The organism is Sulfitobacter sp. (assembly GCF_036960155.1).
In the GTDB taxonomy this organism is placed as follows: domain Bacteria; phylum Pseudomonadota; class Alphaproteobacteria; order Rhodobacterales; family Rhodobacteraceae; genus Sulfitobacter.
The window spans coordinates 193,766-249,611 of record NZ_JBALWB010000003.1; the positions used below are offsets into that span (position 1 = coordinate 193,766).

A 55,846-nucleotide genomic window follows, 5' to 3' on the forward strand; every position below is an offset into this window, starting at 1 on the left:
TAGGCTGGTCCATGTGGCGATCGGCCAGCGCTGACCAAATGCGAGCAATGTGATATTGTCTAAAGCCTCTGCGGTGTTTTCGTCGTAATTTTGCCCCGCAGGTGATTTGGTGACGGCGGTGAAGACCTGAAGCGCGACATTGCCCTCTTGCAGACGCGGCACGTCAACTTGGCCGCGCGCCCCGCGAATGCTTAGGTCGCGTGCCCACAGGAGCGGATCGGCATGTAGATCACCAACGGTGAGGGTGGCATGAAGTGCTGCAGCCGCGTCGCTGACAGGGTAGGGGCCGCCATCACCGACAGTGTTTTTTGATCGTTCGACCACTCCGGGCGCAATGGCCCAAAACGCAACCAAGGCAATAAGGGCCAATGCTAAAAGGGCGATGAGTGAGTTTCTGAGTAAACGCATGGTATCTCCGGATTTTGTGTTGATCCTCGGCTTGGGTGTTACGCTTGGCAAGAGGGATGTTGGTGCTTAGTCTCATCAGGAACCCTGATGGAGGATGGTATGGCTGGCGGTTGGGCGCGTGATGGCGCGGTATCAGAACAGATTGAAGCGTCAATCAACGATGAGCTGGCCCGGCTTAAGTCGCGGCGTGCGCCTGTTGGCGACAGCCTGACGCATTGCGCCGAGTGTGAAGAACCGATCCCGCAGGCACGGCGTGACGCATTGCCGGGGGTGAAATTGTGTATCGAATGTGTGCGTGAGCGGGATGCGGGATTTACAGCAAAGGGTGGAATGAATCGACGGGGCAGTAAGGACAGTCAGTTGAAGTGATGGGTGGGTTTTGAATTCGCTTGTGGAATATTGGCTAGCGTAACGTCCAATTTGGTAAAGACCACTAGTGACCCGACGGCATTTCCTTGATCCATTGCTATGTTTATTTGGTTCGCATATGAATTAATGTAGTCCATATGCGAAGTAAATCATGTCTCGAACTTTGAAAATATTTCACAAACTGCAAGTTGCGCATAGCGCACTGTTTCGTGCTGCTGATCGGCGCACACGTTCTCAGATAGGCCTAAGCACAACGCAATTGGCGGTTCTGTTTATCTTGTCGCGCACCGACGGGCAGCCCATCAGCGAAATTTCCAAGACACTTGCCATGGGCAAGTCTAGCCTTACCGGCCTGATTGATCGGATGTGTGACAAGGGGCTCGTGCGCCGATCTGCTTCCCCGACGGATGGGCGGGTGACAAACATCTATCTGCAACCACTGGGCCAAGACGCGCTGGGCCGTGGCCGCGAAGAAACCAAGCGGTTTAATCAAGCGCTTTTGGCGCCGTTCTCTGCTGAGGAACAAGCCACAATTGAACGTTTCCTGACCCATCTGGCTAAAGACGCAGACAACATCATCAACGGTGCGAGTACATTACTAGATGAGGCGGGCAGTGATGGATAGCCAGTGGGTAACGACGATCCATTTTGCGGCCAGCGATGGCTGGATGCTTGAGGGTGACATTTATAGTGGGCCTAAGCCCACGTTTGCTGTTCTCATCTCGGCAGGTACCGGATTTCCGCGCCGTTTTTATCATGAACTGGCCAAGTATTTGGCTGAGAAGGGCGCGGTTGTCCTAAACTATGACTATCGCGGCATTGGTGGATCGAGGGCGGGCGATCTTGCGACGTCTGGCATCGATTATCCGGATTGGGGGCGCTTTGATATGCCTGCAGCAGTGGATGCGCTAGAGGCCGCCGCACCTGAATTACCGATTACCCATGTTGCGCATAGCGTTGGTGGCCATTTCTTGGGTCTGATGCCAAACCACGTAAAAATTGCACGCCATGCATTTGTTTCTGTAGGGACCGGGTTTTGGGGTGTTCACCATCTAAAGAACATTCCGATGGAGCTGTCTTTTTGGTGGGGCATTGGTGGGTATTCCTTGTTGCGTTATGGCTATATCAAGCCGATTGGCGGCTGGCAGGGGGAGCCGTTGCCGCCCAAGCTGTTCAAAACATGGCGTCGTTGGAGCCAGCGCCGCGCCTATTTCCAATCAGAATTTAAAACAACGATGGCACCCCATCATTATGACAGTGTCACTGCGCCTATCAGGTCGTGGATATTCCCCGATGATCCAATTGCTACACCAGCAGCTGCGGCTGATCTGCTGTCCAGTTATCCGTCCGCGCCATCCGAAATCATCATGCGCTCTGCTTCAGAGATCGGCGTGAGACGCATCGGTCATGAAGGGGCAGTGCGAAAAGGGCGTGAGGTTCTTTGGGCGGAGATAGTTGAATGGCTGAAGACACCTAATGACACCTAAGAAAAATAACGTTCCCAGACACATTTAACTGATAGGGCCAGAAATGACCGATAACATCAAACTACACACCGCCGACCGTGTGACTACTCTGACAATGGCACGTCCTGAAAAACGCAATGCCATCACGCAGGCCATGTACGCGGCCATGGCAGATGCGTTAGAGGATTATGCAGCGTCTGATGACGTGCGCGCGTTTGTGATTACAGGGGCAGAAGATTACTTCACCTCCGGCAATGACGTTAAAGATTTTTCTATGGGCAGCAACGGCGACGAAGTCCCGCCTGTTGTGCGTTTCCTAAAGGCGGTTTCCACCTGCCCAAAGCCCCTTATTGCGGCGGTAAATGGTCCGGCGATCGGGGTTGGCGTGACGATGTTATTGCATTGCGACCTTGTTGTCGTGTCAGAAGCATCAACGTTTAGTACGCCATTTGTTCAGCTTGGCCTTGTCCCCGAGGCTGCGTCATCGCTGCTGCTGCCGGCAACTGTTGGCATGGCAGTTGCAAATGACATGTTGCTTGCCAACCGGGTTTTGGATGCCCGCGAGGCGGTGACATTCGGTTTGGCGTCTCGCATTGTTCCGGCTGTTGATTTGATGACTGAGGCTGGCACTATCGCAAATCAGCTCGCCGCAGCCGCGCCTCAATCCGTGCTCAAAACCAAATCACTAATACGCCATGGCCGCGATCAGATGATTGCGCAGATGGATAAGGAATCTGTGATGTTTGCAGAGCAGCTGAAATCACCTGAGTTTGCCGAAGTGGTCACAGCAAAAATGCAAAAACGGGCACCAGTGTTTAAGTAATGCAGTATAATTACCGCGCCTCCCTGCGTTCAAATGCAGGGAGGCGCGGCAGATTGATCAATCTTCCATGGCTTCCAGTTCGTCGATGAAGCCGGAAATCATCGACAGGCCTTTATCCCAAAACGCAGGATCAGATGCATCTAGGCCAAAGGGGGCAAGCAACTCTTTGTGGTGCTTGGACCCACCAGCCTTGAGCATGTCGAAATACTTGTCTTCAAAGCCCGGTTCGCCCTCTTCGTAGACCGCGTAAAGCGCATTCACGAGGCCGTCACCAAAGGCGTAGGCGTAGACGTAGAAGGGGGAGTGGATGAAGTGGGGGATGTACGCCCAAAAGGTTTCATACCCGTCCATAAATTCAAACTGCGGGCCAAGGCTTTCGGCTTGAACAGACATCCATAAGGCGTTGATGTCATCTGGGGTCAATTCACCGTTGCGGCGCGCAGCATGCAGTTTGCATTCAAAATCATAAAACGCGATCTGACGCACAACAGTGTTGATCATGTCCTCAACTTTGCCAGCCAAAAGAATCCGACGCTCGGCCTTGGTTTCTGCACCTTCCAGCATCTTGCGGAACGTGAGCATTTCACCAAACACAGAAGCGGTTTCAGCCAGTGTTAGCGGAGTAGAGGACAACATCTCACCCTGACCAGCGGCCAGCACTTGGTGCACACCGTGGCCCAGCTCGTGTGCGAGGGTCATAACATCGCGTGGTTTGCCTAAATAGTTGAGCATTACATAGGGGTGTACATCAGTCACAGTTGGGTGGGCGAAGGCTCCTGGCGCTTTGCCCGGCTTTACGCCTGCATCAATCCAGCCCTTGCGGAAGAAAGGTTCGGCCAGTTCACCCATACGCGGATCAAAGGCGTTATAGGCATCCATGACCATCTTTTCAGCCTGTGGCCAATCGACGATCTGTGGATCCTCCATGGGGAGGGGGGCATTGCGGTCCCAGACCTGCATCTTATCCAGTCCCAACCACTTTTGCTTGAGGGCGTAATAGCGGTGCGACAGCTTTGGATAGGCCTTCACAACTGCATTGCGCAGCGCTTCGACAACTTCGGGCTCTACCTGATTGCTGAGGTGGCGGCCGGTTTGGGCCGTTTCCATGCCACGCCAGCGGTCCATGATTTCTTTTTCTTTGGCCTGCGTGTTGTGGATGCGCGCAAAGGTTTTGACGTTTTCGCCAAACACATCAGCCAGCTCACGTGCGCCTGCCTCGCGGTTTTCGCGGTTTGGATCAGTGAGCAAGTTCAGCGTGCCCTCAATGCCCATCGTCTCGCCGTTGACGTCAAATTGCAGACCCGCAATTGTTTCATCAAACAGGCGTTCCCATGCGTCGCCAACAACACCCATGTCATGAAGGAACTTCTCCATTTCATCGCTGAGCTGATAGGGCTTCATCGCACGGATGCGGTCAAAGATTGGTTTGTAGCGGGCAAGGTCTGCATTCTTGGAAAGCAGGCCATCCAAATGCTCACCCTCTAGCGTATTGAGCTCAAGCGTGAAGAACACCAGCGGCGTCATGAAATTAGTAATCTTTTCTTGGGCATCTGACATGAACTTCGCGCGGTCCGCGTCGGTTGTCAGCTGGTAATAGCGCAGGCCAGCATAGGACATGATGCGCCCAGCGACTTGGTTGATCTTTTCGTTGCGCAATACGCAATCAAGTAAACCATTGGCATCCAGCGTCTCTAGCTTGCCTTCATAGTCGGATGCAAAGCTGGCGCAGGCCTGCTCTAGCCAATCCAGATCACGTTTAAGTTCTGGCGCGTCTTCGCCTGTGTATAGGTCGTCCAAGTTCCATTCTGGCAAGTCGCCAAAGGGTGTCGCTGAACCTGCTGCACTGGCGTCATAGACGGGAGTAGGAAGATGAAACATATAATATCCTTTGATCGTTTGCAGCATAGGTAGGCACGTAGCCAGCAAGGGGCAAGATGTTGCGCCTGTTTGTGGTGCTTAAGGCGTTAAAAATGGCATAATATGATACGTTTGGTTGGTGTTTTGAATGCGTTCCGGTTTTGGGGGGGGCTGTTTTGGCGAAAGGCATAAGGGTGCTGTAACCAAAAGAGGTGCGCGCTTGCGCCAGTGGTGGGGCGTGCGTGCGGTAATTGACCAAGCTAATTGAAAGAAACGGTGATATTGTGCGGCAGTTTGAGTTAATGTTTTTGATTAACATACCGCCTTAAGTAACTGTTATTATACAGTAGAGACCGAAAGAGTTGGGAGCATTTATCCAGTGGTGGTGTTCATGAATAGATTAGTGATCTCGTCAAAAATACCTTTGCGGACAGCGGGGCCTTCCAGCAGAACTTCATGCTCGCCGCCTTCGACGACGCGCAATTGCCCTCCTTTCCAGCTTTCCATACGCGCATGAATGCGCGGCACTTCTACGATACGTTCATTGCTGCCGACAAAGGAAATACAGGGCAGGTTGGGCGCTGCGCGTTCCGCTAAATGTGCAGTTTCAGCTAGGGCTTCACGCAGCCAAACATAGCTTGGCCCACCAAGCCGAAGCTCAGGGTGATTGACCAGCTGATCGCGCATCATCTCGAACATCTCAACATCTGTGGTCAGCATGTTGTCTTCGAAAGGAGCAGACAGAGCATAGGATTCGGAGGTGGTGCCGGGGGGCAGGCGATGGCCCTGATTGAATTTCGGCATCATGGTGCTTAGGATTTTGGCGGGCAGGCGCAGGTGTGGCGCAATGCGCACACCCCACATTGGCCCCGAAAAGGCAGCAGCCTGAACAGCCATCCCCTCCATTACAGCGCGCAGGCCAATGCACCCCCCCATAGAGTGGGCCACCAAGAAGTAGGGGCGCGGGAGGTTGAGCGCACGGGCGGCGCGCATCATTGCAGCAACGTCTTTTTGGTAGTCTGAAAAATGTTCGACATGCCCTGTGAGCGGGTCGTCCAGCATACGATCGGCCAACCCTTGGCCGCGCCAATCAATCGCAATAGATGCGAGGCCACGAGCGGCAAATTCTGCAGCTGTGCCCCCGTACTTTTCAATATATTCAGTGCGCCCCGGAAAAATGAGGACAGTTCCGCGTGCCCCTTCAGGCGCCCAGGTTCCTAGACGGATTTGTTTGCCATCCGATGCTGTGACCCAATAGGCCGCTGCCGGATCTGGTCCGGGGTGGATGTCGGTATAAAGCGGGGCAGGTGAAAGGGTCATTTTTTGATTGGTTCAGGCCAGTGCAGATGCCAGCTTCATGGCCATGCCCATGTCGCCGTCAATTTTAAGCTTCCCAGTCATGAAGGCGGACGTCGGATTGGTTTCACCTTCCATCATGCCCTGAAATGTCTCTGGATCAGCGCTAAGTGTTACATCGGCCTCGTCGTCACCCGCACGCACACCTTCGTCGTCAACCATGATGGCGCCTTCGCCTTCGATTTCAAACTTTACAGTGCCGCCGATATCAACGCCTGACATTTTTTCAGTCAACACTTTAACGGCTTCGCTAATTACATCGCTCATTTTTAGACCTTTTTTGGCAAATGGTGGCTTACCGCTCTGGAAATCGGTCGCTCACCTGTTACATTCACTCTTGTTATGCGTATGAACCTCGTCAACCTCAAACATACCGTCGCGGCACTTGGCGTGCTTGTGTTGCTTTGTGGCCCTGCTGATGCGCAGGACCGCGGGCGGATTGATACGTTGCTAGAGACGCTGCGCACAGAGCCGGTCGAGGTCGCCAGGGTGGCCGAGCGCGACGTCGTGCGCGAGTGGTCGCGGTCGGGATCTGCGGCGATGGATCTGTTGTTGAAACGCGGGCGTGATGCATTGGCTGTGGGCGAATTTGTCACAGCCATCGAACATTTCACCGCTTTGACGGATCATGCGCCGGACTTCGCCGAAGGGTACCATGCGCGGGCTACCGCCTATTATCGGGCCAATCTATACGGTCCAGCGATGGATGATCTCCAAACGTCACTGGCGCTTAATCCCGATAATTTCAACGCTATCTTTGGCCTTGGTATTTTGCTCGAAGAACTGGGTGATAACCGCAAGGCAGCACAACTTTACCGCCGTGTTTTGGCGCTAAACCCGCACCATAAGAATGCCGAGGCGGCACTCGAACAGCTTAAAACCGTAGGTATTGGGCGCACTCTCTGATCAGGTTAGGAATTTGCGGTGAACACGCAAGGCAGGGTTGTGGCCGTTTTGGGCCCGACCAATACTGGCAAGACAACATACGCAATCGAGCGGATGCTGGGGCATCGATCTGGCATTATTGGCCTGCCGCTGCGCCTGTTGGCGCGCGAGGTCTATGACCGCATCGTCGCGGCACGGGGGCCTTCAGTGGTGGCACTGGTCACTGGCGAAGAGCGGATCGTGCCGCCGCGCACGCAATATTGGGTGTGTACTGTTGAGGCGATGCCCGATGGGATGGGTGCGGATTTCGTGGGGATTGACGAAATCCAGCTCTGTGCCGATCCCGAACGTGGGCATGTGTTTACGGATAGGTTGATGCGGGCGCGCGGGCTTCACGAAACGCTGTTTATGGGCGCGGATACAATGCGTGGCACCATCGCTGCGTTGGTGCCTGAGGCGCAATTTGTAAAACGCGAACGAATGTCCGAATTAACCTATGCAGGTCCGAAAAAGATAAGTCGGATGCGCCCACGCAGTGCAATAGTCGGATTTTCGGTTGAGAATGTATATGCTATCGCAGAACTGATCCGCCGCCAAAAGGGCGGTGCAGCCGTTGTGATGGGGGCACTTTCACCGCGCACGCGCAATGCACAGGTTGAAATGTATCAAAATGGTGAGGTCGACTATCTGGTGGCCACGGACGCCATTGGTATGGGGCTAAATCTGGACGTGGATCACGTGGCGTTCTCTAGTCTGGCCAAATTTGACGGGCGGCGGATGCGGCCATTGGCGCCAAACGAGCTGGCCCAGATTGCAGGTCGTGCAGGGCGGGGCATGAAGGACGGCACCTTTGGTGTGACAGGCGATGCACGCCCGCTGGAAGATGGCGTTGCGCGTGCAATCATGGATCACCAGTTCACGCCACAAAACAAAATCAACTGGCGTAACCCGCGCCTTCAGTTCGGCAGCATCGCCAATTTGGTCAAATCGTTGGAAATGGCCCCAGACCATGAGCGGCTGGTTAAGGCACGCGAAGCGGACGACCTGAGGGCGCTCAAGGCGTTAGGCGAGGACGCAGAGATCGCGGCGCGCTGTACGGACGGCCCATCGGTTCGATTGTTGTGGGATGTTTGTCGCGTTCCAGATTTCCGGGGAATCAGCCACGCAGAACACGCGAACCTGCTTGAGATAATTTATAACTATTTGCATCAAGGTGGCACATTGCCTGATGCGTGGTTGGCAAGGCAGATTAAACTCATTGACCGCACTGACGGTGACATTGACGCATTGTCGAAACGATTGGCATTTATCCGCACATGGACTTACGTTACCCAGCGCAAAGGTTGGACAAATGACGAAACCCATTGGCGCGGGGAGGCACGTGTCGTAGAAGACAGACTGTCGGATGCTTTACATGAGCGTTTGACCCAAAGATTTGTAGATCGGCGTACATCTGTATTGTTACGCCGGCTAGGACAGAAGGAAGCCATGGTGGCCGAAGTAAACGAGACTGGTGAAGTAACCGTTGAGGGCGAATTTGTAGGTAAGCTGGACGGTTTCCGTTTCCGCGCCGACAAGGGCGCAGGCTCGGCTGAGAGCAAAACGATCAAGACGGCGGCGCTACAAGCGCTGGCGCCGCAGTTCCATCTGCGGGCGGATCGTTTCTATAACGCACCCGATACTGAGATTGATTTTACCGAACAGGGCGGCCTCATGTGGGGCAGCTCAGCGGTGGGTAAATTGGTGGCTGGCCCTGACGGGCTAAAGCCGCAAGTCGAAGTATTTGTGGATGATGTGGCTGGTCCGGAGGTTGCGCAAAAGGTTCAACGCCGCTTGCAGCACTTCATTGATCGCAAGGTTGCGGCATTGTTTGAACCGCTGATTGCGTTGCAAAAAGACGAGGCCCTGACAGGTCTGGCACGCGGCTTTGCGTTCCGGATGGTCGAAGGTTTTGGCCTGTTGCAACGTGCCGAGATCGCGGATGAAGTGAAAGCACTGGATCAGGATGCACGTGGTGCCTTGCGCAAACACGGTATCCGTTTTGGCCAGTTCACGATCTTTTTGCCGCTGCTTCTCAAACCAGCGCCAACGCGTCTGCGTTTGGTTCTGTGGTCGCTGACCAAAGGTCTGTCTGAGTTCCCCGAATCGCCTCCTCCCGGTTTGGTGACGATTCCTGTGGAAGTGGGCGCTGCGGCGGGGTCGGACACAATGTCTGGCTATCGTAATGCAGGAACACGTGCCATTCGGATCGATATGCTGGAACGTCTGGCCGACATGTTACGCAACGAAGACTCGCGCGGCGGGTTTGAGGCAAAAGCAGACATGCTGTCGATTTCGGGCACAACGCTAGAGCAGTTTTCCGACCTAATGCAGGGTCTCGGCTACAAAGCCGAAGCAGGCCAACGTCCTAAGGTTAAAGCGGTTCCTGTAACTGCCAAGGAAAGCTCTGACGTACCAGCAAAAGACGCTGAAGCTGATGATGCAACGCCAACTGAAGAAGTTGCTGCACCTGAAGCGGTTGAAGCCGAAGCGCCTGCCGCTGAAGCTGATGTGCCTGCTGTTGAGGCTGCCGAAGTCGAAATGGAGGCGTTCTATACCTTCACTTGGGCCCGTCCGGCACGTCGACAGCCAGCTGGCGGGGATCGTCCCAAAGGTAAGGGTAAACCGAACCCGCGTGGCAAAAAAGGTCAACGCGAGCCAGGTGGCAAAGCAGCGAAAAGCCAGAACTTCTCGGCGCGTCCGCCCAAGAAGGAAAAGCCGATCGATCCTGACAACCCGTTTGCTGCGGCTCTGATGGGCCTCAAAACCGACAAGTGAGTGAGGAAACTGCGCCAAAGCTACGGCTAGACAAATGGCTCTGGTACGCGCGGTTTTTCAAAACACGGACTCTGGCGGCAAGTATTGTCGCCGGAGGCGCCGTTCGTATAAACGGCACACCAGCCTCCAAACGCAGTACAACGATCACCGCTGGCGATGTTCTTACATTTGCCAAAGATGATCATATTCGCGTGATCCGCGTTGAAGCATGCGGTTCACGGCGTGGTCCAGCGCCCGAAGCGCAGGAACTTTACACTGATTTGGAGCCGCCTGTACGGGCCGCGAAGGAAAAAGTTCCGCATAATCCCGCTTTTGAGGGAAAAGGGCGCCCAACCAAGCGCGACCGTCGCCAGCTTGATCTTTCTAAGGCGCGCCACCTTGAATGATCCTCGTGGCTGTTCTAGCTACTGATCTAGCCATCCTGACAGAGACATTCTCCCATGACCTATATCGTAAATGACGCCTGCATCGCCTGCAAATACACCGACTGTGTCGAAGTATGTCCGGTGGATTGCTTTTATGAGGGGGAGAACATGCTTGTGATCCATCCTGACGAATGCATCGACTGTGGTGTTTGTGAGCCCGAATGCCCTGCGGATGCAATCCGTCCTGACACAGAGCCAGATATGGAAAAATGGGTTGAGTTCAACCGCAAGTATTCCGAGATGTGGCCAGTGATCATCACCAAGAAAGATCCGCTGCCAAGTGCAGAGGAGATGGACGGTAAAGACGGCAAGATCGACATGTTCTCCGAGACCCCAGGCGAGGGCGGCTAAGTCTGCTCACGTGATTCGCGGCTGCTTGGGCATATCTGCGCCATAACGTTGCTACACTGGCATTTCGCGCCCCTTTTAGGGGGGCGCATTTTGTGGTATACTGTTGCCAATGATACGTATTTTTACACACACAAGCGCCCTCCAGCCACGGCGCATCTAATCAATCAAAAATTAACGCAAGACGTGCGGGTTTCGGCCTGTTGCGGGTCGCGTTTGTTGTGCGTTGCTGATGCAGGCAGCGCCTCTATAGGAGCCGAATAAGTATGACTAAATCTAAAAAGCTTGATTTTCGCATGGGTGAATTCGTTGTTTATCCTGCGCACGGCGTTGGCCAAATTGCCCGCGTTGAAGAGCAGGAAATTGCAGGCACCACGCTAGAGCTTTATGTGATTGCATTCGACAAAGACAAAATGACCCTGCGGGTTCCAACGCATAAGGCGATCGAAATCGGCATGCGCGCGCTTAGCTCACCTGATGTTATCGCCCACGCGATGAAGACGCTCAAAGGCAAAGCAAAGGTAAAGCGCGCAATGTGGTCGCGTCGGGCCCAAGAATATGAGCAAAAGATCAACTCTGGTGATTTGATTGCCATTGCAGAGGTTGTGCGTGATTTGCACCGCACGGATGACCAGCGTGAGCAGTCCTATTCCGAACGTCAGCTGTATGAAGCAGCACTTGAGCGTTTGACACGTGAAGTTGCAGCAGTTGCAGGCGGCGATGAGTTGGCAGCGGCCAAGCAGATCGGTGATGTTCTGGACAGCCGCGTTGTGCCTGTTCCTGTCCAATAACCATCGATACCTTTTTGAACGGCGTCTGAGTTTTCAGACGCCGTTTCTATTTATAGCATTGCGGCGCAACACAGCAAAACTGCCGCTTCGCTGAGTTGTTGTACGGTGCCCAAGACATCGCCTGTTTGTCCGCCGATCTTTTGTTTGGCCAAAAGGGCGATTGCGATTGCGACAGCAAGCGCAGCACAAATCCCAATCACGCCTGCACCTGCGATCATAAAAAGGGATAGGAGCGCTCCAATGCCGATGGCCAAAGCCGTTGTTCCAGACGTCGGCTGCCCGACACTGTGGGACAAACCGTCTTTGCGGGCATGGGGTAGGGTGTTCATCAATATGGGCATAACAGCGCGAGACAAAACCGCGGCTACAATGATTGCAGGCCACCAATTGACCAACAGCGCGGCAATGGCACTTAGGCGTAGGATACTAACCATGATCAGGGCTAGCACACCGAAGGTGCCGATCTGGCTGTCGCGCATGATCTCCAACCGCCGCTCCGGCGTGTAACCGCCCCAAAAGCCGTCAAAGACATCAGCGAGGCCGTCCTCGTGCATCGCGCCTGTGAGCAACATCATAGTGGTTAACGTCAACGCTGCAGCGCCGTAAACGGGTAGGCCGAACCAGAGGGCAAGCTGGCCCACCAGCACAGCGCCAGCGCCCACAGCGACGCCAATCAGGGGATAGGCCCAGACGGCATCAGCTCCTTTTGAAAACGCATCATTAGGCAAATGCGGCAGCGGCACCCGCGTCAGAAGCACTGCAGCCAGCCAAAGCTGGCGTCCTCGGTCGCTTTTATCCATAACAATGACCCTTTCAACGCTTGTGAGCAGCGCCCCATTGGGTAAACAGGCGTGAACGGTCTGGCAATAAGGGTTTCTGGGATGGCTGATTTTTCTGATCTCGACGGGTTTCGCGCAGCACTTGCTGCTTTGCCAGATGTGGACACTGCGGCGCGCCAAGGTGCTGCAGAGCGAAACAGCCAGTTGACCAAACCTCCGGGCGCTTTGGGACGACTTGAAGAACTGGCGCAGTGGTATGCAGGCTGGCGCGGGAACCCGCAGCCCAAAATCACAGCACCTCAGGTGATTGTTTTTGCGGGAAACCACGGTGTTGCGGCGCAGGGTGTATCTGCCTTTCCGCCAGAAGTGACCGAACAGATGGTGATGAACTTTCAGCACGGCGGCGCTGCGATCAATCAACTGGCCCGCGCGGCAGGAGCAAAGCTGGATGTGCACGCGCTAGAGCTTGACCGTCCAACAGATGATTTTACCCAAGGCCCAGCAATGTCGGAGCAGGACATGACAACCGCATTGGCAACAGGATGGGACGCGGTGGATGAAGCCGCTGATCTGCTGGTTGTGGGCGAGATGGGCATTGGCAACACAACACCTGCGGCTGCATTGGCGGCTGCGTTGTTGGGCGGCGATGCTGCCGACTGGACTGGGCGCGGCACTGGCGTTGATGATGCCGGCCTTGTGAACAAAACCCGTGTGGTTGGTGAAGGGCTTGCGCTGCACAAAGGGCAGGGCGACGGCATCGAGACATTGCGCCGTTTGGGCGGCCGTGAACTTGCTGCGATGGCGGGTGCAATTGCACGTGCGCGCAGCCTGCGCATTCCGGTAATCTTGGATGGTTTTATCTGCACGGCGGCTGCGACCTGCCTAGAGCACACAAGCAAGGGCGCGTTGGATCATTGCGTTGCAGGTCACCTCAGCGCTGAGGGCGCACATGCACGCCTTCTTGAAGCGCTTGGCAAAGAGCCGCTATTGGCCCTTGGCCTGCGGCTGGGTGAGGCATCGGGCGCGGCACTGGCGATCCATGTGGTAAAGGCCGCACTAGAGTGCCACAGCGGCATGGCGACCTTTGCCGAAGCAGGCGTCACCGACGCCTGATCCGACGAGGAGCCTATGCCTTTTTCTTTTCGTCCTCATCCGAGCGGTTGAGGAAAGCTGTCTCAAGGTCTTTTTGCAATTCCTTCGCACGTGCCACGTAAGCCTTATTGTCTGCTGGGGCTATGCCGGGTTCCCACAGCTGCGCCAACTCGCGGATGGATGTACGATCATGGTGATAGAAAATGCGTTGCGCTTCCGCGGCCTCATATTCTGACAGGCCGAGGTTTTCGAGCACATAGCGACCTGCCCGCAGGGAGCTGTCAAACATCTCGCGCACGATATCATCAGCGCCAGCCTGATAAAGTTGATAGACATCTGTGCGATCATGCGCACGCGCTACGATATGCAGATCAGGCCGCTGCGCACGCGCGTATTTTACCAGCGCACGGGCTGCCTTTTGATCATCCAGCGCAACCACCAGAACTCGAGCATCGGCTAGACCTGCCTTGCGCAAAACATCAGGGCGCGTGGGATCACCCAAAAATGCTTTAAAGCCAAAGCGGCGCATCACTGCGATTGTGTTGGGGTTGTGGTCCAGCACAACCGTTTCAAAACCTGACGCTTGAACCAAGCGATTTACGATTTGGCCAAAACGCCCGATGCCCGCGATGATGACAGGCCCTTCTTGATCGATTTCGTCGTCAAGCGGGCGGATTGCTGCATCGGTGCTGCGTTTGGAAATCAGGTCGAATAAGATAAACAGAAGCGGTGTGATTAGCATGGTCAACGCAATCACCAAAAGCAGTGTTTCGGCAACATCGTTTGGAAGAACGCCAGTTGTTACCGAAAAGCTGACCAGCACAAATCCAAATTCACCAGCCTGCGCGAGACCCAAGGCAAATAGCCACTGATCACGGCCGCGCAATTTAAACAGCCGCCCCAGTGTAAACAGAATGATGCCTTTGACGAGAATGACCAAAAGGGCCATGCCGCCGATGATGACAAAATCTGATGCGAGCAGCTCGAAGTTAATACCAGCGCCTACGGTGATAAAGAAAAGCCCAAGCAGCAACCCTTTGAAGGGTTCAAGGTCGGTTTCCAGCTCGTGGCGGAATTCTGAGCTGGCCAGAACAACACCAGCTAGGAATGCGCCAAGGGCAGGTGACAAGCCAACCAACATCATGGTGAACGAAATCCCGACAACAATCAGCAACGCCAGCGCGGTATACATCTCGCGCAATTTGGCCGAGTGGATGTAACGGAAAACAGGGCGGGTAAAGAAAACCCCCGCAACGATGATGCCAGCAATCGCGCCTATTGTAACAAGGGTTACGCCCCAAGCAGGGAGTGTATCGATAAACGTGAAGGCTGCATCGGCGGCGCCTTTGCCATGTTCCGCGCCATGCTCAGCCCCGTCCTGCGTCTGGATCACAATCGAGCCATCAGGCGATACAACAGCAACAGGCAGCATGACCACAATAAGTGGCAAGAATGCGAGCATTGGGATGACGGCGATGTCCTGTGACAGCAGAACAGAAAAGACAGACCGCCCTCCGGCGGTTTGCATCAATCCTTTCTCAGACAGTGTCTGAAGTACGATCGCGGTTGAGCTAAGGGAGAGGGTCAGGCCAATGGCTAGTGCGACACCCCATGGTTGGTCATAGGCCATCGCGATGCCCATCAAGGCCAATGTGCTCACGACGATCTGTAGGCCGCCCAGGCCGAGCAGTTTGTGGCGCATGTCCCACAAGGCCTTTGGTTCAAGTTCAAGCCCAATGAGGAACAGCATCATCACCACGCCAAATTCGGCGAAGTGCTGTAGATCTTTTGTCTCTGCACCAACCAGCCCAAGCACGGGACCGATCAAAATTCCTGCGGCGAGATACCCCAATACTGACCCCAGCCCGAGACGGGCAGCAATCGGCACCGCAATGACAGCGGCGGCGAGGTAAATCGTAGCTTGAAACAGAAAACCTTCCATGGGGATCCTTCATTGGTGCCGTGAGGGGCATTAAGTGGGCAAAGGACCATCTTGCTTAAGTTGGTCCATGACAATCTGACTGTGAACACGGGCAACTGCCTTGTGGGGCAGGAGCACCTCGTGAATCAACCGATTTAGGGCGGGTAGATCTTCACAGTAAACCCGTAGCAGGTAATCTGCATCCCCTGTCATCGTCCATGCGCTTACAATTTCGGCGCGCGTGGCAATAAGGCGCGCAAAACTGGTGGAATGTTCTGGCCCGTGGGTGCCCAGATGGACCTGAACAAAACCCTGCACCGCGAGGCCCAGCTGGGGTGGGTCTAAACGGGCCGTATAATTTAGAATGACACCGTCTGCTTCCAGCTTTTGACGGCGGCGCCCTGCCTGTGAAGGAGACAGGTTGAGCGCCTCTCCGAGTTGATGAGCGGTGAGATGCGCGTTCTTTTGGAGCGCGGCAAGCAAGCGTTTGTCGGTTTCGTCAAGTTTCATGCGGATATCTTGTAATATTTTAGGATAGTATGCGGCATTATGGCGAAAATTTCAATATCCGTAGTGAACTATGCGCAGATGTCGCATCGCGCCCAGTGTATGTCTGTCGCAGGTTACGTAAATTAGGAGGCTAGCCATGGGTCCGTTCCCACACGATGCACCAAAATCAATCATTTCACCCGAGAACCCCGCAGGAACCGATGGTTTTGAGTTTGTCGAATTCGCCTCAGCAAATCCGGATGAACTGCGCGAAGTGTTCCGGAAAATGGGATACAGCCACGTTGCCAATCACAAAACCAAGGCGGTCGAGCTTTGGCAGCAAGGCGATATCACCTATGTGTTGAACTACGACAAGGATAGCTTTGCAGCTGGTTTTGTAGAGGAACACGGGCCTTGTGCACCGTCCATGGGATGGCGTGTGGTGGATGCGCAAATTGCGTTGGCGCATGCGGTCGCCAAAGGCGCTGAAGAATATAAGGGTGCTGGCAAGGTGCTGGATGTACCTGCAATTATGGGGATTGGTGGTTCACTGCTGTATTTTGTGGACCAATATTACGACACATCGCCCTACAACTGGGAATATGACTGGATTGCGCAGTCCAAGCCTGAAGGCGTTGGATTTTATTACCTCGATCACCTGACGCACAACGTGTTCAAAGGGAACATGGACAAGTGGTTTAAGTTCTACGGTGATCTGTTCAATTTCGTCGAAATCCGCTTTTTCGATATTGCGGGTAAGTTTACCGGTCTTTTCTCAAGGGCTTTGACGTCGCCTTGCGGGCGTATTCGCATCCCGCTCAATGAAGACCGCGGAGAGACGGGGCAGATTGTGGCCTACCTCAAGAAATATAATGGCGAAGGCATTCAGCACATCGCTGTTGGGGCGCGTGACGTCTATGATGCGACAGATGCAATTGCGCTGAACGGATTGCGATTCATGCCGCCGCCACCTGCAACATATTATGAGCTAAGCAAGACGCGCGTTGTCGGCCATGAAGAGCCACTGGAACGTATGCAAAAACATGGCATCTTGATCGATGGAGAAGGCGTGGTTGATGGGGGAGAGACGCGGATTTTGTTGCAGATATTCTCGAAGACTGTGATCGGCCCGATCTTTTTTGAATTCATTGAGCGCAAGGGTGACGATGGATTTGGCGAAGGGAACTTTAAGGCCTTGTTCGAGAGCATCGAACAGGAACAGATCGATAATGGGGAACTGACAGGTAGCTAATGGCTTCCTTGTCGGTAAATTAATCTAGCGGTCTGATCTGAATGTGCGCGGTACGAAGTACCGCGCATTATTTTTTTCCGATGCGAGAAGACGCGATAGCAGTTCGCGGGAGGTCGTCGGATCGAGTGCTTTACGGCATCTTCAAAATAACGTTGCGGCCACCTTTTGAGTAGCGCAGCTCAGAGTTATTGATGGCAGACACACGACCCCCATCAATACGATCCCCAACGCTTACTTTTTTGTAACGTCCGTTGGATAGGCGCACCAGAGCACGGCGGCTGGAAGGTTTACCGTAAACGCCGATCAGGTTTACCTTGCGCAGATTGATTGCATTTTTGACGGTTGCGCTGCGTGCAACAGAAGCTTTGGATGGGAGCTTGGGAGCAACAGTGCGCGGGGCAACAGACGCTGCGGCTGCGACGCGGGTCTCTTGGGGTGGTGCGCGGTCGGCGCGTTTTACGATACGATCAAAGTTGCGCGGACGTGTATCCGGGCGGACGGATTTTGCAACAGCGTATCTTGTAGCGTCCTGAATGGCGGATGGTGCGGGAACAGGAATAGCGAGTGCCGCCGCTGCTGCTGCAGTTGCAGCAGCTGTCGCGCGCTCTTCTTCGGTTTTAACGCGGGCTTCTTCCGCTTTTTTTGCATCGTCTTCAGCTTGCTTTGCGCGGTCCTGTAGGGAACGCGGACGCAAGGAGGGTCGGTAAGCTGCTAGCTCTATCCGTGAAACACCGCCTAATTGTGCCCGTTCAGACCGCTCGGTCAAACCTAGAGGTCTGTTTTTAGGCCGGAAATCGAGGAGGGGGGAAGGTGCAGCTACTGGCGTTACGGCTGGCGCTGTGACGCCAGGTTGGGTTACAAATCGTGCCCGAGTGGCGGGAGGTTTGAGCGGCGGGCTTGCCGCGAATAAAGTATATCCGCCCGGCGTTACAATGCCTGTTGCGGTGGGTACAATTAACCCGCCTGCACCCAAGACCGTGCGTTGCCCAAAGGGGGGAGGCGAAAGAGCCGCGGCCAGTTGGATATCGTTATCTAGCTCTTGGATTTGCGGCAATGCAATTGCGTCATTTGCATTGCTGATTGCATCTATACTGCTGCGGTAGACGGGGTCTGACTGGGTTTGAGGCTGTAAGAGTGTTGTCGGGGGGGCCAGTGGCCAGATTCCAGTAACGGCGTAGCGGGCGGCCGCCTCTTGTTCTGAAATGACGGGGATTTCAGGCTCGGGCCGCGGATTTTGAAGGGCATCAAGAACGGCAGTGTCTTCTGCGGAGAGGACGGGATCAAGCGCCGCAATCTGAACGCCTTCGTTGGATACGGCGTCCGATTTTGCTATACCTTCGGGTGTGCGGATTATTTCCGGGTCGATCTGGTTTTCTGGCGCTGAGGCTGTGGTGCGAACTTCGCTCCGTTTCATGAGGCCTGCAATGCCTTCGTCTAAAAAGACGGCAGCCCATGCAGCAACGCCTGCCAAGAAGACCAGCAAGATGACCGTCATGATCAAACCGAGGAAGCGTGGCTTGCCACCAACTTGATCGGCACGGGCGCCAAAGACCGTCATACGTTCGGCTTCGGTGCCTGTGGCGGCAGCGGTAGGCGTAGGTACAGGAGTAGCAACGCCTTTACGTGGTTTGCGGCGGCTTAAGAACCCGGCCTTGGCGGGGGGCGCGACAGGTGTATCTGCAATAGGCGCTGGTTGGGTGAGGGAACTGCTATCAGGTGTTGGTGTTTTCACCTCACCGCGCTGAGCGCCGCCAAGGGGTTTTCCGGCGGCAGCGGTGGTGCCCCCACGGCGACTGGAAAAGCTGGTTGCAGGACGCGGCGTGCCGCCTTGTGGGGAGGCCGGCACCCTGACAGCGGTCGAAAAGGTTGGCTTGGTGGGCGCGCCAACAGCTGCTGCTGCGGCCAAGGCCTTGGCTTTGCCTGGTTCTATCTCTTGTTCAGGATCGGCTGTAGAAACTGAAGGTTCCTTGGGTTCGGGTTCCTCCTTGGCGGCTTCTTTCGCCGGCACTGGCGCCGCTGGGCCAACAGAATTCACACTCGCCGGAGCATCATCTTTGACTGCAGGCTCAGGTGTCGAGGAAGCTAGGGGGAGTTCAGACTGTGATGGCTTTGGTGTCTCTATTGTGTGTGTTGCTTCAACCTCCGCCTTATGTTCGTCCTTAACCTTATCTGTTGTTGAGGCTGCGGCTGTTGTTGAAACTGGCTCTTTGGATGCCACATCTTCCTGAGGTAATTTCGGCGAAGTGTCTGCGGTTTCCGCTGCTACGGTCTCAGATTCTATGGCGACCTTGGTTGGAATTTCTTTTGCAGGTTCTGTTGGAGCGGCTGCTTCGGGCGCAATTGCTCCAACGATAACAACAGCTATGCCATCCGCTTCAACCGTTTCGTTTGTTTCCAGTAGATCGGCGGCACCTTGGGTTGGGCCAAAGAACGGCTCACCCAAATATCCGGCATCTCCGGGGGTTGCGACAAAACTGACGGGATGAAAGCGGTGCTCGGTGGCAAAGGCTTCGGCTTCGGACAGCGTTTCGCGGGCGACAGCGGCGATATGGGTTTTGGGGCCATCTGGACTGATGTCATAAGCGAGCTCTGAAATCTCGTAAGGTGTCGCGTCATGCAGTGCTGTTTCAGCGGCTTTGCGCCGCGCAGCTTCGGACAGTCCGGGCGTATTGATGGTCAGATACTTGATTTGACCTTCGGGAATGATCAGCTTTGAACGCACGCCACCTGGCTCAAGGCTTGAGGCGGTTTTGCGCAGCACGGCCAGTTCGCCCGCCAGATCATCGGCGGCAACGGACACTTCGCCCACTTCGCGCCAACCGCCCGCAGCACGGTGCAGCAGTTTTATGCCTTCAAAAGACAGGGAAAGGGCAAAATTAGGCTTCATGCGCCGCCTCTATCATGGGTCTGGTTAACCAACAACTTCGTATCAGGACAGAGTACCGCAGGCAGGGCCAAAAAAAAAGCTCTGCAAGCGGAATTCAGCACATGCCAGTGAATGTCCCTGCGCAATGCGAATATCGCGCAGGGAAGGGGCGTTAAGCGGAGGCCTGGGTTAGTGCCTGATCCAGATCGGCGATCAGGTCATCTGCGTCTTCGGTTCCGATGGAAACCCTTACAACGCTGGCCCCAGCGCCTGCTGCCTCTTGTTGCTCAGCCGTGAGTTGGCGGTGCGTTGTTGAGGCAGAGTGGATGATCAGTGAACGTGTATCGCCCAAGTTGGCCACGTGGCTGAATACTTCGAGGGCATTCACCAGTTTGACGCAAGCGTCATAGCCGCCTTTTACGGCAAAGGTGAAAAGACCACCGGCGCCCTTTGGGCACACTTTTTTGCTGCGCTCATAATAGGGCGATGATTCGAGGCCCGCATAGGTCACGTAATCAATACGGTCATCTGCCTCGAGCCATTCTGCGATCTTTTTGGCGTTGGCAACGTGGCGGTCCATTCGCAGGCTTAGTGTTTCAATGCCCATAAGCGTGTAATGTGCTGCTTGCGGGTTCAGTGTCATGCCCAGATCACGCAGGCCAATGGCGATGCCGTGGAAGGTAAAGGCCAGATTGCCAAAGGTCTCGTGGAATTTGAGGCCGTGGTAAGCAGGTTCTGGTGCGCTGAGGGATGGGAATTTGTCTGTTGCTGACCAGTCAAAATTGCCGCTGTCTACTACACAGCCGCCCATAACAGTGCCGTTGCCTGTCAGGTATTTGGTGGTGGAGTGAACAACCAATGTCGCGCCCAGCTCAATCGGGCGGCACAGGTATGGTGTTGCTGTGGTGTTGTCGATGATTAGCGGGATTTGTGCAGCATCCGCGATGTCGGCAATTGCACGCACATCCATGATATAACCGCCGGGGTTGGCGATGGCTTCGCCAAATACTGCGCGCGTGTCATCGTCGATTGCTGCTTTGACAGCGTCCAGATCGTCAAAGTCGACAAATTTCACTTCCCAGCCAAAGCGTTTGATTGTGTGGCTAAACTGCGTGACCGTGCCACCGTATAGGCGTGTAGAGGCGACGACATTCTTGCCGGGCATCATCAACGGGAACAAGGCCATGATCTGGGCCGCGTGACCGGATGAGCAGCACACAGCGCCAACACCGCCCTCTAAGGTTGCGACGCGTTCTTGAAGAACGGCAATAGTTGGGTTGGTCAGGCGGGAATAGATAAAGCCGACTTCTTGTAGGTTAAATAGGGCTGCGGCGTGATCAGCATCGCGGAAAACATACCCTGACGTTTGGTAGATGGGGGTTTGACGGGCGCCTGTGGCGGGGTCTGGCCGGGCGCCAGCGTGAATCTGCAGTGTATCAAAACCATGTGACATGGGGGTCTCCTCCTATTGGTTGCCCATAGCGATACGGGATTGCGTATACACAAACAAGTGAACGGCGCGCGGAAGGGAAATGGTTCTCAGGGGGCCGGACAGGTAGAACGTGGTTAAAACTTTGGGAAGAATTCAGGAAATTTGTCAGGGCTGAAATAGGGGGGGGTAGGATTCATACATTACAAGTATGTTGACATGGGTCGAGTTTTGCCATACTTGTAATGTATGTTTTTGAGGCAGGAGATATAAAATGGCAAAGATTGAAAAAATCACTACGAAAAAAGCAACGAAAGCAAGCAAGGCCGATACGACTGATGCAGCAGCAAAAAAAGCTGACGGTCGTGCGCGCCGTCTTGAGAAAATTCAGAAGGCTTCTACCGTGACCTTCACGCTTGAATTGCCTGTGCGCAAGTTCATGGATGCGCAGGCTAAAGCCGCAGGCATGAATATGACCCACTACATGCAAAAGCTGGTCGAAACACATGTCATCGAAGCTGGTGCAGCAGATGAGCCGCTGGCGGTACGTTTGGCGGCGAAACGCCAAGTAATCGACCAAGTGGTTGCATTGGCGACCAAGCTGGACGCAGCAGGTAAGTTTGATGAGAACTTCATCCTGACAGTGATCAGCGAAGCAGGAAAAGATGCTGATTTCAAAGCGCAATATGAAATTGCATTGGGTGAGCAAGGCGAAGACAACGATGCGGCAATCAAACGCGCGCGTGTTTCTTTGAACCAGCAAATTGGTCGCGTGATTAAGAAGTCTGTAGGCGCACGTAGCAAACGTAACAAGCAGGGCCAGATCGCACGCGGTCAGGCAGCAGATACATTTGTTGCCACCTATACGCTTCTGGAAAAACCAACGGCGTAATTATGGCGGGGACAAAGCGTGCGATGGAGGTTTCCTGAAGAGCGCAGTTGTTTCGATATAAGAGAATATTGAAAGGGCCCGCGATAAGCGGGCCTTTTTTTGTGTTTGGATCATTTGGCCGGCAAGCCCTGAAAGCCAATATTTACCGCATCCAATACCCGTTTGATTTGAGTTGGTTTCGGATGGCTTGTTCCTTGCGGGGTAGGTTTTCACGATCAAACAATGCGCGCGCTTTAGCACCACGTCCTTGATAAATCATCCGCTTGATCGGGTCGTAGATTTTGAGCACCTTTTTCAGTTTGTTTGGGGCCGTGACCTGTTCAAGGACAGACACCACCCGATCGCTTTCGCGTGCATAAAGGAGGGGCAGCAGGCGGTAGTGACAACTCACTGTGCCGTCCAAATACCCCTCTGAAAGGGTGTCTCGTCCTCCGCCCAGTGCATGTATGACAAGCGGCAAAGCAACCTGATCAAGCCACGGATCAAAGCTCTGAGCGCAGAGTTCAACAGGGGGGGTGTCGCGAATGGCTAGTGCGTACTCAAGGAACTTTGCGCCAAATTCATGCGGGCATTTGTAATAGAAAAAGCCCGCATTGAAGTAGAGATATCGGCGCCAATATTCATCAGGTTGGCTCAGGTCTAGCGAGGATTCAAAGTCCAGCTCGAACTTGTCATAAAGAGACTTCCACAATCCAGTGTATTGGGGGCCGTAAAGCTGCGGATGGGGCCATGTGCCTTCGCGGCGCAGGGATGCGCTAGGGCGGTTGAAATCAAACGGAACGCTGGCAAGGTCGCCCGTGATCAATGTGTCGGTATCAAAAAAGACAAACGGTTCGCCTTTGGGCAAGGCTTGTAGCATCTCGATTTTGTTACCGAACGGATAGACCTCGCCAAAGTGGGTGCTCTGGAAGGGGATGATTTCGGCACCCATTTCAACAAGGGCATCTTGGACGGGTTGATTGCGAATGCTTGGGTCTTTTGTCCACAGTGGCCCTGCTTGGGGTTCTGCAACAAGAATACGGCCAGAAAAATCAGGGCTCATGGCGCGCAAGGAGGCGACAAAAATCAGTGCTTCATAGGAAAGCCGTCCATGCTGAGCAACAACGACCACGTTGAAAGATTGTTTCTCTGTTGTTGTGCGTGCCATACTCGGTCCTCAATTGCACCTGTGTGTCACGGGATGCGCTTTTTCGCATCATTATACGGCGCAAGGAATGTTTTGAAAGCAGGCAATTTGGCCCTGCCTGATTGAGGGATTTTGAATGATCGATTTTATTTTTGCTATGATAGCGATTGCAGCTACGTCCAACCCGTCTGATCCACACCAGAGCCAAACGGCCCAAGCTGAGCCTCAGCTTGAGGCCCCAGCTGCAAGCTCGGTTGTGATTGGTGAGGGAGTAACAATAGGGGGCGCGACAATCATTGAAGGCACACCTGTCGACACAGCTGATGGTCTTCAGTTGGAATTGGCGGTGGTCCCTGATGGGGTGGTGGCCGAACCGCAAATCCCGACAGGAAAATTCACAACCGCCACCGAGGTGAAGCCCATTTTAACGGCGACCAAAGCCAACTGGGTTGGGCTGCGTGATTATGGTGGCAATGATCTGGTTTATGTCACCCATCTTTGGGCGTGGCGCTGTGGCCTGAGCGGGATGGCACTGTCTATCAATGATGGGCCGATGAAGGACATACCGCTTCCTGAATGCCACTTGGAATACGCCAGTCCTAACGCGATATTGGAGGGAGATGGACTTCCCTATTTGACCTATCCGCAAGGGAGCGTAGAGCGCATCACCGTACAGATTGTCTACGATGACCTGAGCCAAGACACGGCCACATTTAGTGGGAGCCAGATTCGGATACCCTAAATACTCGCTAGAGTGGTGAGCGTGTTGCTGAGTGATTCGCCGTGTGCCGTGCCGTCCGAATGGGCGTTTTGACAGTAACGCTGCAGGCAAATGATTGTCTTTTTTTGGGAAACGAACCTAGAGCAAAAATCCCCACAATTGGGGCCAATTGTAACGTTTTCGTTAGCTGAGAGGCCATTGCGTGAATTCCCCTCGGTGAAAAGATGGCAGTGTGATCTAGACCCTTCTCGATAAGTTCTTAAAGATAAGGAAGTACACTGCCATGAGCTCCACAAACACAATCTCGATCACTCTGGGTTGCGATCCGCAGACCATCGTAACAGTCTCTGAAACCGATACAGGTACGTTATTTATCGTTGTTGCTTCGGCTGACCCAACGATGCCTGTTGATCTGGATGGTGTGTTCTTTAACTTGTCTGATGACAGCACGTTGGACAGCCTCAACTTCTTCCCAGAAGAGAACACTGGTTCGATCTTTTCACCGGTCACGGGCGTTCAAGCCGCTGTAAACAGCGTCGATACGCTGGCGAATGGTGCACAGGTTGCTGAGGGATATGACGTTGGTATCCAGTTTGGCACAGATCCAAGCAGCACTACAGGTGAGGTGGGTCAGGCGAACTTCACCCTGTTCTCAGATAACGGACCCCTAAGCATCTCTGATCTGGACATAAGCAGCTTTGCCACTGTTGTGGACAGCGATGGCGGTAACGGCCAGGTTCTGACGTCAGGTGATACGCCAGATGCTGATCCGGTTCTCGTGTCCAAAGAAGTTTTGTTCGACAACTTTGACGATATCAACACTGCCGAGGATTCCTCGATTGTAGAGGGCCAAACAAACTGGGCTGCCTCTTGGGACAAGCTGGTTACGAATAGCCACAATGAGGGTGTTCTTGCGCTGAATACTGTCAGCACCGATGGCCCTGTCACGCTGAGCTTTGATGCAAACGTACACAACACACAATTGTTCGAAAACACTGGCTGGGCAGAAGACAGCCTGCGCGTCGAAGTGAGCATTGATGGTGGCGAATGGGTTTTGCTGGATGAATTCCAAGTCAATGATGCAGGCACAGCCATTGTTGGCTCCGAAACGGGCCAGACATTCGGCAACAGCGCCAGCAGCATCCTGTATGAAGGTGGTATCCTTGATACAGCAGAAGATACTGCTCAGTTCCGCTTTATCTCTGATGTGACGGCCTCTGACGAATACATCAAGCTGGACAATGTATCTGTCACAGCCTCCGAAGAAGTCGAGGGTGGTGAAGTGCAAGCGGTTGAGACTGTTCTGCTTTCCGAAGACTTTGACGATATTTCCGATCCAGCACAAAGTGCCAGCATCGTGAGTGATGGCGGTTGGGACGTGTATAGCGATGAGCTGAAGACAGACGGTAACAACGACGGCACACTGCAAACTGCTGCAGTTGCGGCGGACGGTGATGTTTCTCTTAGTTTTGACGTACGCGTCAACAATGCGGACAATTTTGAAGCCACAGGCAGCTATGCAGACGAGCTGACGCTTGAAGTACGCACCGAAGACGGCAACTGGGAAGTGCTGGACACATTTGTTGTGAACGACGCGGGCACGGCCCTGGTTGGCAGCAACACCGGTAATGAGATCACCGAGGATAGCAGCACGCTGACCTACTCGGGCGGCGCGTTGGACGATGTGAACGGTAACGTCGAGTTCCGCATTGTGTCTGACATCTCTGCTGGCAACGAACGGGTGTTCTTTGACAACCTGTCAGTGACCGAGACCAGTGAAGGCGTTGCCACAGGTGAGCCGACAGTCATCGATTTTGAAGGTCTGTCCTCTGGTGATGTGATCGATGATCAGTTTGATGGCGTGACCATTTCTGCACAACGTGATGGCGATTCAGACAGCAGCGAAAACGACGCGATGATCTTTGACACGGATAACACTACAGGCGGCGACAACGATTTGTCCTTCAACGGTGTTGGCAATGCATTCATCATTTCTGAGGATAACGACAGCTCGGATGCGGACGACAACGCCGGTGGGGGAACGCTGACATTCGATTTTGACGTACCTTCCGAGGTGGTCAGCATCAATGTGCTGGACGTCGAAGAAGCAGGCGGTACAATTGATCTGTTTGACGTTGACGGCGGCCTGATCAACACAATCGACATTCCAGCAGCGGGTGATAACAGCCAGCAGGAATTGATCATTAACGCTGACAACGTATCAACTCTGAACGTGAACTTGGTTGGTTCCGGTGCAGTAGATGATCTGACCTATGTTGCGCCCGAAGACGAAGTTGAGGGTAAGGCGGGCCAATACGACGTAGAGTATATCGCTGGTATCCCGGTCCTTCAGCCTGTGGATGATGATCAGCTTAAGGCAGAGATCAATGTCATCGACGATCTGGAAGGTGATTTTATTATCTAAAATCAGACCACTTTATAAAAATATGGCCTCTGCTTCGGAAACGTTGCAGGGGCCTTTTTGTGTTCGGGGGAGGGGGAACTTTGGAGAGTCAGGCATCTACACAACTACTCAGTAGTTTATGACCTCAAGTGTGCTTGATTGCTGACTACCCTCATGGGGATGGGGCCGTTTACGGTTGCAAACATATTGAGGGACAAAGCAACGCGCGCAGGTTCGACGGCTACAATTTCGGGTCTGGCGTTCCTTACTCCATTGGCTGCATTGGTCCTGCTAGCAATCCTCGATGTAGGTGTTGTGACTGTCGCCACGATCCTTGGCACACTGTTTGCGATCACTGGTGCATTTCTGAGTTCCAGTTCAAAATGATTATGGGAACAGTCGGATGTGACCACGATTTTCTGAAGCAATCATCGAATGACCGCAATGCGGGACCTAGCGGTCTTTCGCAGCACTTGCGCCAATGGTAGCTTCTTTCGTTTTGGCCCCATCATCGTAAATGAATTCGGGTCGATCACAGGTCTGGTCTAACGCGTAAAGCAGATTGAGCTACGTGTTGGCTTAGGAATACTTCGCCACTCAATATGCCCAGAAACCCGGTCGCGCTAAGCTGATCCATGACTGGCCCCTTCACTTCGGAAAAGTGGAACGTTACGCCACCAGCCTTGAGGCGCTCGTTGATTGCTTCAAGCGATTCCAGTGCTGAGATGTCAATCGTGTTCACCGCAGAGCACATCAGCACGACATGCTGGAGTTTTGGCTGTTTGGCAACCTCGTCATATATTCGATCTTCCAAATAGCGCGTGTTCGCAAAATAGAGGCTTTCATCAACGCGAATCGTAAGGATCGTTGGATCGGTCAAAACATCATGACGCAAGACGTTGCGATAATGCTCTGTCTCGGGCACTTGACCGACAATGGCCATGTGGGGGCGCGATGTTTTGTACAGGTGAATGAGGATCGAAATCGCGACGCCCGCTGTCACACCCAATTCGACACCCATTAACAAGGTGATGACCATTGTTGCAGCGACGGCTGCAAAATCTGCCTTTGAATGACGCCATGTCTTTTTCAAAATCGAGAAATCGACCAGCGACAGGACAGCCACAATGATCGTTGCCGCAAGTGTCGCTTTGGGGAGGTGGAATATAAGGGGCGTCAAGAACAGCGATGCACCCGCAAGACCAATCGCGGTATAAGCACCCGCCGCGGGTGTATCTGCGCCCGCGTCATAGTTCACAACGGACCGTGAAAACCCGCCAGTCACAGGGAATCCGCCTGTGAATGACGCGCCTAGATTGGCAGCACCCAGTCCAATCAACTCTTGATCGGGATCGATCCGCTGGCGCTTTTTCGCGGCCAGTGTTTGCGCGACCGAGACGGATTCAACGAACCCGATGACCGAGATCAACACAGCAGCGCCGATCAAGTTGGACCACATGTCCATCGAGAAAGATGGTAAGGTAAGCGGTGGTAAGCCCTTGGGCACGTCCCCGACGACCTGAACCCCACGCGCGGCGAGATCAAAAAACCAGACTGCCATTGTGGTCACAACGATTGCGGCGACAGGTCCCGCCTTTGCGATGATCCCAGCCAAATGCGTGGCGATCCCCATGCCCACAAGCAATGGCAGTAATCCTTTGCGCACCCAAAACAGGAAACCCGTGGCCGCCAAGCCAATGACAGCAGTGATCCAATTCACTTGTGACGCGTTATGCACAAGCGATCCCATAAGATCAGGCAGCGTATGCCCATGGGCGTCGATCCCGAGGATGTTTTTCAACTGGCTTGCCGCGATGATGATCCCTGTTGCGGTTATGAAACCAGCGATCACGGGATGGGATAAGAAGTTTGCCAAGAACCCCAAGCGGAACAAACCAAGAGCGAGTAATATCAGGCCTGACAGGAATGCCAGCGTGATTGCAGCTGCAATATACTCGGATGTTCCCGGCACAGCGATTTTACTGACGGCGGCCACGGTCAAAAGCGATACGACCGCAACGGGCCCTACAGCCAACGCGCGGCTTGTCCCAAAGATTGCGTATAGGACAATCGGGGCCATCGACGCATAGAGCCCCATTTCCGGCGGTAGACCCGCAAGCAAAGCATAGGCCAGCGATTGCGGGATCAGCATGATCGTCACGATCACTGCGGCCATCAGATCATTGGTCAGCGTGCCACGATTATATGTACGGCCCCAGTCCAGGATGGGTAGGTATTTCGCTAGCTGCGTCGTATTCATGACCCGTGATCCCTTTACATTTTCAGTTACGCAGCCTGTGCAGCAAGCCGATCCGCTAGACCGGAGAGATCAAAACCTGCGGCTTTCGCCCTGCGCAAGAATTCTTCGGGCGACTGCCCTTGCTCTGCCGCGTTCAGCGCCCAAAGCGATGTCGCACGTATCCCGCTGCGGCAGTAGGCAAGAACGGGGTGACCCGCCGCTGATGTGATCGCACCGTATGCTCGAACATCTTCATCGGTAATTTTGCCAGAAATGACAGGTATCTGGTGAACTGTGATGCCCAAAGTATCCGCAGAGGCATGTACCTCGGATATGGTGAGCTGATCAGCGGTTTCCCCCTCGGGGCGAGCCACGATAACCGTCCTGATTTTCAACCGTTTCAGATCTTCCACATCGGCAATAGAGATTTGTGGCCCAACATAGGTCAGGGCATCGAGTTGTGTGATTTGCATCATCGTTTTCCTAAAACGCGGTTTCAGAGTTGGTTGAGAGGCACCTTCAACACAGCGCGTCCATCTGCATCTTTGGGCACTTCGCCAGCACGCATGTTGACCTGCAAGGACGGGATGATCAGTTTTGGCATGGCCAGCGTTGCATCACGCTCGCAGCGGAGCTTGACGAATGCCTCTCGGGTCACGCCACCACCGACATGGATGTTGTGGGCTTTCTCGTCGGCTACGGTTGTTTCCCATGCGATGTCGCGCCCGTCCGGCCCGTAGTCATGACACATGAACAGCCGCATTTCGTCTGGCAAGGTAAGGACTTTCTGGATCGAGTCGTAAAGGTCACCGGCGTCACCACCCGGAAAATCAGCACGTGCGGACCCACCGTCAGGCATGAACATCGTGTCACCCGCAAAGGCCGCATTCCCCATGACATGCACCATACAAGCTGGCGTATGTCCCGGTGTGGCCATGACAAAGACGTCAACCTCGCCGATCTTGTAGCGATCGCCGTCTTGGAAAAGCGCATCAAATTGCGACCCGTCCCGTTGGAAGTCAGTGCCTTCGTTGAAGATTTTCCCGAACGTCTCTTGGATTTCCATGATCCGCGCACTGATGCCGATTTTGCCGCCGAGCTTTTCCTGCAAATAGGGCGCGCCAGACAGATGGTCCGCATGGACATGGGTTTCGATGATCCACTCTAATGCCAGCCCATTTGTTGTGATATGATCTACTATACGATCCGCATGGTCATGGGTGATGCGACCAGATGCGTAATCAATGTCCATCACGGAATCCACAACCGCGCAGGCCTTGGTTTTCGGATCAGAGATGACATAGCTGATCGTGTTGGTGGCTGCGTCAAAGAAAGCTTCGACGTCTGGTTTCATCGACATATCAACGGGATAGGTTTGCATTGTCTTTACTTTCAAACGGCAAGGGATTTGGGCTGTGATGTTGTCGCGTATTTGGCGACGACCATGCCAACCAGCATCGCTGGAACGAACCAAAGCGTGCCAGTTGCGGCCAATGGTAATGCCGTCAATGCAGGACCGGGGCAGAAACCGCCCAAGCCCCAACCTACGCCAAACGTGGCGGCCCCAGCGACAAGCCTTGCATCAAAATCAGTGCGTGTTGGCAGATGAAATGCGTCATGAAACAGCGGCTTTGCGCGTTTCTGAACAAGCCAGAACCCCGGCATCGTTACCATGATCGCGCCGCCCATAACAAAAGCAAGACTCGGGTCCCAAGTGCCAAAAAGATCGAGGAAGTTTTGGACTTTGGCGGGGTTTGCCATGCCAGACAGGATCAATCCGGTTCCAAACAAAAGCCCTGCAAAGAGTGTGCTGAAAATATGCATAATCTTAGCCCCCCACGACATGGCGCAGAACAAAGACGGTCACAAAGGCCGTGGCCATAAATGTCATCGTCGCAGCAATTGAGCGCGCTGATCCGCGCGAGATGCCACACACCCCGTGACCGCTTGTACAGCCGTTCCCCATGACTGAACCGAACCCGACAAGTAGGCCCGCAATCATTAGCAACAGCCCGTTGCTTGAAACTACTTGCACAGGTGCTGCGCCAGTTACCAGAAACCAAAGCGGTGCCGCGAGCAGGAGGCCGACCAAAAATATGATGCCTTGTGGCAATCCGGCCTTATCAACCGAAGGCGGTAATATGCGTGACACGATGCCACTGATGCCTGCAATCCGCCCGTGGGCAGCCAATAGCACAATGGCGGATAGGCCAATGAGCGCGCCTCCCAGCAGTGATGCAATGGGTGTAAAATCTGTTTCCACCTAGTAACTCCTTATCGTGTTGTCGTAAGTTTTGGCACACGTTCACATCGACGCGCTTGCCTTTATATTTGCAATCGTTTATATAAGTGATCATAAATACACAAGAGGTAATTTGCCCAATGTTGGACATCACCGCACTCGAGCCCAAAATCGCGGAAGCCGCCAAGCTTATGGAAATGCTGTCACAACCGGTGCGCCTGCGCCTGATGTGTGTTTTGCTGGACGGTGAACAAAGCGTTCTCAGCCTTGCGGACAGCGCAGGCCTTTCCCAACCTGCTATGTCGCATCACCTAAAAAAGCTACGAGATGCTGAACTGGTGGAAACCCGACGTGATGGTCAAACAATCTATTACTCTTTGAAGGGCACCGAGGTTGCTGAAATCATCACGGTTTTGCACCGCCTTTATTGCCCGCAAGAGTAAATCTGAAATCACCCTGCGCCGCTTGGATGCAAAATGGAGTTTGCGATGAGAAAATCAAAGATCGTCATCGGCGTTGCGGTCTTGGCAATTGGCCTTGGCTACGTCTTCCAAGACACAATCCAGACCCGCATGTATGCCTTCATGCACAGCAGTATGCACGACAGGCACAGCGCGGATGGCATGGGGCATGACATGAAAAATATGCCGGGTCTTCGCGGTGCGAATGCGTCGGAAAGTGAATCCGATGAGCTTGCTGTCATGTTTGAGAACTTTGAAACGATCAGCCGCGAGGTCACAAATTTGCCGAATGGAATACGCACGGTCACGCGGTCTTCGGACGAAGATGTTATGGCGGTGCTTGTCAGTCACATTGTAGGAATGGTGGACCGCGTCGCGCGCGGCGATGATCCTAAGATATTCATTCAAAGCCCAACGCTGGATATTCTTTTTGCAAACGGTGCCGAGATGCAGTCGCAGATTGACGTAACTGAAGAAGGCATTGTTGTTGTGCGAACATCGACGGATCCTGACGTCGTCGCAGCACTGCATAAACATGCTGCAGAAGTCTCGGATATGGCCGACCGAGGCATGCAAGCGGTCCATGACGCGATGGCGCAGCGCGCCGACAACTAATGCTGCGAAACGAATTTCGTGCTCTTGTAGGTTACTGAAATAATGCAGCGTTTGAATTTCATTCAAATATAGTGTTCACTCGTAATACACGTCAGAGCCACTGCTGAGGCGTTGCGCGCAGCATTCGAAACTTTGGGCCGAAGTTTTTTGGGCTATATTGTCCATATCTCAAAAGTGGACAAACACCATTCGAAGCCGCCCAATGCACTTCATAACAGATCAGCAAGGCCCGCAACGCCGTTGGTCAAGGAGGCGACGGGAAAGGTCCTATGTATAGGTGGGCCGCTAGGCGGTAATCGCTCTGCCATCTTTATAGCCGCCATTTGCCGCGGCTAGCACGAACGGCGGCTTTGGCCCGGAAGTGGTCATCTTCACAATTGACTGGAAGTGGACAGTACCTGATGAGTCGCAAGGACGCTCGGAAGTCAAATTCGTCGTGTGCTGATGCAACGCTCGTCAGGGGTTATGGCGCTTAAAGGTGGCGTCGTTTCACACCCATGATAGTTCGGTTCCCAAAGCCATCCGATCCGATGGGGAGGACGCACTTTTACGCAATGTTCGCATTGCCGTTTTTATATACATGATTAATGAGTTTATACATGCAGCTATTAAGTGCGCGAATTAACAGCAATATCTGTCATCTGATGTAGTAACTCTTCCCAACTTTCTAATATTACCGCTACCGCAAGTTTGTAACTGAGCTGATTTCACTCAGACTTCAATGGCCAGATGCCACGAGGCCAATCCTTCCTAGGTATTGTTGGGAATAGCGGGAATAGTGGGAAGAAAGTCGAGAGATTGTATCGACTTCTATTTCAGTGGAAAAATCTGCAGCCCGATCTCACACTTCAGGTGCGAAGCCCAAAATCAATTGCCGAAGGCCAATTGCTGAACCGATCATGATGCACCCCAATGTGAGTGGCGCGCCGTAGGCCAAAACTGAAAATGCCGAAAGGCCTTGTCCAACGCTGCACCCGATCGCGATAACGGCACCAACACCCATCAATACAGCGCCGAGAATTTGGCGACGTAGTTCTCTGGCATCATCACAGGCTTCCCACCGGAATTGCCGCTTAAGTAGACTGCCAAAGAAAGCACCGACAATCACACCAACGACGGATCCTGTTCCGAAGCTGATAGAATTGCCCGAAGATGTCATTGCATAAAGCATCGTTTCGCCAATTGGTGCAGAAAACGTGTGGCTGACGACGGGTGTGGCGTCGAAGCCATTGCTGGAAACCCATTGGGTGCCGGCCCATCCCGATACGATTGCGAGGCCAACCACTGCGCCCCAAACGATGTGGGAAGAGGAGGCGCGCAGATCTCGGTTCAATAATGTAAGCAGGAGGATCACAAGCCCGATCACGATACCTGTCGCATCGACTGACAGGCCAGTGGCATTGGCAAGTGCGTTTGCATATGATGGCGTTCCATCAGTGGGTTCAGCTGGACCAAACAACCAGATGCGCACTCCCGAAAGAGGCCCGCCCAAAGTTACGTAGGCTGAGATCCCCATAATCAGAACAATGAGGAGGGAGCGTAGATCGCCGCCGCCAACGCGCGCCAAAGCGCCATAGCCACAGTTGCCTGCCAGAGCCATGCCATAGCCGAACAGCAAACCACCCACGACACTAGCAAAAGGGTTCCAGCGCAGCGACAGGTATAGAGTTTGCTGCAAGTCAAGCAACCCAAAAGCCGATAAGCCGAACGTGCCGATGATTGCCACGCCAATGGCTATTCCCCACATCCTTAGACGGAGCGAGTTGTCGCCATAATACAAATCTTCGATAGCACCCAGCGTACAAAAGCGGCCAATGCGGGCAGCAAGGCCAAGAAACAGGCCTCCGACAAGGCCGATAAGGGCGACGAGTGTCGGTTCGGACATCAGGTCAAGCATCAGTTGAACGATTCAGGCTTTGACACAGAAAAGCGTCATCACTTTTCCTTACAGAACAGCTCATAAACAACTTCCATAATCTGCTTGGGACGGTCATCGGTCAGGCTGTAATAGATGGTCTTGCCATCACGACGCGGTTTCACAAGCCCTTCAAGCCGCAGTCGGGACAACTGCTGGGATACCGCCGCTTGACGCGCCGAAAGAAGGGTTTCCAGTTCGGTCACTGATTTCTCGCCAGAGACAAGATGGCAGAGGATCATCAATCGGCCTTCATGGCTGATAGCTTTGAGAAAATTGGACGCTTCAACAGCATTGACTGCCATCTTGTCCAAATCTTCTGCACACATGTTCACGTCAAAAACTGGTAGGCCCATATCGTCCTCGATATTTTTTTGATTTTGGCCAGATCGGCCAAGGTTTGCGTGTTCATAAGGGCCAAGCCCTCATCACACAATCGTTGATTTTATAATTGTTTTTCACTTCATTGGCTGACGCCGACGCTTGCTTTTTCAAGCATTTGGCCCAACACCCCCCAAAAGAAATCCTCACCGGGATAGCCCTCAAGCCGTGAGACTTCCTTGTTATCGATCATCAGCACAAAAGTTGGGGTAAACCGCAGCTTTGACGCAAATTCCAACTCTGGCGGGTAGGGCATGTGGATGTCCATCCGTTCGAGGGGTGCTGCACGGCCCTCACCGGTCTTGGGGTAAATTTCGGAAATTTCTTCGTTCCAACGCGCACACCAGACACAGCCGATTTCCTCGGCCATGATAAGTTTGGATTGCGCATTTGCGGACATGGTGCCAGCGGTAACGAGTAAGGCGCCGAAAAGGGCGGTTCGAAGAGACATCTGAATTTGACCTTTGTTGTTCACATAACGTAATATGAATACGTGAATGACACAAGGATGGGCTACTGCCATGATGGACATTACCTTTCTGGGAGCCGCTTTTGCAGGCCTGCTTTCATTCCTATCGCCCTGTATTTTGCCGATTGTACCGTTCTATCTCAGCTATCTTGCAGGCGTGGGCATGAACCAGATCTCCGCCGATGCGCAGATTGATACAGCAACGCGCAACCGTGCAGTTCTGGCTGCATTCTGTTTTGCCGCGGGTGTTATAACCATCTTTATGGGGTTGGGGGCTGCTGCCACGCTATTCGGGCAGGTTGTCCGAGAGTATTTTGACATTTTGCGTTGGTTTGCTGCCGCCATCATCATTGCGATGGGGCTGCATTTTCTGGGCGTAATCCGTATTGGCATTCTGTACCGCCAATTGCGCGCGGATGCAGGCAGTACATCTAATGTCAGTTTGGCTGGCGCTTATGTTATTGGGTTGGCCTTTGCCTTTGGCTGGACGCCCTGCGTAGGGCCGGTTCTGGCTGCAATCCTGTTTACAGCAGCAGGGGCCGACACCGCTTCAACAGGCGCATGGTTGTTGTTCGTTTACGGGGTTGGGATGACTGCACCTTTCATCATGGCAGCATTCTTTATTGGACCCTTCATGCGATGGATGCAGAGGTTCCGCAAACATCTTGGTTTAATTGAAAAAATAATGGGTGCAATGCTGATCATATTTGGCCTTTTGATTGCAACAAATTCAATGAATTACATCGCGCAGTGGATGCTTTCCATCGCACCGGATATTGGTGTGTTGCGCTGATCTGAAGAGGAAATGTAATGGGAAAACTACTCAAATTATGCGTAGTAATGGTGATGCTGGCAACAGGCGCTGTGGCTGCCGAAATTGGTGACGATGGCCTGCACAAAGCGCCGTGGATGCGCGATACATTCAAAGACTTGACCGAAGACCTTGAGGAAGCCAATTCCGAAGGAAAACGGCTGATGGTCATCATCGAGCAGCGTGGATGTATCTACTGCAAGAAGATGCACGAGGAGGTCTTTGTTCAGGAAAACATCGCCGACTATCTCGAGGAGAACTTCTTTGTCGTGCAGATCAACATGTTTGGCGATGTTGAGGTGACTGATTTTGACGGCACAGTAATGCCTGAAAAAGACATGGTCAAAAAGTGGGGTGCTTTGTTCACTCCGATGATCATTTTCTTCCCGGCGCAGGTCGATGAGGGAATGATTGCCAGTCAAGTTTCGGTCGCAACAATGCCTGGCGCTTTCGGGCGTCACACAACATTCAACATGCTGAATTGGATCGTGGAGGAAGGGTACAATGGCGAGGAAAGCTTCCAAAAGTATCATGCCCGAAAATTTACCGAGCAGAGCCAATAGGATAGCGGCAGCCTGATTGGCTCCGTCATACAATATTATTCAAGTACTTGAATTTGTTGTTGCGTCGTCACGAAACTGTGCGCTACGGTATGCCCAATGCAGTCTTTGGGAGGACTTATGCGGATATCTGTTATTTCAGCCGTCGCGGTGGGGATCGTAGCCACGGTGGCCTTTGCCGAAGATGTTAAGCCAACAGCAGTGAGCTTTTCCGATGGCACTGTGGAGCAATCATTGTCGGGCTTAGCGGGAGATGCGGCAAATGGCCGAATTATCGTTGGCGATAAAAAGCAGGGCAATTGCGTTGCGTGTCACCAGCTGACCGATCTGGCTGAAGAAGTGCCTTTCCATGGCGAAATAGGACCCATGCTTGATGGTGCCGGTGAGCGTTGGAGCGAGGCAGAGCTGCGCGGCATCGTAGCGAATGCCAAGATGATGTTCGAGGACAGCTTGATGCCGTCCTTTTACAAAACAGAGGGCTTTATCCGTCCCGGCAACGCCTACACTGGTGACGCGGCGGATGACACGTTCGGGCCAATTCTGAGCGCGCAACAGATTGAAGACGTAGTGGCATATCTCGTCACACTGAAAGAATAATCCAACCCTTTTCAGGGATGAAGGAGACAGACACATGAAATTGACACGTCGTAACGCCATTGCGCTGGGGGCAGGTGCCCTATTGGTTGCTGGCTTGCCGATCCGCGCATTTGCGGCAACGGAAGAAGCGATCGCGGCCTTCACGGGCGGTGCCGAAGTGGGTGAGGGCGATATCAGCCTGACCGCACCCGAAATTGCAGAAAACGGCAACACAGTGCCAATCGAAGTGTCCTCGGAAACTGCGGTGGAAATTCTGGTGCTTGCTACAGGCAATCCGACGCCCGGAGTTGCGACGTTCAAGTTCGGTAAGTTGTCCGCATCGCGCGCGGCATCCACACGCATTCGCCTTGCAGGTACACAGGATGTCATGGCGATTGCCAAACTTGAGGACGGATCGTTCGTTCAGGCATCAAGCACCGTCAAAGTAACAATCGGCGGCTGCGGCGGCTGAACTCTTAAGGGAGAAATATCATGGCATCTGGTGTAAAACCTCGCGTCAAAGTTCCAAAAAAAGCGGCTGCTGGTGATACGATTACCATCAAGACGTTGATCAGCCACAAGATGGAATCAGGTCAGCGTAAGGACAAAGAAGGCAACGTGATCCCGCGTTCGATCATCAACCGTTTTACATGTGATTTTAATGGTGTGAACGTCGTTGATGTGGCGATGGAACCCGCGATTTCAACCAACCCGTACTTTGAATTCGAAGCCTTGGTTCCAGAAGCGGGTGAGTTCAAATTCACTTGGTATGATGATGACGGTGACGTCTACGAAGAAACCAAATCGATCGCGATCGGTTGAACGCACACGTATCTTGGGAGGGACACTATGCGGAAATTGACAGGCGCTTTATTGGCGACACTGCTGACAACATCAGGTGCAATGGCCGATCCGGCTGATGACACGCTGATCCTGAATGAAGAAACCAAAATGGTCGTGCGCACAACCGCGCCCGCCCATGTATCTGATGCTTTGGACGAAGTGATGTCAGGCTGGCTGTTTCGCGGTAAGGAAACGCGCGCCATGCAGATGGATGATTTCGACAATCCCGGCATGATCTTCGTGGAGAAAGCGCAAGAAGTTTGGGCGTCGGCGGATGGTACTGAAGGCAAATCGTGCAAGGATTGTCACAGCGATATGGACAGCATGGCAGGTGTCAAAGCGGCATATCCCAAGTGGAATGAAGAGGCTGGCGAGGTTCGGACCCTGCAGATGCAGGTAAACGATTGCCGCACAAACCGCATGGGTGCCGAAGCATGGGCTTATGACAAAGGTGATGCGATCAATATGGAAGCTGCCCTCGCATCCGTATCGCGCGGCATGCCTGTCGACGTGGCCATAGACGGTCCAGCGCAGTCGACATGGGAGATGGGCAAGGAATTGTACTATACCCGCACTGGTCAACTTGAGCTGTCTTGCGCCAATTGCCACGAAGAAAACTATGGCAACATGATCCGCGCAGACCACTTGAGCCAAGGCCAGATCAACGGCTTCCCAGTGTACCGCCTTAAAAACACCAAGCTCAACGGGTCCCACTCGCGTTTCAAAGGGTGTATTCGTGACACCCGCGCTGAAACCTACAAGCCCGGTAGTGCCGAGTTCATCGCTCTTGAGCTCTACGTCGCTTCACGTGGCAATGGTTTGAGCGTCGAAGGCCCGTCGATCCGCAATTAAGAACTGTTGACCCCGCCCGAGCGATCGGCGCGGGGTTTTTCGCACCTAACCCATTCAATAATGCGCATATGTATGCGCGACTGGAGCACCTGAATGATATCCCGCCGCGACTTTTTGCAGACAAGCATGGCAGCAGCAGCCCTTTATGGCACTTCCGGTTTTGGAAATTGGGGTCGTTTGGCAGCACAACAAGCGCTGACCCAAGACAAGTTGCTTGAGTTTGATACGTTCGGGAATGTGTCGTTGATCCACATCACGGATATCCATGCGCAGCTTAAACCGATCTACTTTCGTGAACCCTCGATCAATATCGGGGTAGGCGGCAATAAGGGCGCTGTGCCGCATGTCACGGGGGCCGATTTCCGCAAGCTTTATGGGATCGATGATGGCAGCCCATCTGCCTATGCGTTGAGCTACAATGATTTCAGCGCACTCGCGCAGAGCTATGGCCGAGTTGGTGGGCTTGACCGTGTGGCGACTGTAATCAATTCGATCCGCGCTGACCGTCCTGACGCGCTGCTACTGGATGGCGGCGATACATGGCATGGCAGTTACACTTGCCACCACACGCAGGGCCAAGACATGGTCAACGTGATGAACGCGCTTAAGCCGGATGCGATGACATTTCACTGGGAATTCACGCTGGGGTCCGAGAGGGTTCAAGAGATCGTTGAAGGTTTACCCTTTGCGGCCCTTGGCCAGAACATTTTCGACGCCGAATGGGACGAACCAGCAGAATTGTTCCCACCCTACAAATTCTACGAGACTGGCGGCGTTAAGGTCGCTGTGATCGGTCAAGCGTTCCCGTACATGCCGATCGCAAACCCCGGTTGGATGTTCCCGGAATACTCATTCGGCATCCGTGATGAGAACATGCAGGAAATGGTCGATCAGGTTCGTGCGGAAGGTGCAGAACTGGTCGTTTGTCTTTCGCATAACGGCTTTGACGTAGACAAGCAGATGGCCGGCAAAGTGACTGGCATCAATGTTATTCTGTCAGGACACACTCACGATGCACTTCCTGAACCCGTGATTGTTGGCGACACGATTATTGTCGCGTCTGGTTCCAACGGCAAGTTTGTCAGCCGCGTCGACCTGGATGTACGTGACGGCCGCATGTTTGGGTTCCGCCACAAGCTTATCCCTATCTTCTCGGACGTGATTACGCCTGATGCTGAAGTTGCCAAGCTGATTGATGACCAACGCGCCCCTTACGTGGATCAATTGAGCGAAGTCATTGGCAAAACAGGTGAGGACCAGACGTTGTACCGCCGTGGGAATTTCAACGGCACATGGGACGATCTGATCTGTGATGCGCTGATTTCTGAGCGAGAGGCAGATATCGCTCTGTCGCCTGGAGTGCGTTGGGGCCCGTCGATCCTGCCTGGTCAGGACATCACACGTGAGGATATTTGGAACGTGACGTCGATGTCGTATGGCGAGGCGTACCGCACGGAAATGACAGGTGAATTCCTGCATGTCGTGCTCGAAGACGTGGCCGATAACCTATTCAATCCCGATCCCTATTACCAGCAAGGCGGCGACATGGTGCGCGTTGGTGGTCTTGGCTACCGGATCGACGTGACCAAGCCGCAAGGCGACCGCATCACCGAAATGACTTTGCTCAAAACCGGTGAGGCACTTGATCCGTCCAAGACGTACCAAGTTGCTGGATGGGCATCCGTCAACGAAGGCACTGAAGGCCCTCCTATCTGGGATGTCGTAGAGGCGCATATCGCAAAACAGGGAACGATTTCCCTTGATCCAAACAACAGTGTGAAAATGGTTGGCACATAATCCAGTCCGCAACGGGAGATATCATTATGAAGATTTTTGGAGCAGCAATGATAGCAGCAGTTCTTGCCACAGGCGCTTGGGCTGAAGGCGTCGTACATAAGGTTGCAATCCATGTGGATGAAAACGATCCGCAGGTCATGAATATGGCCCTGAACAATGTAGCCAATGTGACCAGCTATTACGAAGGGCAAGGCGACACTGTCATGATTGAGTTGGTGGCATACGGCCCGGGCTTGAATATGTTTGTTGCCGAAAAAAGTCCCGTTGCCGACCGGATTTCAGCAATGTCGCTGTTGATGGAAAATCTGTCCTTTGCAGCTTGCGGCAATACGCTGAACGCTATGGAAAAGAAGGCAGGCAAGAAGGTTGCATTGATGGATGAAGCCACAGTTGTACCGTCAGGCGTGGTGCGTCTGATTGAGTTGCAAGAGAATGATTTTGCTTACATCCGCCCTTGAACGGGTTGGGTGTTTGGGACTGATTTAAGGACATTTGCATGACAAACGAACCGTCGCGTAGAAAATTTCTGGTAAGCGGGGTTGCGGCAGGTGCCGCGATCGCTGCCACCAGTAGCGCCAAAGCAGAAACACCTGAACCATTGATCACCGAAACGCAGGAATGGGCGCAAGCCTTTGGCGATGGCGTAGACGAGACACCCTATGGTTTGCCAATTGAATACGAAGGCGACGTAATTCGCCGAAACGTAGAGTGGTTGACGGCGGATACGGTCAGTTCGATCAACTTCACCCCGATCCATGCGTTGGACGGGACCATCACACCGCAGGGCTGCGCGTTCGAGCGTCATCATTCCGGTGCGATTGACCTTAAGAAAGAAGATTACCGATTGATGATAAATGGCTTGGTAGACACCCCTTTGGTGTTTTCCTACGCTGACCTCGAACGGTTCCCTCGCGAAAACCACGTCTACTTCTGTGAATGTGCTGCCAATACTGGCATGGAATGGGCTGGCGCACAGCTGAATGGCGCGCAGTTCACCCACGGCATGATCCACAACATGGAATACACTGGCGTGTCCTTGCGGACGTTGCTGGAAGAAGCCGGTTTGGACTCGGCGGGCGACCTCAAAGACAAATGGGTGTTTGTTGAAGGTGCTGACGCATCGTCAAACGGTCGTTCCATTCCAATGGAAAAAGCGTTGGACGATTGCCTGATCGCTTTCAAAGCCAACGGTGAAGCATTGCGCAAAGAGCATGGCTATCCTGTGCGCCTTGTCGTGCCCGGTTGGGAAGGCAATATGTGGGTCAAATGGATACGCCGTATCGAAGTCACCGACGGACCGGTTGAGAGCCGCGAAGAGACCTCAAAATACACCGATACGCTTGAGAATGGCATCAGCCGCAAGTGGACATGGGCGATGGACGCAAAGTCTGTTGTGACCACGCCGAGCCCGCAATCCCCCATTACGCATGGCAAAGGGCCATTGGTGATTTCGGGTCTGGCATGGTCTGGAAATGGGGCAATAAAACGAGTGGACGTGTCAAAGGATGGCGGCATGACGTGGGAAACTGCGCGACTGGCCAAACCGGGTGAAAAGATGGCGCTCACGCGTTTCTATCTTGATACCGATTGGGACGGCTCGGAAATGATGCTGCAAAGCCGTGCCATGGACGACACCGGATATGTCCAGCCGACCAAAGCGCAATTGCGCAAGGTGCGTGGTTTGAACTCCATCTATCACAACAACTGTATCCAGACGTGGTTGGTACGCAGCAATGGCGAGGCGGAAAATGTTGAAGTTTCTTAAATCAACAGCACTTTTAACGGCTCTGACCTTGGTTGCCGGACCCGCAATTGCTGAAAAGTTTGGCCTTGGCCGCATGGCACTTCCCGAAGAGATTGCCGCATGGGATGGCGACATCAGCGCTGATGGCACAGGATTGCCCGAAGGATCTGGAGACGCAATTGATGGTGAGGAAATCTTTGCCACCAAATGTGCAGCTTGCCACGGTGACTTTGCCGAAGGAATCGACAACTGGCCAAAGTTGGCTGGCGGTGCAGACACGCTTGACCGCGAAGACCCGCTCAAGACTGTAGGCTCTTACTGGCCCTACTTGTCGACGTCATTTGACTATATCAAACGGTCAATGCCGTACGGCAATGCAGGTACGCTGACGGATGACGAGACTTATGCCATCGTTGCCTACATTCTTTATTCCAATGATTTGATCGAAGATGACTTTGTGTTGTCCAAAGAAACGTTCTTTGACGTTGAAATGCCCAATGCAAACGGATTCATCGTCGATGATCGTGCCGCGACAGAGTATTCGGTCTGGTCGGGCGAACCTTGTATGGAGAACTGCAAGGAAAAGCCTGTCGAAGTAACGATGCGCGCAATGGTTTTGGACGTGACACCAGAAGAAGAGGGCGCTGGTAAAGCAATCGAGGCCGCTGCCGAGACGATGAAGGTTGTTGCTGTTGAAGAAGTCACGCCTGAAGCCGAGGCCAACATTGTGGCCGCCACTTTTGATGCGGACTTGGCTGCTGCTGGCGAAAAGGTTTTCAAGAAATGTAAGGCCTGTCACCAATTGGGCGAGGGGGCCCAGAACCGTTCTGGCCCTATCTTAACTGGCGTTGTTGGCAACACCGCTGGTGCAGTCGACGGCTTCAAATACTCCAAACCGATGAAAGCGGCGGCTGAGGGCGGTTTAATTTGGACCGCAGAAGAGTTGGCAGCATTTCTGGCAAAGCCCAAGAAGTATATGAAAGGAACCAAGATGTCCTTTGCGGGGCTCAAGAAAGAAGCCGATCAGCAAGCCGTAATCGAATATCTCAAGTCGGTCGGGGAATAGCCCAGTGCGATGTGCTCAGTTGCCTGCATTGACCTTCGCGGCCTTCTTGGCGGCGGGGGGCAGCTTTGCCCAAGAAGGTGGTAACCCTGATAAGGGTGCCACTGTTTTTAAGAAGTGCAAAGCCTGCCACCAAGTCGGCGAGGGGGCCAAGAACCGTGTTGGTCCGCAGTTGAACGGTGTTTTTGGCCGAAATGCTGGCAGCATCGATGGCGTAAAGTACTCCAAAAGCATGACGCGCATGGGCGCTGACGGTCTGGTGTGGACGCATGAAACCTTGGACGCCTTCATTGAAAACCCGAAAGCGCTGGTCTCCAAAACGCGCATGAGTTTTCGCGGCATAAAGAATGAACAGGACCGCATTGATCTGTTGACCTATTTGCGGCTCTATTCTGATAATCCGGCCAATATTCCCGAAGCGGAGCCAACTGTACAAGGTACAGATCACGATCTGGATCCAGCCATTTTGGCGCTCGAAGGTGATCCAGAATACGGCGAATATCTCGCCAGTGAATGCAAGACTTGCCATCAAGCCAGTGGTGCAAATGACGGTATTCCGGGCATTAGTGGATGGACTACAGAAGACTTTGTAGTTGCCATGCACGCTTACAAGAAAAAACTCAGACCGCACCCAGTCATGCAAATGATGGCAGCGCGGCTGTCTGATGAAGAGATCGCAGCACTTGCTGCTCATTTTAAGGACCTCGAATAACGAAGCTTAACTCTGGGAGGAGAAAATGATGACATTGAACAGACGTCTATTCTTGGGTGCCAGTGCTGTTGCGGCAGCTACTTTGGCTGCTCCAACCGTATTTGCGGAAGGACACGGCAAGCCGCGGGTCGTTGTCATTGGCGGCGGCGCCGGCGGTGCCACAGCTGCGCGCTATATTGCCAAAGACAGCAAGGGCGAGATTGCCGTTACGCTGATCGAACCAACGCGCCAGTATTACACCTGCTTCTTTTCGAACCTCTATCTTGGTGGTTTCAAGACAATGGACGAACTGGGCCATTCCTACGGCGCACTTGCGACTGGCGGTGTGAATGTAGTGCATGATTGGGCCACGGGCGTGGACCGCGATGCCAAGACTGTTGCCCTCGCTGGCGGTGGGGCGGTGGCTTATGACAAGCTGATCATTTCCCCCGGCATTGATTTTGTAGATGGCGCGGTTGAGGGCTGGGATGTCTCGGCACAAAACGCCATGCCGCACGCCTACAAAGGTGGCTCGCAGACCGAATTGCTCAAGTCACAGCTGATGGCGATGCCGATGGGTGGTACGTTTGCAATGGTCGCGCCGCCGAACCCGTATCGCTGCCCTCCGGGCCCATACGAGCGTGTATCGATGGTTGCGCACTTCCTCAAAGCGAATAACCCGACGGCCAAGATCATTGTTGCTGATCCAAAACCCAAATTCTCAAAACAGGCGCTATTCCAAGAAGGTTGGGCCGATCATTACGATGGTATGATCGACTGGATCGGTGAAGACTTTGGCGGCGGAAATGTTGCTGTTGATCCAGCGGCGATGACCGTCTCGATCGATGGTGAAGTGACCAACGTGGACGTTTGTAACGTAATCCCAGCAATGAAAGCAGGCCGGATTGCGGAACTCGCGGGCGTCACGGATGGCAATTGGGCACCAGTGAATGCGGGTGATATGTCTTCGAAAGCAGACGTGGACATTTATGTTCTTGGTGACGCTGCACAGCAAGGTGATATGCCAAAATCCGGCTTCTCGGCCAACAGCCAAGCCAAGGTATGCGCCAATGCGGTGCGCGGTGCGTTGACTGGTTCAAAGGTCTTCCCCGCGAAGTTCTCGAACACCTGCTGGTCGCTAATCGACACCGATGACGGTGTCAAAGTTGGCGCAACCTATGAGGCGACAAACGAGAAAATTGCCAAAGTTGACGGCTTTATCTCGGCGACAGGTGAAACTGCGGAAATGCGCAAAGCAACCTATGAGGAATCCGAGGGTTGGTACGCAGGCATCACTGCCGACATGTTCGGCGCTTGACAAAAACCGGGGGGACTTTGATCTACAACAATGTCCTCCTCATCCACAACGGTCATAATAGGCCAAAAAGGAGAATAGACATGCGATCTCTAATTCTGGCAGGCCTGACCTGCATTGCGACGCTCTCCACTGCGCACGCGCAAGATACATCTGTGGTTTATCCCTTCGACGGCAATTTTGACGATGCGGCATTCGGTGTTGAAAGCGCAATTATCGGAAAAGGCTTGGTGATCGACTATGTCAGCCACGTTGGCGAAATGCTGAACCGTACCGGAGGCGATGTCGGCAGTGATGTAAAGCTGTTTGAAGAGGCCGATATCTTTGTCTTCTGTTCTGCCGTCTTGTCACGCAAAGTTATGGAAGCGGACCCGATGAACATCGCACATTGCCCTTACGGTGTCTTTGTCGCCGAGCGTGCAGGCGAGGTGATGGTAGGCTACCGCACTTACCCAGATGGCCCGATGCAGGAAGTACAAGCATTGCTGGATGAGATCGCGCGTGAGGCTGTGGGAGACTGATGGACTACCAGAATTTTTTTCAAACTGCGCTGGATGATCTGCGTATTCAAGGTAACTACCGCGTCTTTGCTGAACTTGAACGGCATTGTGGTGCCTTCCCACGTGCGACATCGCGCGGAGATGACGTGTCTGATGTGACCATATGGTGCTCGAATGATTACCTTGGGATGGGGCAGCATCCAGACGTCTTAGCCGCTATGCACGAAGCGTTGGATCGCTGCGGCGCGGGTGCGGGCGGCACACGCAATATTTCGGGCACAACCCATGATCACGTTCTGCTTGAGGCCGAGCTGGCCGATCTGCATGACAAGGAAGCGGCATTGCTGTTTACCTCTGGATATGTGTCCAACTGGGCGGCTTTGGGTACGCTGGCGGGCAGAATCCCGGGTTGTGTCGTTCTGTCAGACGCGCTTAACCACGCCTCGATGATCGAAGGCATTCGCCACTCGCAAGCCGAGCGGATGATCTGGGCGCACAACGATCTGGCTGATCTTGAAAGCAAGTTGGCGTCTTTGCCGCTGGACCGGCCCAAGCTGATCGCGTTTGAAAGCGTTTACTCTATGGACGGCGACATCGCCCCCATTGCCGCAATTTGTGATCTGGCGGACAGGTACAACGCAATGACGTACCTGGACGAAGTTCATGCCGTTGGCCTGTACGGTCCGCGTGGCGGTGGCATTGCGGAGAGGGAAGGTCTAATGGACCGCATCACGGTTATCGAAGGAACACTCGGCAAGGCGTTTGGTGTTGTTGGTGGCTATATCGCCGCCTCGGCCGAGCTGTGTGATTTCGTGCGTAGTTTTGCCAGCGGGTTCATCTTTACCACTGCCCTGCCGCCAGCTGTGGCAGCAGGGGCGGCGGCGTCGATCCGGCACCTCAAACAAAGTAAAGCTGAACGCGTCCAGCAGCAGGAGAAAGTCGCTGACGTACGCTCGCGCCTTGATGCCATTGGCATCCCGCATGTGGAAAATCCCAGCCACATTATTCCAGTTATGGTGGGCGATCCACACAAGTGCAAATTCATCTCTGATATGCTGTTGCAGGATTATGGCATCTACATTCAACCCATCAACTATCCGACCGTGCCAAAGGGCACAGAACGTTTGCGGATCACCCCGTCTCCCGTGCACAGCGAGGAAGATATCAATGCCCTGATTGGCGCGCTCGAAGCGTTGTGGGCACAATGCCAACTGGCAAGAATGCCATTGGCTGCACAGTAGTAGCCTTTTTCGGGACAAGTTGGCGACCGTGAGGATGTTTGGTTGATTGAAGGACTTCTCGACCAGTTCGGAGAGGGGGCTGTATTGGCCTCAGCGGGGGCTGTAACAGGCGTCTTGTTTGGCGCAATGGCGCAACATTCACGGTTTTGTCTGCGTGCTGCCACGGTTGAAGTATCAGGCGCTGTCTTTGGGCCGCGCCTTTCAATTTGGCTCATTGCGTTTTGTGCTGCTGTTTTTCTGGTTCAAGGGGCTGTTGCTCTTAACATGCTTGATGTCTCAAGTGCGCGTCAACTGACTGCGACAGGTAGCATGTCGGGTGCCATTATCGGCGGGCTGCTGTTTGGTTGCGGCATGATCCTTGCGCGGGGATGTTCCAGTCGTCTGTTGGTGCTTTCGGCCACTGGCAACTTAAGGGCGCTGATCACAGGTTTGGTGCTTACCCTTGTTGCCCAAGCCTCGTTGCGCGGCGTGTTGTCACCACTGCGCGAACGCATGTTATCGCTTTGGCTTATTGAGGGCGGGCATGGCCGCAATATACTTTCCTATGTTGGTCTAACCTCGGCGACGGTTGCTGTGATTGCTGCTTTGGGGATGCTTGCGGCGATTGGTTTGTCGTGGCGCTGTCGCGTCCCGGTATCGCGTGCGCTTGCCGCTGGCGGTGTTGGGGTGGCAGTTGGCCTTGGTTGGTTGCTGACCTCCGCAATTGCACAGGTTTCATTTGAAGTTATTCCAGTTGCATCAATCACCTTTACCGGCCCGTCCGCAGATACACTGATGGGGTTGGTCAATTCCGTTGGGTTGCCGCTCGGGTTTGGTGTTGGGCTGGTGCCAGGTGTATTCATGGGTGCCTGTGCCATGGCGCTGCTGGCCAGAGAGGTCGTGATTGAACGATTCAATACAGACACGCCGATGGAACGCTACTTACTTGGTGCCGTGTGTATGGGGTTTGGCAGTATGCTGGCAGGGGGATGTGCCGTGGGCGCTGGCATGTCTGGCGGGGCTATCTTTGCCCTGACAGCTTGGGTTGCCCTGTTTTGCATGTGGATTGGCGCGATGGCCACCCATTCTGGCCTTTTGTTGTTCCAAAACCGCAGACCAACGACAGCCTGATAGTCTATTCGAATTCCATTTGCTCATAGACGCGCCCAGCATTTTTTGTGGCCAATTCTTCAAAAGTATCCAGATGGGCGTAGGGAGATTGGTCTACATAGTAGGCTTCGGCAAGTCCGCCATCCTCGTCCAAAAGGTCACCTATCTTCGCACGTAAATAGATCAGGTAGTCGCGGGTATAGCGTCTGACCTGATCCATGTTTGTAGGATGCCCATGACCCGGAATGACATAGGTCGCACCCAATGGTTCAAAAGCGGTGTCCCAGGTGTCGATCCAGTCTGCTGTCATGGTATGCTCAAAGATCGGTAGCATCCGCTCGTGAAAGGCCATGTCGCCAGCTATGACCATGCTTTGCTGAGGCAGCCAAATGACGATGTCGCCTGGACTGTGTGAGGGGCCAAGATATCGCGCTTCGATCCTCATCTCACCCATCTCAACGATGTATTCATCTTCAAAGGCAATGGTCGGACCCGTGAGGCGGGTATTGTCGGCACGTTCTTTCACACGGGCGATGGCAGCGCGCAAAGACTGATCGCCGTGCGCCTCGAACTCGGCCGCGGCATCAACATGTGCCACGATGTCGATGCCAAGGTCCGCCCAATAAGAATTGCCCAGCATCGCATGACCTTGACCGTTTTCATTAAAGACCAGCTTTACTGGCTGCTGGGTCACGGCTTTGATCTCTTGGTGGAGCGCTTCGGCCAGTTGATAAGATCCACCGCCATTGATCACCACCACACCGTCACCAGTGATAATGAAGCTCAGGTTGTTGTTATGACCTGCATTCTCGTATGTCGGGGGCGCTGTGGCCCCTATTGCGGAAAAGACATGCGGTATGACCTCGACCGGTTTGGAATATAAAACAGACGCTGGGTATTGGTCGGGGATGTCTTCGCTGGCCCATGCTGCTGATGAGAGAAGGGCGAGAGCCAATGCTGTAAGTTTCATCCTCATGCGTCTGCCACGAAACGGTAGCCGTCCGCGTCCTTTTCAATATAGCCCATCCCGTTACCCGTCAGGTGAAAACCGATGACGCGGGTTTTCTCTTGTAAGAGTTGATCCATAAGGGTCAGTCGCGTTGCGGCGGCTGTTTCAGGATCTTGATCGGACCCCGAATTCCATTCCGGCTTTGCAAAAGCGATATGGTCGTTTCCAATGCAATCCCCAAGGATCATCACGGCCTCGTTTCCTTGCCGGACTTCAAGCGCCATGTGGCCAGGCGTATGGCCAAAGGTTGCCCGTGCAGCCACGCCAGACATAATCTCATCACCGTCATTGAAAAAGGTCATTTGGTCCTCGATCATCTCCAACCTGCGCTTTGCGCCCACGGCAAAGGATGCACGCGCGTCACCAATGTCATCGACAGTATTGGGGTTCATCCAATAGTCCCATTCTGTCTTGCCGATCATATACTGCGCATCGGGAAAGAGTGGATCGTCAAAGTCGTCCAATAGCCCCCACAGATGATCTGGATGTGCATGGGTGAAGACGACATCCGTTACGGCGTCTGGCGCCACGCCCAAGGCTTCCAAAGACTCTAACAGAATGCCCGAGTTCGGTGAGAAGTCAGGGCCGGAGCCAACATCGAACAGAACAACACGATCGCCGTGTCGCATCATGGTCACGTTACAAGGCGGGGTCAGGGTTTCAGGTGATTGGCCGTAACGCTTAAGTATTGGCAGCAGTTCGTCCTTGGGCATGGGGTCAAATATGAACCCGCCTGGTAGGGTCAGCGATCCGTCACTCACAACATCGATCCTGATGTCGCCGATAGATGTTTGTGCATGTACTGGCGCAGATGGCCATCCATATGCAGCGCCGATGCCTAATGCTGCTGTTCCTGAAATGAAATTTCGTCTGGGAAGTTTCATTACACCCTCCAATAATTCTATTATTTGAATATGATTGATTGTTTGGAATGAAGCAAGGTTGATACCGAAGTCGTCCGTCCAAACCGGTGCATTTTCGCTTCATCGAAAGAAACTGAGAACAGATGTTCAACTTGGATCTGGGTTTATACAAAGCTCAGTGTCCGGTGCTCACGCATTAAAGGGGAGCGATGTAGATACGTGTAATTTGCGTCGAGAAGTTGTGAAATAAAATATGTGACTGATGTGAGGCCTGAAAGCACTCTGATTATAGTGCTCTTAAATTATCATTTAAAATCAGTATATTAAAGCTTATCCACAGTAATGTTTGCCAGTTTTCCCGAAAGTTCTTGATGGTCAATGCTTTAAACGAGGACTGTCTTCTAAGGCACATACCCGTGCCTTGGGATAATCTGTCCCGTCCAAACAAGAACGACCTGCACAAGCTGGGACAGTGAAAGTTGAACGCCTTCCCTGTTTTGATGTCACAGACATTGCTCTGCCGCAAGTGTTTGTGTTGGTCACAACAATGGAAGAACCAAAGATGTCAAATACGAGTATAAATGGCAGAAAAAAGGTAATAGAAATAATCTCTATCGTAGACAAGCTCGCCCTGCTCAACCTGGAGGTGCTTTGCAAAACGTGGCTGGATGGTTGTGTGTCAGATAGTACTTTTTCTGTTGGCCGCTATGGTTCGAAATGTGCTGCGAAGCACGTTCTTAAGGTGGACCTTATCAGTGGTCGCTGGTTCGATGTTGGCAAGCGGAAAGCGATTGGTACTGACGCGATCAGTCTGTATGCACACCTTCACTCCTGTGGGCACCTTGAGGCGTTGAACGCGCTCGGCAAGATATTGAGGGTCCCATCATGAGCCTATTTCTTGATGATGCTCCTTATCCGTCAGTTCCAGTGAAAGCGCTTTCGAATAGTTCCGCAATCGCTAATGCACCAGAGCATTTCGGAGTTTGTATTGTAGGGGCCCGCGCTTCCATTGAGACAGCATCACAGTTCCTTAATAAGGTTGTAGTAACCCATTTCAATGGTGCTCCGCTCCAGTTCGAAGGGACATACTTTTGGCCCCTTGCTGGGCGAAATGTCTTCATCAGCAGCTGTGTTGAGCACGAAAGCGAAATCTCAATCCAAAATCTTGCGTGGAAATTTTGGTCAGCCGGCGTAAAAAACGTGTTCTATCTTGACCTGCAAATAACGGCTGACATTGATATTCTGGATGGCGTACAACAGCGACACTCACGATCAGAAATCACAAAGGTCGGTTGGTCTGACATTGTCAAAGGTGGCTGGCAGCCAAGAACTTATGTTGAGCTCTATAAGTCAAATGCTTCAGCGAAACGTAGTATCCCGCGTTCCGGAGAATTTGATACTTCCACGACAGAGCAAAAAGCAGTGCCTGAACCTTGCGATACTGATGACGAATTCACTGTTGAACATTTTGGAAGTTTTATACGCACAGACGCGGGTATCGAAAAAAAGTTAGGACATACGGCAAAACGAATGAGTCCTCAAAAAGCAGCGACGTATTTGTGTGCTCAAACTTAGAAATAATTGGAAAAGCGAATATCGATGGCCTCCATCAATGGGGTACAGTAGCTAAATTTGCTGCGCACGATGGAAGATTCCAAACCATCATCGTCCCAGACGCTGATCTGATGGGGGACGGTCTTCCAGCGCGAGAGAAGTTGAGCGCAGGTGGATTAAAAATTTCGACCACCAGGGACGCACGTGGGTTTTTTTCTGAACTTATCATGTTTCATCCTTGTTCAACGTTCTACGAAATCGAGCCACAGTTTGGATGATCGACATGCCCGCTGAGGTCGACGAGGATACAGGAATTTTCGAGAACCTGCACGGATTCAAAAATTCCGCAGCTTTCGTCGAAGAAATCAGAAACCAGAGCGGAATGCATTATGGACATGCTGGGATAGATTTCATCCAACAATTCGTTTCGGAGCAGCCTGCTCATGTTGCATTTTGCAATGCCGAGATAAAACGATTCCTTGCTGCGGTCACAGAAGAAGATGATGATCCGCAAACTGCCAGACGCGCGAAGCGGTTCGCATTGATAGCGGCTTCTGGGTCTCTGGCTGAAAAGATGGGAATACTGCCTTTTCCGGTTGGAACGTGCCTTGACGGTGTCAAAGAGTGCTTCCGGAGATGGCAGGTTGATCAGATGTCGAAGAGCTCCAAAGAGGAAGTCGATATAATAGAGCGTGCAAAACGATTTATCTCCAAAAATAGTGATACAAGGTTTGACAGAATCGTTCGCGGCAACAGCTGGTCTGTTGCTCCCGGCATTGAGCAGGAACAAGTGGAAATCTTGAATCTGCCAAAATTTGAGCGTGCTGGATACTTCAAAGAGGACGACGATGGTACACGCACCTATATGATATTGCCTCAAGTTTTCGAAACCGAAGTTTGCGGATCTCTTAACGCCAGCTCAGCCGGCAGGATTTTACTGAAGCATGGTTACTTGATCCCAGGTGAAGGCACGAGAATGGCGCGCAATGTTCATGTCCCCAATTTGGCAGGATCAATGCGGATGTACGTCATCAAGTCGTCAATCTTATCCGCGGATGATTAATCGTGTCCTCTTCCGTAATCACTCGAAGGCCTGCGTCATCAGATACAGGCCTTCTTGAGGCTTCTCATGCTTTTTGCTCGATTTGAAGATCGTTTAATAAGTCGAACTGCATAGGCTTATTGTTAGACGATCTACGCAAATTTCAGATTCGTGGTTTCGAATGGCCGTTTTTGATCATTTCTTGCTGAAATACACCCACAAGAATCCAAAAAACAGCAGACTTCTCCACCAAATCATCAATCCCTCAAAACCGACTCCAACAAACGAAACAATGGCCAAAACTGCAAAACCGATAATGAAGGGTGTCAAAATGCAGATGCCGAGAAAGAAAATGATTGTGCCGTAGCGGGCGAGGGTCCCAACGTGCGCCTGCCGTTTCACCCGTATGATCATGTATCCGCTCGTAAGTGGCGATAACCAGAGAAGGCCGTCTACAATGATGCTCTGGCCGACACCGAACAGATCCCAGCGGACTTCTGGCAGTAGTGTGAAATAGGCGAGGGGATAGAACGGCAGATGCAATAGCAGTAGGCAAAGGTCAGTGAGAAATGGCGTTGGTTTGGTCATGATACTCTCAGTCAATTGTACATCGGTTTTGATTGTAAGGCCGCGCCACGCTGAACGATCCTTTGGGCATCTCTCAGGTTCATCGGCCGTCTTATTGCAATGATCGTGCGTTCGATCGCGGTGATCGCTGCATCATACGATGGAGCTGATAGGTCCGCTTTTTCAGCCATGCTCTCCCCTGCACTTAACAGTTCTTCATGGGACAGGTTTTCGCATTTGATTACGGCGCAACGAGTCAGAAGAGGCTCAGGGACCTTCGCAAAATCGTTATAGGTCAAAATCCAGGAGATTGCGCTCATATCAAACCGAACGCGGTAATGCGGGCACTCCCAATGTGCCGCCGAAACTGGTTCCAGAAGACCAAGGAGGCTGTCTTGAATATTGTGCCGTGTTCCACCGGTTGAGTGAGACGATGCAGCCTTGCAGGCCTCATCTACGACGATCACAGGTCCAGCATGGTGATGTCGCAGAATTGCTTGAACTGGGCGTCCTGGCCGCGCCGATGACCAGCCTCTCTCAGTTCCCGCGATCACAAATCTGGTGCTTGCCGCCACGGCATCAATCGACAGTGACGGCGCGTTCATTGCTGCTGCAAGCGATCTCGACCACGCGCTTTTCCCGATGCTTGGGGGCATTCAAAAGAATTGGATTGGTGCGTGCAGGCACACCTTCAAAAGCCGTCCGACGCAAATTAAGTCAAAACCGTCTCGGTTGCCTCCGCCATCCACGGATACCTCGCTTTGAGCTCTGCCGCTAAGGCATCGGCGTCAGCTTCGGTGATGCTCGACATGTCGCTTAAAGAGTTTTGGAGTCTGGTGGCCTGTGGCGCTTTGCCTGGGCCCACAATTATCGGGACCTACAAACTCTGGATTGTATCTGATCTTGAAGCGATTTTATCTGGAGTGGCCGCCCGGCCAGAGGAAGAATTCACACTATGAAACGGCCACCAAAGCCTAGAATTACAAAACCTCATCTGAAATGGACTTGGAAGGGGGATCGCCGAGGCTGGCGTCCGTTTCACCGAACAACTTGGCTTGAGAACGGAAAACGCAAGGAAAGGGCTATTCAACTTGATTGGCAGTGCGATGCCAAAGAATTGGATCGTTTGTATTGGACGTGTGAAGCAGGCCGACACAGCAGTCAGGTTGTTCTGAGTAAGCACACTTGGCAGCAATGCATTGAGGCTTGGAGAGCAGATCGGCGGATTCAGGACAATCTGGCTCAAAGTACAAAGAAGTCGTATCGTCCACCGATGGAGTCCATTTTGTTGAGCAATGGCGCTAAGGCATTGATGTCCACAAGCCGCCAAAACCTTCGGGCTGCCCATCAGTCTCTGTCTGATACACCAAAGAAAGCGGGCCGCCTTCTCCAGACAGTTTCGTTGCTGTGGAATTTTGCGGCCCAACATTTGGATTGGCCGTTGGGACCCAATCCAGCAAAGGGTATTGTCCATTTTGGAACGAAGCGTGAATTCAAGCCTTGGCCTGACTGGATGATTGATGCGCTGCGGAATGCCCCCACGCGGGTTCAAATACTAGCGCACCTAATTTTGGGAACCGGGCAAAGGCCAGGAGCTGCTGTCGCAATGCGACGGGATCAGTTTCAGGGTGAGTGGATGGTCCTAAGAGACGAGATGGGCCAAAAAATATGGAGGTCTACTGTCCTCGGCCGCTCCGTAAATTCATCGATGATCTACCAATCGAAGGGCAGCACGTACTTCCTAAAAATCTCACAGAACCACTGACATATCATGCGGTTGAGAAAACATTCAGCAAATGGCGACTTTCTTTGGGCCTGAAAGCCAAGCCCTATAGCCTTCATGGGCTTCGAAAGCTCTCGATCGTTCAGCTCGCTGAAGCTGGTGCAAGTGACGCGGAGATTCAAGCGGTCACGGGGCAAAGCGCTGAGAAGGTTGCTCACTATCGTAAAGAAGTAAATCGAAAGGTGCTTTCAAAATCTGCTCAAATGCTCAGAGAATAGAACAAGAACAGAACGAGACTTGGGACCAGGTGTTGGGACCGCCCCAATTTTTATTGAATTCTTCCCAAAGCGAAAAATCGCGTAAGTGGTTGATTTGTAATGGTGGGCGACTCTGGAATCGAACCAGACGTGCGTCTCCGCGAGGGAGTTACAGTCCCCTGCCACACCTTGCGGCCTGTCGCCCACTTGAGCCTGAATTACCTGCGGGTCTGGTGGGCGTCAACCTCTAAATCTTATGATTTAGGAGGAATTATTTGGCCAGGTCTCTGCTTGGGAATTCGCTCTTGTATGCGGGCATATTGAGGGAGGCTTGGCGCGGGGCGCTCAAAGGGGTAGAGGGGGCGTCAGACGCGCAATGTCAGGGGGCAGCGATGAAGAAACCTAAGTGGGTTGTTGAGAAAGAACAGGGCAAAAAAGTAGAGGCGCGTGAGACGCTTTGGCTGTTTGGTCTGCATGCTGTGCGGGACGCGTTGATGAATCCTGCGCGCACAAAGCTGACGCTGATGGTCACGCCAAATGCTTTGGCCAAGCTAGAAGACGCAGTTTCTGCCAGTGGTATTGTCCCCGAAGTTGTCGATCCACGCAAATTCCGCCCTCCAATTGATCAGGGTTCCGTGCACCAAGGGGTTGTTCTGGAAGTTAAACCTCTGGACTGGGGCCGTATGGCCGATGTTTGCATAGGTGCAGAAGCGCCGCGTGTGATCATGCTGGACCGTGTGACTGATCCGCATAACGTTGGTGCCATTTTGCGCTCTGCTGAGGTGCTGGGCGCGTCAGCGGTGATTGGTACACGTCACCATTCGGCGCCTGAAACTGGCGCGTTGGCGAAAACAGCCTCTGGTGCGTTGGAACGTCAACCCTATCTGCGAATCCGCAATCTGTCTGATGGT

General features: G+C 53.2%; 58 protein-coding genes and 1 tRNA gene (2 of these 59 cut by a window edge). 36 read left to right on the forward strand and 23 right to left on the reverse strand.

Features of this window, described 5'->3' with window-relative positions; translation table 11 throughout:
* Positions 1-408 carry the start of a dipeptidase gene (locus V7775_RS10920; RefSeq protein ID WP_335751926.1) on the reverse strand. 768 nt of this gene lie to the left of the window's left edge, so 408 of the gene's 1,176 nt are visible here — the first part of the coding sequence; its start codon is at positions 406-408; its stop codon lies beyond the left edge, outside the window.
* Between the two features lie 99 nt (positions 409-507).
* Between V7775_RS10920 and V7775_RS10925 the strand changes: the two genes are divergently transcribed.
* From V7775_RS10925 to V7775_RS10940, 4 genes are all read left to right on the forward strand, one after another.
* Positions 508-777 carry a DksA/TraR family C4-type zinc finger protein gene (locus tag V7775_RS10925; RefSeq protein WP_335752020.1) on the forward strand — a complete coding sequence of 90 codons (270 nt, stop codon included), beginning with the start codon at positions 508-510 and terminating at the stop codon, positions 775-777.
* A gap of 151 nt (positions 778-928) precedes the next feature.
* On the forward strand, positions 929-1,402 hold the full coding sequence (locus V7775_RS10930) for a MarR family winged helix-turn-helix transcriptional regulator (protein ID WP_335751927.1): 474 nt from the start codon (positions 929-931) through the stop codon (positions 1,400-1,402).
* On the forward strand, positions 1,395-2,264 hold the full coding sequence (locus V7775_RS10935) for an alpha/beta hydrolase family protein (protein ID WP_335751928.1): 870 nt from the start codon (positions 1,395-1,397) through the stop codon (positions 2,262-2,264). The genes V7775_RS10930 and V7775_RS10935 overlap by 8 nt, the downstream gene beginning before the upstream one ends.
* Before the next feature lie 43 nt (positions 2,265-2,307).
* The gene (locus V7775_RS10940; protein ID WP_335751929.1) at positions 2,308-3,066 is read left to right on the forward strand and encodes an enoyl-CoA hydratase; all 759 of its coding nucleotides are present in this window, start codon (positions 2,308-2,310) and stop codon (positions 3,064-3,066) included.
* Positions 3,067-3,123: 57 nt separating this feature from the next.
* Here V7775_RS10940 and V7775_RS10945 read toward each other — a convergent pair whose 3' ends face one another.
* From V7775_RS10945 to V7775_RS10955, 3 genes are all read right to left on the reverse strand, one after another.
* The gene (locus tag V7775_RS10945) at positions 3,124-4,944 is read right to left on the reverse strand and encodes a M3 family oligoendopeptidase (RefSeq protein ID WP_335751930.1); all 1,821 of its coding nucleotides are present in this window, start codon (positions 4,942-4,944) and stop codon (positions 3,124-3,126) included.
* A 351-nt stretch (positions 4,945-5,295) separates the two neighbouring features.
* Positions 5,296-6,243, reverse strand: coding sequence for an alpha/beta hydrolase (locus V7775_RS10950; protein WP_335751931.1), 948 nt, complete (start codon positions 6,241-6,243; stop codon positions 5,296-5,298).
* A 12-nt stretch (positions 6,244-6,255) separates the two neighbouring features.
* Positions 6,256-6,546: an SCP2 sterol-binding domain-containing protein gene (locus tag V7775_RS10955; RefSeq protein ID WP_335751932.1), complete on the reverse strand. Its 291-nt coding sequence runs from the start codon at positions 6,544-6,546 to the stop codon at positions 6,256-6,258.
* 75 nt (positions 6,547-6,621) lie between these two features.
* Between V7775_RS10955 and V7775_RS10960 the strand changes: the two genes are divergently transcribed.
* The 5 genes from V7775_RS10960 to V7775_RS10980 all read left to right on the forward strand — a co-directional run bounded on the left by V7775_RS10960 (position 6,622) and on the right by V7775_RS10980 (position 11,545).
* Positions 6,622-7,185, forward strand: a complete 564-nt coding sequence (locus V7775_RS10960; protein WP_335751933.1) for a tetratricopeptide repeat protein — start codon at positions 6,622-6,624, stop codon at positions 7,183-7,185.
* Positions 7,186-7,203: 18 nt separating this feature from the next.
* On the forward strand, positions 7,204-9,981 hold the full coding sequence (locus V7775_RS10965; protein WP_443070115.1) for a helicase-related protein: 2,778 nt from the start codon (positions 7,204-7,206) through the stop codon (positions 9,979-9,981).
* Positions 9,978-10,367, forward strand: coding sequence for an RNA-binding S4 domain-containing protein (locus V7775_RS10970; protein ID WP_335751934.1), 390 nt, complete (start codon positions 9,978-9,980; stop codon positions 10,365-10,367). Before V7775_RS10965 ends, V7775_RS10970 begins: the two co-directional genes overlap by 4 nt.
* A 54-nt stretch (positions 10,368-10,421) precedes the next feature.
* Positions 10,422-10,757, forward strand: coding sequence for a ferredoxin FdxA (gene fdxA, locus V7775_RS10975; protein WP_335751935.1), 336 nt, complete (start codon positions 10,422-10,424; stop codon positions 10,755-10,757).
* A 263-nt stretch (positions 10,758-11,020) separates the two neighbouring features.
* Positions 11,021-11,545: a CarD family transcriptional regulator gene (locus V7775_RS10980; RefSeq protein ID WP_335751936.1), complete on the forward strand. Its 525-nt coding sequence runs from the start codon at positions 11,021-11,023 to the stop codon at positions 11,543-11,545.
* A 50-nt stretch (positions 11,546-11,595) separates the two neighbouring features.
* On the opposite strand, the gene cobS is transcribed toward V7775_RS10980, so the two are convergent.
* On the reverse strand, positions 11,596-12,345 hold the full coding sequence (gene cobS, locus V7775_RS10985; RefSeq protein ID WP_335751937.1) for an adenosylcobinamide-GDP ribazoletransferase: 750 nt from the start codon (positions 12,343-12,345) through the stop codon (positions 11,596-11,598).
* Between the two features lie 81 nt (positions 12,346-12,426).
* On the opposite strand from cobS, the gene cobT reads away from it, so the two are divergent.
* Entirely contained in the window at positions 12,427-13,437 is a 1,011-nt protein-coding gene (cobT, locus tag V7775_RS10990) for a nicotinate-nucleotide--dimethylbenzimidazole phosphoribosyltransferase (RefSeq protein WP_335751938.1), read from the forward strand.
* A 13-nt stretch (positions 13,438-13,450) separates the two neighbouring features.
* Here cobT and V7775_RS10995 read toward each other — a convergent pair whose 3' ends face one another.
* Both V7775_RS10995 and V7775_RS11000 read right to left on the reverse strand, forming a co-directional pair.
* A complete protein-coding gene (locus tag V7775_RS10995; protein ID WP_335751939.1) occupies positions 13,451-15,358 on the reverse strand; it encodes a cation:proton antiporter domain-containing protein in 1,908 nt (635 codons plus the stop codon).
* 30 nt (positions 15,359-15,388) lie between these two features.
* A complete protein-coding gene (locus V7775_RS11000; protein WP_335751940.1) occupies positions 15,389-15,847 on the reverse strand; it encodes an Lrp/AsnC family transcriptional regulator in 459 nt (152 codons plus the stop codon).
* A 136-nt stretch (positions 15,848-15,983) separates the two neighbouring features.
* On the opposite strand from V7775_RS11000, the gene hppD reads away from it, so the two are divergent.
* Positions 15,984-17,078 carry a 4-hydroxyphenylpyruvate dioxygenase gene (hppD, locus tag V7775_RS11005; RefSeq protein WP_335751941.1) on the forward strand — a complete coding sequence of 365 codons (1,095 nt, stop codon included), beginning with the start codon at positions 15,984-15,986 and terminating at the stop codon, positions 17,076-17,078.
* Positions 17,079-17,208: 130 nt separating this feature from the next.
* Here hppD and V7775_RS11010 read toward each other — a convergent pair whose 3' ends face one another.
* On the reverse strand, positions 17,209-19,965 hold the full coding sequence (locus tag V7775_RS11010) for a hypothetical protein (RefSeq protein ID WP_335751942.1): 2,757 nt from the start codon (positions 19,963-19,965) through the stop codon (positions 17,209-17,211).
* Positions 19,966-20,116: 151 nt separating this feature from the next.
* On the reverse strand, positions 20,117-21,397 hold the full coding sequence (locus V7775_RS11015; protein WP_335751943.1) for an O-acetylhomoserine aminocarboxypropyltransferase/cysteine synthase family protein: 1,281 nt from the start codon (positions 21,395-21,397) through the stop codon (positions 20,117-20,119).
* A gap of 250 nt (positions 21,398-21,647) precedes the next feature.
* Here V7775_RS11015 and V7775_RS11020 point away from each other — a divergent pair, with 250 nt between their 5' ends.
* A complete protein-coding gene (locus V7775_RS11020; RefSeq protein WP_335751944.1) occupies positions 21,648-22,265 on the forward strand; it encodes a hypothetical protein in 618 nt (205 codons plus the stop codon).
* Between the two features lie 142 nt (positions 22,266-22,407).
* On the opposite strand, the gene V7775_RS11025 is transcribed toward V7775_RS11020, so the two are convergent.
* Positions 22,408-23,412 carry a hypothetical protein gene (locus V7775_RS11025; RefSeq protein WP_335751945.1) on the reverse strand — a complete coding sequence of 335 codons (1,005 nt, stop codon included), beginning with the start codon at positions 23,410-23,412 and terminating at the stop codon, positions 22,408-22,410.
* Between the two features lie 115 nt (positions 23,413-23,527).
* Between V7775_RS11025 and V7775_RS11030 the strand changes: the two genes are divergently transcribed.
* From V7775_RS11030 to V7775_RS11040, 3 genes are all read left to right on the forward strand, one after another.
* Positions 23,528-24,133 (forward strand): hypothetical protein, encoded by a 606-nt coding sequence (locus V7775_RS11030; RefSeq protein WP_335751946.1) that lies wholly within the window; start codon positions 23,528-23,530, stop codon positions 24,131-24,133.
* Positions 24,134-24,395: 262 nt separating this feature from the next.
* Entirely contained in the window at positions 24,396-26,537 is a 2,142-nt protein-coding gene (locus V7775_RS11035) for a hypothetical protein (protein ID WP_335751947.1), read from the forward strand.
* A gap of 138 nt (positions 26,538-26,675) precedes the next feature.
* Positions 26,676-26,903, forward strand: coding sequence for a hypothetical protein (locus tag V7775_RS11040; RefSeq protein WP_335751948.1), 228 nt, complete (start codon positions 26,676-26,678; stop codon positions 26,901-26,903).
* Between the two features lie 145 nt (positions 26,904-27,048).
* On the opposite strand, the gene V7775_RS11045 is transcribed toward V7775_RS11040, so the two are convergent.
* Genes V7775_RS11045 through V7775_RS11065 form a run of 5 tightly spaced genes read right to left on the reverse strand, consistent with a single transcriptional unit; the run spans position 27,049 to position 31,018 of the window.
* Positions 27,049-28,776: a SulP family inorganic anion transporter gene (locus tag V7775_RS11045; protein ID WP_335751949.1), complete on the reverse strand. Its 1,728-nt coding sequence runs from the start codon at positions 28,774-28,776 to the stop codon at positions 27,049-27,051.
* A gap of 26 nt (positions 28,777-28,802) precedes the next feature.
* Positions 28,803-29,228, reverse strand: a complete 426-nt coding sequence (locus tag V7775_RS11050; protein ID WP_335751950.1) for a TIGR01244 family sulfur transferase — start codon at positions 29,226-29,228, stop codon at positions 28,803-28,805.
* A 23-nt stretch (positions 29,229-29,251) separates the two neighbouring features.
* The gene (locus tag V7775_RS11055; RefSeq protein ID WP_335751951.1) at positions 29,252-30,136 is read right to left on the reverse strand and encodes an MBL fold metallo-hydrolase; all 885 of its coding nucleotides are present in this window, start codon (positions 30,134-30,136) and stop codon (positions 29,252-29,254) included.
* Positions 30,137-30,147: 11 nt separating this feature from the next.
* Complete coding sequence (locus V7775_RS11060) at positions 30,148-30,579, reverse strand: YeeE/YedE family protein (protein WP_335751952.1); 432 nt, start codon at positions 30,577-30,579, stop codon at positions 30,148-30,150.
* Between the two features lie 4 nt (positions 30,580-30,583).
* Positions 30,584-31,018, reverse strand: coding sequence for a YeeE/YedE family protein (locus tag V7775_RS11065; protein WP_335751953.1), 435 nt, complete (start codon positions 31,016-31,018; stop codon positions 30,584-30,586).
* Positions 31,019-31,137: 119 nt separating this feature from the next.
* Here V7775_RS11065 and V7775_RS11070 point away from each other — a divergent pair, with 119 nt between their 5' ends.
* Together V7775_RS11070 and V7775_RS11075 are read left to right on the forward strand one after the other, a co-directional pair.
* On the forward strand, positions 31,138-31,440 hold the full coding sequence (locus V7775_RS11070) for an ArsR/SmtB family transcription factor (RefSeq protein ID WP_335751954.1): 303 nt from the start codon (positions 31,138-31,140) through the stop codon (positions 31,438-31,440).
* 45 nt (positions 31,441-31,485) lie between these two features.
* The gene (locus tag V7775_RS11075; RefSeq protein WP_335751955.1) at positions 31,486-32,073 is read left to right on the forward strand and encodes a hypothetical protein; all 588 of its coding nucleotides are present in this window, start codon (positions 31,486-31,488) and stop codon (positions 32,071-32,073) included.
* A gap of 841 nt (positions 32,074-32,914) precedes the next feature.
* Here the strand turns inward: V7775_RS11075 and V7775_RS11080 are convergent.
* The 3 genes from V7775_RS11080 to V7775_RS11090 form a co-directional block, all read right to left on the reverse strand.
* A complete protein-coding gene (locus V7775_RS11080; protein WP_335751956.1) occupies positions 32,915-33,970 on the reverse strand; it encodes a YeeE/YedE family protein in 1,056 nt (351 codons plus the stop codon).
* Positions 33,971-34,008: 38 nt separating this feature from the next.
* Positions 34,009-34,344, reverse strand: coding sequence for an ArsR/SmtB family transcription factor (locus V7775_RS11085; RefSeq protein ID WP_335751957.1), 336 nt, complete (start codon positions 34,342-34,344; stop codon positions 34,009-34,011).
* Between the two features lie 107 nt (positions 34,345-34,451).
* Complete coding sequence (locus tag V7775_RS11090) at positions 34,452-34,820, reverse strand: hypothetical protein (RefSeq protein WP_335751958.1); 369 nt, start codon at positions 34,818-34,820, stop codon at positions 34,452-34,454.
* A 70-nt stretch (positions 34,821-34,890) separates the two neighbouring features.
* Here V7775_RS11090 and V7775_RS11095 point away from each other — a divergent pair, with 70 nt between their 5' ends.
* The 15 genes from V7775_RS11095 (at position 34,891) to V7775_RS11165 (ending at position 47,941) form a co-directional block, all read left to right on the forward strand.
* Complete coding sequence (locus V7775_RS11095) at positions 34,891-35,631, forward strand: cytochrome c biogenesis CcdA family protein (protein WP_335752022.1); 741 nt, start codon at positions 34,891-34,893, stop codon at positions 35,629-35,631.
* Between the two features lie 17 nt (positions 35,632-35,648).
* Positions 35,649-36,212, forward strand: a complete 564-nt coding sequence (locus V7775_RS11100) for a thioredoxin family protein (RefSeq protein ID WP_335751959.1) — start codon at positions 35,649-35,651, stop codon at positions 36,210-36,212.
* Positions 36,213-36,329: 117 nt separating this feature from the next.
* The gene (soxX, locus tag V7775_RS11105; RefSeq protein WP_335751960.1) at positions 36,330-36,806 is read left to right on the forward strand and encodes a sulfur oxidation c-type cytochrome SoxX; all 477 of its coding nucleotides are present in this window, start codon (positions 36,330-36,332) and stop codon (positions 36,804-36,806) included.
* A 34-nt stretch (positions 36,807-36,840) separates the two neighbouring features.
* Positions 36,841-37,257 (forward strand): thiosulfate oxidation carrier protein SoxY, encoded by a 417-nt coding sequence (soxY, locus tag V7775_RS11110; protein ID WP_335751961.1) that lies wholly within the window; start codon positions 36,841-36,843, stop codon positions 37,255-37,257.
* Between the two features lie 20 nt (positions 37,258-37,277).
* Positions 37,278-37,607, forward strand: coding sequence for a thiosulfate oxidation carrier complex protein SoxZ (gene soxZ, locus V7775_RS11115; RefSeq protein WP_335751962.1), 330 nt, complete (start codon positions 37,278-37,280; stop codon positions 37,605-37,607).
* A gap of 27 nt (positions 37,608-37,634) precedes the next feature.
* Complete coding sequence (gene soxA / locus V7775_RS11120) at positions 37,635-38,480, forward strand: sulfur oxidation c-type cytochrome SoxA (protein WP_335751963.1); 846 nt, start codon at positions 37,635-37,637, stop codon at positions 38,478-38,480.
* Positions 38,481-38,573: 93 nt separating this feature from the next.
* A complete protein-coding gene (gene soxB, locus V7775_RS11125; RefSeq protein WP_335751964.1) occupies positions 38,574-40,277 on the forward strand; it encodes a thiosulfohydrolase SoxB in 1,704 nt (567 codons plus the stop codon).
* A gap of 26 nt (positions 40,278-40,303) precedes the next feature.
* The gene (locus tag V7775_RS11130) at positions 40,304-40,735 is read left to right on the forward strand and encodes a DsrE family protein (RefSeq protein WP_335751965.1); all 432 of its coding nucleotides are present in this window, start codon (positions 40,304-40,306) and stop codon (positions 40,733-40,735) included.
* A gap of 38 nt (positions 40,736-40,773) precedes the next feature.
* Complete coding sequence (soxC, locus tag V7775_RS11135; protein ID WP_335751966.1) at positions 40,774-42,042, forward strand: sulfite dehydrogenase; 1,269 nt, start codon at positions 40,774-40,776, stop codon at positions 42,040-42,042.
* The gene (locus V7775_RS11140) at positions 42,026-43,087 is read left to right on the forward strand and encodes a c-type cytochrome (protein WP_335751967.1); all 1,062 of its coding nucleotides are present in this window, start codon (positions 42,026-42,028) and stop codon (positions 43,085-43,087) included. The genes soxC and V7775_RS11140 overlap by 17 nt, the downstream gene beginning before the upstream one ends.
* 4 nt (positions 43,088-43,091) lie before the next feature.
* Positions 43,092-43,796 carry a c-type cytochrome gene (locus V7775_RS11145; RefSeq protein WP_335751968.1) on the forward strand — a complete coding sequence of 235 codons (705 nt, stop codon included), beginning with the start codon at positions 43,092-43,094 and terminating at the stop codon, positions 43,794-43,796.
* A gap of 28 nt (positions 43,797-43,824) precedes the next feature.
* Positions 43,825-45,093, forward strand: coding sequence for an NAD(P)/FAD-dependent oxidoreductase (locus tag V7775_RS11150; RefSeq protein ID WP_335751969.1), 1,269 nt, complete (start codon positions 43,825-43,827; stop codon positions 45,091-45,093).
* A gap of 80 nt (positions 45,094-45,173) precedes the next feature.
* Entirely contained in the window at positions 45,174-45,611 is a 438-nt protein-coding gene (locus tag V7775_RS11155) for a DUF302 domain-containing protein (RefSeq protein WP_335751970.1), read from the forward strand.
* A complete protein-coding gene (gene hemA, locus V7775_RS11160; RefSeq protein WP_335751971.1) occupies positions 45,611-46,831 on the forward strand; it encodes a 5-aminolevulinate synthase in 1,221 nt (406 codons plus the stop codon). Before V7775_RS11155 ends, hemA begins: the two co-directional genes overlap by 1 nt.
* A gap of 42 nt (positions 46,832-46,873) precedes the next feature.
* Positions 46,874-47,941 (forward strand): YeeE/YedE family protein, encoded by a 1,068-nt coding sequence (locus tag V7775_RS11165; protein ID WP_335751972.1) that lies wholly within the window; start codon positions 46,874-46,876, stop codon positions 47,939-47,941.
* 4 nt (positions 47,942-47,945) lie between these two features.
* On the opposite strand, the gene V7775_RS11170 is transcribed toward V7775_RS11165, so the two are convergent.
* Complete coding sequence (locus tag V7775_RS11170; protein ID WP_335752023.1) at positions 47,946-48,890, reverse strand: MBL fold metallo-hydrolase; 945 nt, start codon at positions 48,888-48,890, stop codon at positions 47,946-47,948.
* 2 nt (positions 48,891-48,892) lie between these two features.
* Positions 48,893-49,813 (reverse strand): MBL fold metallo-hydrolase, encoded by a 921-nt coding sequence (locus tag V7775_RS11175; protein WP_335751973.1) that lies wholly within the window; start codon positions 49,811-49,813, stop codon positions 48,893-48,895.
* Positions 49,814-50,264: 451 nt separating this feature from the next.
* Between V7775_RS11175 and V7775_RS11180 the strand changes: the two genes are divergently transcribed.
* From V7775_RS11180 to V7775_RS11190, 3 genes are all read left to right on the forward strand, one after another.
* Positions 50,265-50,681 (forward strand): hypothetical protein, encoded by a 417-nt coding sequence (locus V7775_RS11180; protein WP_335751974.1) that lies wholly within the window; start codon positions 50,265-50,267, stop codon positions 50,679-50,681.
* Entirely contained in the window at positions 50,678-51,367 is a 690-nt protein-coding gene (locus V7775_RS11185) for a hypothetical protein (protein ID WP_335751975.1), read from the forward strand. Before V7775_RS11180 ends, V7775_RS11185 begins: the two co-directional genes overlap by 4 nt.
* Positions 51,368-51,629: 262 nt before the next feature.
* Positions 51,630-52,409, forward strand: coding sequence for a hypothetical protein (locus V7775_RS11190; RefSeq protein WP_335751976.1), 780 nt, complete (start codon positions 51,630-51,632; stop codon positions 52,407-52,409).
* 174 nt (positions 52,410-52,583) lie between these two features.
* Here V7775_RS11190 and V7775_RS11195 read toward each other — a convergent pair whose 3' ends face one another.
* The 3 genes from V7775_RS11195 to V7775_RS11205 all read right to left on the reverse strand — a co-directional run bounded on the left by V7775_RS11195 (position 52,584) and on the right by V7775_RS11205 (position 55,140).
* Positions 52,584-52,976 carry a hypothetical protein gene (locus tag V7775_RS11195; protein ID WP_335751977.1) on the reverse strand — a complete coding sequence of 131 codons (393 nt, stop codon included), beginning with the start codon at positions 52,974-52,976 and terminating at the stop codon, positions 52,584-52,586.
* Positions 52,977-52,987: 11 nt separating this feature from the next.
* Entirely contained in the window at positions 52,988-53,611 is a 624-nt protein-coding gene (locus V7775_RS11200) for an AAA family ATPase (protein WP_335751978.1), read from the reverse strand.
* A 1,445-nt stretch (positions 53,612-55,056) separates the two neighbouring features.
* A tRNA-Tyr gene (locus V7775_RS11205) sits at positions 55,057-55,140 on the reverse strand.
* 187 nt (positions 55,141-55,327) lie between these two features.
* Here V7775_RS11205 and rlmB point away from each other — a divergent pair.
* Positions 55,328-55,846, forward strand: the 5' portion of a protein-coding gene (gene rlmB / locus V7775_RS11210) for a 23S rRNA (guanosine(2251)-2'-O)-methyltransferase RlmB (RefSeq protein ID WP_335751979.1). The gene runs 258 nt beyond the window's last position; the window shows 519 of its 777 coding nt (coding positions 1-519); its start codon is at positions 55,328-55,330; its stop codon lies off the right edge, out of view.

Excerpts from the sequence above, each read along its gene's own strand:
- V7775_RS10925 (WP_335752020.1), top strand. The coding sequence starts at position 508 with ATGGCTGGCGGTTGGGCGCGTGATGGCGCGGTATCAGAACAGATTGAA.
- V7775_RS10930 (WP_335751927.1), top strand. The coding sequence starts at position 929 with ATGTCTCGAACTTTGAAAATATTTCACAAACTGCAAGTTGCGCATAGC.
- V7775_RS10935 (WP_335751928.1), top strand. The coding sequence starts at position 1,395 with ATGGATAGCCAGTGGGTAACGACGATCCATTTTGCGGCCAGCGATGGC.
- V7775_RS10940 (WP_335751929.1), top strand. The coding sequence starts at position 2,308 with ATGACCGATAACATCAAACTACACACCGCCGACCGTGTGACTACTCTG.
- V7775_RS10945 (WP_335751930.1), bottom strand. The coding sequence starts at position 4,944 with ATGTTTCATCTTCCTACTCCCGTCTATGACGCCAGTGCAGCAGGTTCA.
- V7775_RS10950 (WP_335751931.1), bottom strand. The coding sequence starts at position 6,243 with ATGACCCTTTCACCTGCCCCGCTTTATACCGACATCCACCCCGGACCA.
- V7775_RS10955 (WP_335751932.1), bottom strand. The coding sequence starts at position 6,546 with ATGAGCGATGTAATTAGCGAAGCCGTTAAAGTGTTGACTGAAAAAATG.
- V7775_RS10960 (WP_335751933.1), top strand. The coding sequence starts at position 6,622 with ATGCGTATGAACCTCGTCAACCTCAAACATACCGTCGCGGCACTTGGC.
- fdxA (WP_335751935.1), top strand. The coding sequence starts at position 10,422 with ATGACCTATATCGTAAATGACGCCTGCATCGCCTGCAAATACACCGAC.
- V7775_RS10980 (WP_335751936.1), top strand. The coding sequence starts at position 11,021 with ATGACTAAATCTAAAAAGCTTGATTTTCGCATGGGTGAATTCGTTGTT.
- cobS (WP_335751937.1), bottom strand. The coding sequence starts at position 12,345 with ATGGATAAAAGCGACCGAGGACGCCAGCTTTGGCTGGCTGCAGTGCTT.
- cobT (WP_335751938.1), top strand. The coding sequence starts at position 12,427 with ATGGCTGATTTTTCTGATCTCGACGGGTTTCGCGCAGCACTTGCTGCT.
- V7775_RS10995 (WP_335751939.1), bottom strand. The coding sequence starts at position 15,358 with ATGGAAGGTTTTCTGTTTCAAGCTACGATTTACCTCGCCGCCGCTGTC.
- V7775_RS11000 (WP_335751940.1), bottom strand. The coding sequence starts at position 15,847 with ATGAAACTTGACGAAACCGACAAACGCTTGCTTGCCGCGCTCCAAAAG.
- hppD (WP_335751941.1), top strand. The coding sequence starts at position 15,984 with ATGGGTCCGTTCCCACACGATGCACCAAAATCAATCATTTCACCCGAG.
- V7775_RS11010 (WP_335751942.1), bottom strand. The coding sequence starts at position 19,965 with ATGAAGCCTAATTTTGCCCTTTCCCTGTCTTTTGAAGGCATAAAACTG.
- V7775_RS11015 (WP_335751943.1), bottom strand. The coding sequence starts at position 21,397 with ATGTCACATGGTTTTGATACACTGCAGATTCACGCTGGCGCCCGGCCA.
- V7775_RS11020 (WP_335751944.1), top strand. The coding sequence starts at position 21,648 with ATGGCAAAGATTGAAAAAATCACTACGAAAAAAGCAACGAAAGCAAGC.
- V7775_RS11025 (WP_335751945.1), bottom strand. The coding sequence starts at position 23,412 with ATGGCACGCACAACAACAGAGAAACAATCTTTCAACGTGGTCGTTGTT.
- V7775_RS11030 (WP_335751946.1), top strand. The coding sequence starts at position 23,528 with ATGATCGATTTTATTTTTGCTATGATAGCGATTGCAGCTACGTCCAAC.
- V7775_RS11035 (WP_335751947.1), top strand. The coding sequence starts at position 24,396 with ATGAGCTCCACAAACACAATCTCGATCACTCTGGGTTGCGATCCGCAG.
- V7775_RS11045 (WP_335751949.1), bottom strand. The coding sequence starts at position 28,776 with ATGAATACGACGCAGCTAGCGAAATACCTACCCATCCTGGACTGGGGC.
- V7775_RS11050 (WP_335751950.1), bottom strand. The coding sequence starts at position 29,228 with ATGCAAATCACACAACTCGATGCCCTGACCTATGTTGGGCCACAAATC.
- V7775_RS11055 (WP_335751951.1), bottom strand. The coding sequence starts at position 30,136 with ATGCAAACCTATCCCGTTGATATGTCGATGAAACCAGACGTCGAAGCT.
- V7775_RS11060 (WP_335751952.1), bottom strand. The coding sequence starts at position 30,579 with ATGCATATTTTCAGCACACTCTTTGCAGGGCTTTTGTTTGGAACCGGA.
- V7775_RS11070 (WP_335751954.1), top strand. The coding sequence starts at position 31,138 with ATGTTGGACATCACCGCACTCGAGCCCAAAATCGCGGAAGCCGCCAAG.
- V7775_RS11075 (WP_335751955.1), top strand. The coding sequence starts at position 31,486 with ATGAGAAAATCAAAGATCGTCATCGGCGTTGCGGTCTTGGCAATTGGC.
- V7775_RS11080 (WP_335751956.1), bottom strand. The coding sequence starts at position 33,970 with ATGCTTGACCTGATGTCCGAACCGACACTCGTCGCCCTTATCGGCCTT.
- V7775_RS11085 (WP_335751957.1), bottom strand. The coding sequence starts at position 34,344 with ATGGGCCTACCAGTTTTTGACGTGAACATGTGTGCAGAAGATTTGGAC.
- V7775_RS11090 (WP_335751958.1), bottom strand. The coding sequence starts at position 34,820 with ATGTCTCTTCGAACCGCCCTTTTCGGCGCCTTACTCGTTACCGCTGGC.
- V7775_RS11095 (WP_335752022.1), top strand. The coding sequence starts at position 34,891 with ATGATGGACATTACCTTTCTGGGAGCCGCTTTTGCAGGCCTGCTTTCA.
- V7775_RS11100 (WP_335751959.1), top strand. The coding sequence starts at position 35,649 with ATGGGAAAACTACTCAAATTATGCGTAGTAATGGTGATGCTGGCAACA.
- soxX (WP_335751960.1), top strand. The coding sequence starts at position 36,330 with ATGCGGATATCTGTTATTTCAGCCGTCGCGGTGGGGATCGTAGCCACG.
- soxY (WP_335751961.1), top strand. The coding sequence starts at position 36,841 with ATGAAATTGACACGTCGTAACGCCATTGCGCTGGGGGCAGGTGCCCTA.
- soxZ (WP_335751962.1), top strand. The coding sequence starts at position 37,278 with ATGGCATCTGGTGTAAAACCTCGCGTCAAAGTTCCAAAAAAAGCGGCT.
- soxA (WP_335751963.1), top strand. The coding sequence starts at position 37,635 with ATGCGGAAATTGACAGGCGCTTTATTGGCGACACTGCTGACAACATCA.
- soxB (WP_335751964.1), top strand. The coding sequence starts at position 38,574 with ATGATATCCCGCCGCGACTTTTTGCAGACAAGCATGGCAGCAGCAGCC.
- V7775_RS11130 (WP_335751965.1), top strand. The coding sequence starts at position 40,304 with ATGAAGATTTTTGGAGCAGCAATGATAGCAGCAGTTCTTGCCACAGGC.
- soxC (WP_335751966.1), top strand. The coding sequence starts at position 40,774 with ATGACAAACGAACCGTCGCGTAGAAAATTTCTGGTAAGCGGGGTTGCG.
- V7775_RS11140 (WP_335751967.1), top strand. The coding sequence starts at position 42,026 with ATGTTGAAGTTTCTTAAATCAACAGCACTTTTAACGGCTCTGACCTTG.
- V7775_RS11150 (WP_335751969.1), top strand. The coding sequence starts at position 43,825 with ATGACATTGAACAGACGTCTATTCTTGGGTGCCAGTGCTGTTGCGGCA.
- V7775_RS11155 (WP_335751970.1), top strand. The coding sequence starts at position 45,174 with ATGCGATCTCTAATTCTGGCAGGCCTGACCTGCATTGCGACGCTCTCC.
- hemA (WP_335751971.1), top strand. The coding sequence starts at position 45,611 with ATGGACTACCAGAATTTTTTTCAAACTGCGCTGGATGATCTGCGTATT.
- V7775_RS11170 (WP_335752023.1), bottom strand. The coding sequence starts at position 48,890 with ATGAAACTTACAGCATTGGCTCTCGCCCTTCTCTCATCAGCAGCATGG.
- V7775_RS11175 (WP_335751973.1), bottom strand. The coding sequence starts at position 49,813 with ATGAAACTTCCCAGACGAAATTTCATTTCAGGAACAGCAGCATTAGGC.
- V7775_RS11185 (WP_335751975.1), top strand. The coding sequence starts at position 50,678 with ATGAGCCTATTTCTTGATGATGCTCCTTATCCGTCAGTTCCAGTGAAA.
- V7775_RS11190 (WP_335751976.1), top strand. The coding sequence starts at position 51,630 with ATGCCCGCTGAGGTCGACGAGGATACAGGAATTTTCGAGAACCTGCAC.
- V7775_RS11195 (WP_335751977.1), bottom strand. The coding sequence starts at position 52,976 with ATGACCAAACCAACGCCATTTCTCACTGACCTTTGCCTACTGCTATTG.
- V7775_RS11200 (WP_335751978.1), bottom strand. The coding sequence starts at position 53,611 with ATGCCCCCAAGCATCGGGAAAAGCGCGTGGTCGAGATCGCTTGCAGCA.